At 70.2% G+C, this 54257-nt stretch carries 57 protein-coding genes and 6 pseudogenes (1 of these 63 running past the window's edge); 37 read left to right on the top strand and 26 right to left on the bottom strand.

Annotation, left to right across the window (positions count from 1 at the left end; translation table 11 throughout):
- The 5 genes from ACFU5K_RS11500 to ACFU5K_RS11480 all read left to right on the top strand — a co-directional run.
- On the top strand, positions 1–899 hold the 3' portion of the coding sequence (locus ACFU5K_RS11500; protein ID WP_384059288.1) for an acyl-CoA dehydrogenase family protein. 301 nt of this gene lie to the left of the window's left edge; 899 of the gene's 1200 nt are visible here — the last part of the coding sequence; its start codon lies beyond the left edge, outside the window; its stop codon occupies positions 897–899.
- A complete protein-coding gene (locus tag ACFU5K_RS11495) occupies positions 896–2014 on the top strand; it encodes an acyl-CoA dehydrogenase family protein (RefSeq protein ID WP_384059286.1) in 1119 nt (372 codons plus the stop codon). Before ACFU5K_RS11500 ends, ACFU5K_RS11495 begins: the two co-directional genes overlap by 4 nt.
- 219 nt (positions 2015–2233) lie before the next feature.
- Positions 2234–3124 carry a phosphatidylinositol-specific phospholipase C/glycerophosphodiester phosphodiesterase family protein gene (locus ACFU5K_RS11490; protein ID WP_384059284.1) on the top strand — a complete coding sequence of 297 codons (891 nt, stop codon included), beginning with the start codon at positions 2234–2236 and terminating at the stop codon, positions 3122–3124.
- 135 nt (positions 3125–3259) lie between these two features.
- Complete coding sequence (locus ACFU5K_RS11485; protein ID WP_384059282.1) at positions 3260–3454, top strand: hypothetical protein; 195 nt, start codon at positions 3260–3262, stop codon at positions 3452–3454.
- A 159-nt stretch (positions 3455–3613) separates the two neighbouring features.
- Positions 3614–4363 carry a hypothetical protein gene (locus tag ACFU5K_RS11480; RefSeq protein ID WP_384059280.1) on the top strand — a complete coding sequence of 250 codons (750 nt, stop codon included), beginning with the start codon at positions 3614–3616 and terminating at the stop codon, positions 4361–4363.
- A gap of 206 nt (positions 4364–4569) precedes the next feature.
- Here the strand turns inward: ACFU5K_RS11480 and ACFU5K_RS11475 are convergent, their stop codons facing one another.
- From ACFU5K_RS11475 to ACFU5K_RS11460, 4 genes are all read right to left on the bottom strand, one after another.
- Entirely contained in the window at positions 4570–5085 is a 516-nt protein-coding gene (locus ACFU5K_RS11475; protein WP_384059277.1) for a DUF2231 domain-containing protein, read from the bottom strand.
- Positions 5086–5221: 136 nt separating this feature from the next.
- The gene (locus tag ACFU5K_RS11470) at positions 5222–5989 is read right to left on the bottom strand and encodes an FAD:protein FMN transferase (RefSeq protein WP_384059276.1); all 768 of its coding nucleotides are present in this window, start codon (positions 5987–5989) and stop codon (positions 5222–5224) included.
- Positions 5982–6416: an FMN-binding protein gene (locus ACFU5K_RS11465; RefSeq protein ID WP_384059273.1), complete on the bottom strand. Its 435-nt coding sequence runs from the start codon at positions 6414–6416 to the stop codon at positions 5982–5984. Before ACFU5K_RS11465 ends, ACFU5K_RS11470 begins: the two co-directional genes overlap by 8 nt.
- Positions 6417–6427: 11 nt before the next feature.
- Positions 6428–7792 carry a ferric reductase-like transmembrane domain-containing protein gene (locus ACFU5K_RS11460; RefSeq protein ID WP_384059271.1) on the bottom strand — a complete coding sequence of 455 codons (1365 nt, stop codon included), beginning with the start codon at positions 7790–7792 and terminating at the stop codon, positions 6428–6430.
- 173 nt (positions 7793–7965) lie between these two features.
- Here ACFU5K_RS11460 and ACFU5K_RS11455 point away from each other — a divergent pair, with 173 nt between their 5' ends.
- Both ACFU5K_RS11455 and ACFU5K_RS11450 read left to right on the top strand, forming a co-directional pair.
- Entirely contained in the window at positions 7966–8700 is a 735-nt protein-coding gene (locus tag ACFU5K_RS11455; RefSeq protein ID WP_384059270.1) for a response regulator transcription factor, read from the top strand.
- Positions 8697–10121: a sensor histidine kinase gene (locus ACFU5K_RS11450; RefSeq protein WP_384059267.1), complete on the top strand. Its 1425-nt coding sequence runs from the start codon at positions 8697–8699 to the stop codon at positions 10119–10121. Before ACFU5K_RS11455 ends, ACFU5K_RS11450 begins: the two co-directional genes overlap by 4 nt.
- Before the next feature lie 72 nt (positions 10122–10193).
- Here ACFU5K_RS11450 and ACFU5K_RS11445 read toward each other — a convergent pair whose 3' ends face one another.
- A complete protein-coding gene (locus ACFU5K_RS11445) occupies positions 10194–10376 on the bottom strand; it encodes a DUF6480 family protein (RefSeq protein WP_384059265.1) in 183 nt (60 codons plus the stop codon).
- Between the two features lie 134 nt (positions 10377–10510).
- Between ACFU5K_RS11445 and ACFU5K_RS11440 the strand changes: the two genes are divergently transcribed.
- On the top strand, positions 10511–11749 hold the full coding sequence (locus tag ACFU5K_RS11440; protein WP_384059262.1) for an aromatic acid exporter family protein: 1239 nt from the start codon (positions 10511–10513) through the stop codon (positions 11747–11749).
- Positions 11750–11763: 14 nt separating this feature from the next.
- Here the strand turns inward: ACFU5K_RS11440 and ACFU5K_RS11435 are convergent, their stop codons facing one another.
- The 5 genes from ACFU5K_RS11435 to ACFU5K_RS11415 all read right to left on the bottom strand — a co-directional run bounded on the left by ACFU5K_RS11435 (position 11764) and on the right by ACFU5K_RS11415 (position 15293).
- The gene (locus tag ACFU5K_RS11435) at positions 11764–11997 is read right to left on the bottom strand and encodes a CDGSH iron-sulfur domain-containing protein (protein WP_384059260.1); all 234 of its coding nucleotides are present in this window, start codon (positions 11995–11997) and stop codon (positions 11764–11766) included.
- Complete coding sequence (locus tag ACFU5K_RS11430) at positions 11981–12664, bottom strand: HemK2/MTQ2 family protein methyltransferase (RefSeq protein WP_384059257.1); 684 nt, start codon at positions 12662–12664, stop codon at positions 11981–11983. Before ACFU5K_RS11430 ends, ACFU5K_RS11435 begins: the two co-directional genes overlap by 17 nt.
- Positions 12665–12712: 48 nt before the next feature.
- Positions 12713–13675, bottom strand: coding sequence for an iron-containing redox enzyme family protein (locus ACFU5K_RS11425; RefSeq protein ID WP_384059254.1), 963 nt, complete (start codon positions 13673–13675; stop codon positions 12713–12715).
- Positions 13676–13827: 152 nt separating this feature from the next.
- A complete protein-coding gene (locus tag ACFU5K_RS11420; RefSeq protein ID WP_384059252.1) occupies positions 13828–14847 on the bottom strand; it encodes a PHP domain-containing protein in 1020 nt (339 codons plus the stop codon).
- A 2-nt stretch (positions 14848–14849) separates the two neighbouring features.
- Positions 14850–15293, bottom strand: coding sequence for a hypothetical protein (locus ACFU5K_RS11415; RefSeq protein WP_384059249.1), 444 nt, complete (start codon positions 15291–15293; stop codon positions 14850–14852).
- Between the two features lie 125 nt (positions 15294–15418).
- Between ACFU5K_RS11415 and ACFU5K_RS11410 the strand changes: the two genes are divergently transcribed.
- The 11 genes from ACFU5K_RS11410 (at position 15419) to ACFU5K_RS11360 (ending at position 22528) form a co-directional block, all read left to right on the top strand.
- Entirely contained in the window at positions 15419–15739 is a 321-nt protein-coding gene (locus ACFU5K_RS11410) for a gas vesicle protein (protein WP_384059246.1), read from the top strand.
- 37 nt (positions 15740–15776) lie between these two features.
- Positions 15777–16223: a gas vesicle protein GvpJ gene (gene gvpJ / locus ACFU5K_RS11405; RefSeq protein ID WP_384059243.1), complete on the top strand. Its 447-nt coding sequence runs from the start codon at positions 15777–15779 to the stop codon at positions 16221–16223.
- Positions 16224–16226: 3 nt separating this feature from the next.
- Entirely contained in the window at positions 16227–16973 is a 747-nt protein-coding gene (locus ACFU5K_RS11400; protein ID WP_384059241.1) for a GvpL/GvpF family gas vesicle protein, read from the top strand.
- Between the two features lies 1 nt (position 16974).
- Entirely contained in the window at positions 16975–17229 is a 255-nt protein-coding gene (locus ACFU5K_RS11395) for a gas vesicle protein GvpG (RefSeq protein ID WP_384059240.1), read from the top strand.
- Positions 17230–17236: 7 nt separating this feature from the next.
- Positions 17237–18052 carry a histone protein gene (locus ACFU5K_RS11390; RefSeq protein WP_384059237.1) on the top strand — a complete coding sequence of 272 codons (816 nt, stop codon included), beginning with the start codon at positions 17237–17239 and terminating at the stop codon, positions 18050–18052.
- A gap of 6 nt (positions 18053–18058) precedes the next feature.
- A complete protein-coding gene (locus ACFU5K_RS11385) occupies positions 18059–19108 on the top strand; it encodes an SRPBCC family protein (protein ID WP_384059234.1) in 1050 nt (349 codons plus the stop codon).
- Positions 19105–19443, top strand: coding sequence for a gas vesicle protein (locus tag ACFU5K_RS11380; protein WP_384059233.1), 339 nt, complete (start codon positions 19105–19107; stop codon positions 19441–19443). Before ACFU5K_RS11385 ends, ACFU5K_RS11380 begins: the two co-directional genes overlap by 4 nt.
- A gap of 19 nt (positions 19444–19462) precedes the next feature.
- Entirely contained in the window at positions 19463–20314 is an 852-nt protein-coding gene (locus ACFU5K_RS11375) for a GvpL/GvpF family gas vesicle protein (protein WP_384059230.1), read from the top strand.
- A gap of 2 nt (positions 20315–20316) precedes the next feature.
- A complete protein-coding gene (locus tag ACFU5K_RS11370; protein ID WP_384059229.1) occupies positions 20317–20544 on the top strand; it encodes a gas vesicle protein in 228 nt (75 codons plus the stop codon).
- Positions 20541–20819: a gas vesicle protein K gene (locus ACFU5K_RS11365; protein ID WP_384059226.1), complete on the top strand. Its 279-nt coding sequence runs from the start codon at positions 20541–20543 to the stop codon at positions 20817–20819. The genes ACFU5K_RS11370 and ACFU5K_RS11365 overlap by 4 nt, the downstream gene beginning before the upstream one ends.
- Positions 20820–20965: 146 nt before the next feature.
- A complete protein-coding gene (locus tag ACFU5K_RS11360; RefSeq protein ID WP_384059223.1) occupies positions 20966–22528 on the top strand; it encodes an MFS transporter in 1563 nt (520 codons plus the stop codon).
- Positions 22529–22595: 67 nt separating this feature from the next.
- On the opposite strand, the gene ACFU5K_RS11355 is transcribed toward ACFU5K_RS11360, so the two are convergent.
- The 3 genes from ACFU5K_RS11355 to ACFU5K_RS11345 all read right to left on the bottom strand — a co-directional run bounded on the left by ACFU5K_RS11355 (position 22596) and on the right by ACFU5K_RS11345 (position 27472).
- Positions 22596–23177: an N-acetylmuramoyl-L-alanine amidase gene (locus ACFU5K_RS11355; RefSeq protein ID WP_384059221.1), complete on the bottom strand. Its 582-nt coding sequence runs from the start codon at positions 23175–23177 to the stop codon at positions 22596–22598.
- 135 nt (positions 23178–23312) lie between these two features.
- Complete coding sequence (locus ACFU5K_RS11350; protein WP_384059219.1) at positions 23313–24599, bottom strand: SWF or SNF family helicase; 1287 nt, start codon at positions 24597–24599, stop codon at positions 23313–23315.
- Positions 24596–27472, bottom strand: a complete 2877-nt coding sequence (locus ACFU5K_RS11345; RefSeq protein ID WP_384059216.1) for a DEAD/DEAH box helicase — start codon at positions 27470–27472, stop codon at positions 24596–24598. Before ACFU5K_RS11345 ends, ACFU5K_RS11350 begins: the two co-directional genes overlap by 4 nt.
- A 257-nt stretch (positions 27473–27729) precedes the next feature.
- Between ACFU5K_RS11345 and ACFU5K_RS11340 the strand changes: the two genes are divergently transcribed.
- From ACFU5K_RS11340 to ACFU5K_RS11330, 3 genes are all read left to right on the top strand, one after another.
- Positions 27730–28794: a fatty acid desaturase family protein gene (locus ACFU5K_RS11340; protein WP_384059213.1), complete on the top strand. Its 1065-nt coding sequence runs from the start codon at positions 27730–27732 to the stop codon at positions 28792–28794.
- A gap of 92 nt (positions 28795–28886) precedes the next feature.
- A complete protein-coding gene (locus tag ACFU5K_RS11335; RefSeq protein WP_384059210.1) occupies positions 28887–29069 on the top strand; it encodes a hypothetical protein in 183 nt (60 codons plus the stop codon).
- A complete protein-coding gene (locus tag ACFU5K_RS11330; RefSeq protein ID WP_384059357.1) occupies positions 29066–29608 on the top strand; it encodes an MOSC domain-containing protein in 543 nt (180 codons plus the stop codon). Before ACFU5K_RS11335 ends, ACFU5K_RS11330 begins: the two co-directional genes overlap by 4 nt.
- Before the next feature lie 233 nt (positions 29609–29841).
- On the opposite strand, the gene ACFU5K_RS11325 is transcribed toward ACFU5K_RS11330, so the two are convergent.
- Complete coding sequence (locus ACFU5K_RS11325; protein ID WP_384059207.1) at positions 29842–30399, bottom strand: TetR/AcrR family transcriptional regulator; 558 nt, start codon at positions 30397–30399, stop codon at positions 29842–29844.
- A gap of 92 nt (positions 30400–30491) precedes the next feature.
- On the opposite strand from ACFU5K_RS11325, the pseudogene ACFU5K_RS11320 reads away from it, so the two are divergent.
- Positions 30492–31540: pseudogene (locus tag ACFU5K_RS11320) on the top strand (zinc-binding dehydrogenase).
- A 103-nt stretch (positions 31541–31643) separates the two neighbouring features.
- Here ACFU5K_RS11320 and ACFU5K_RS11315 read toward each other — a convergent pair.
- On the bottom strand, positions 31644–32528 hold the full coding sequence (locus ACFU5K_RS11315) for a hypothetical protein (protein ID WP_384059204.1): 885 nt from the start codon (positions 32526–32528) through the stop codon (positions 31644–31646).
- Positions 32529–32798: 270 nt separating this feature from the next.
- Complete coding sequence (locus ACFU5K_RS11310; protein WP_384059202.1) at positions 32799–33398, bottom strand: class I SAM-dependent methyltransferase; 600 nt, start codon at positions 33396–33398, stop codon at positions 32799–32801.
- Positions 33399–33568: 170 nt separating this feature from the next.
- Between ACFU5K_RS11310 and ACFU5K_RS11305 the strand changes: the two genes are divergently transcribed.
- The 9 genes from ACFU5K_RS11305 (at position 33569) to ACFU5K_RS11265 (ending at position 42129) form a co-directional block, all read left to right on the top strand.
- A complete protein-coding gene (locus tag ACFU5K_RS11305; RefSeq protein ID WP_384059200.1) occupies positions 33569–34357 on the top strand; it encodes an MHYT domain-containing protein in 789 nt (262 codons plus the stop codon).
- A gap of 77 nt (positions 34358–34434) precedes the next feature.
- Complete coding sequence (locus tag ACFU5K_RS11300; RefSeq protein WP_384059198.1) at positions 34435–36981, top strand: nitrate- and nitrite sensing domain-containing protein; 2547 nt, start codon at positions 34435–34437, stop codon at positions 36979–36981.
- Positions 36978–37415, top strand: a complete 438-nt coding sequence (locus ACFU5K_RS11295; RefSeq protein ID WP_384059195.1) for a roadblock/LC7 domain-containing protein — start codon at positions 36978–36980, stop codon at positions 37413–37415. Before ACFU5K_RS11300 ends, ACFU5K_RS11295 begins: the two co-directional genes overlap by 4 nt.
- A gap of 59 nt (positions 37416–37474) precedes the next feature.
- On the top strand, positions 37475–37975 hold the full coding sequence (locus tag ACFU5K_RS11290) for a DUF742 domain-containing protein (protein ID WP_384059355.1): 501 nt from the start codon (positions 37475–37477) through the stop codon (positions 37973–37975).
- 172 nt (positions 37976–38147) lie between these two features.
- Complete coding sequence (locus tag ACFU5K_RS11285) at positions 38148–38783, top strand: ATP/GTP-binding protein (protein WP_384059192.1); 636 nt, start codon at positions 38148–38150, stop codon at positions 38781–38783.
- A 178-nt stretch (positions 38784–38961) separates the two neighbouring features.
- Positions 38962–39372: a roadblock/LC7 domain-containing protein gene (locus ACFU5K_RS11280; protein ID WP_384059352.1), complete on the top strand. Its 411-nt coding sequence runs from the start codon at positions 38962–38964 to the stop codon at positions 39370–39372.
- Between the two features lie 109 nt (positions 39373–39481).
- The gene (locus ACFU5K_RS11275; RefSeq protein ID WP_384059190.1) at positions 39482–40549 is read left to right on the top strand and encodes a DUF6397 family protein; all 1068 of its coding nucleotides are present in this window, start codon (positions 39482–39484) and stop codon (positions 40547–40549) included.
- 42 nt (positions 40550–40591) lie between these two features.
- The gene (locus tag ACFU5K_RS11270) at positions 40592–41092 is read left to right on the top strand and encodes a GNAT family N-acetyltransferase (protein WP_384059187.1); all 501 of its coding nucleotides are present in this window, start codon (positions 40592–40594) and stop codon (positions 41090–41092) included.
- Between the two features lie 374 nt (positions 41093–41466).
- Positions 41467–42129, top strand: a complete 663-nt coding sequence (locus ACFU5K_RS11265; protein ID WP_384059183.1) for an LAETG motif-containing sortase-dependent surface protein — start codon at positions 41467–41469, stop codon at positions 42127–42129.
- Between the two features lie 119 nt (positions 42130–42248).
- Here the strand turns inward: ACFU5K_RS11265 and ACFU5K_RS11260 are convergent, their stop codons facing one another.
- Positions 42249–44345: a SpoIIE family protein phosphatase gene (locus ACFU5K_RS11260; RefSeq protein WP_384059181.1), complete on the bottom strand. Its 2097-nt coding sequence runs from the start codon at positions 44343–44345 to the stop codon at positions 42249–42251.
- Positions 44346–44523: 178 nt separating this feature from the next.
- On the opposite strand from ACFU5K_RS11260, the gene ACFU5K_RS11255 reads away from it, so the two are divergent.
- Complete coding sequence (locus ACFU5K_RS11255; RefSeq protein WP_384059178.1) at positions 44524–45582, top strand: enoyl-CoA hydratase/isomerase family protein; 1059 nt, start codon at positions 44524–44526, stop codon at positions 45580–45582.
- A 126-nt stretch (positions 45583–45708) separates the two neighbouring features.
- Here ACFU5K_RS11255 and ACFU5K_RS11250 read toward each other — a convergent pair.
- From ACFU5K_RS11250 to rhaI, 3 genes and pseudogenes are all read right to left on the bottom strand, one after another.
- Positions 45709–46761: pseudogene (locus ACFU5K_RS11250) on the bottom strand (rhamnulokinase family protein); the annotation flags it as partial.
- 119 nt (positions 46762–46880) lie between these two features.
- Positions 46881–47132, bottom strand: a pseudogene (locus tag ACFU5K_RS11245) (bifunctional rhamnulose-1-phosphate aldolase/short-chain dehydrogenase); the annotation flags it as partial.
- Positions 47133–47190: 58 nt separating this feature from the next.
- Complete coding sequence (rhaI, locus tag ACFU5K_RS11240; protein WP_384059176.1) at positions 47191–48318, bottom strand: L-rhamnose isomerase; 1128 nt, start codon at positions 48316–48318, stop codon at positions 47191–47193.
- A 202-nt stretch (positions 48319–48520) separates the two neighbouring features.
- Between rhaI and ACFU5K_RS11235 the strand changes: the two genes are divergently transcribed.
- Positions 48521–49279, top strand: coding sequence for an ArsR/SmtB family transcription factor (locus ACFU5K_RS11235; RefSeq protein WP_384059174.1), 759 nt, complete (start codon positions 48521–48523; stop codon positions 49277–49279).
- A 67-nt stretch (positions 49280–49346) separates the two neighbouring features.
- On the opposite strand, the gene ACFU5K_RS11230 is transcribed toward ACFU5K_RS11235, so the two are convergent.
- Entirely contained in the window at positions 49347–49574 is a 228-nt protein-coding gene (locus ACFU5K_RS11230) for a hypothetical protein (protein ID WP_384059171.1), read from the bottom strand.
- A gap of 85 nt (positions 49575–49659) precedes the next feature.
- Positions 49660–50142, bottom strand: a complete 483-nt coding sequence (locus ACFU5K_RS11225) for a hypothetical protein (RefSeq protein WP_384059168.1) — start codon at positions 50140–50142, stop codon at positions 49660–49662.
- Between the two features lie 568 nt (positions 50143–50710).
- Here ACFU5K_RS11225 and ACFU5K_RS11220 point away from each other — a divergent pair.
- Positions 50711–51370 (top strand): annotated as a pseudogene (locus ACFU5K_RS11220) (pentapeptide repeat-containing protein); the annotation flags it as partial.
- A 19-nt stretch (positions 51371–51389) separates the two neighbouring features.
- Here ACFU5K_RS11220 and ACFU5K_RS11215 read toward each other — a convergent pair.
- Positions 51390–51770 (bottom strand): hypothetical protein, encoded by a 381-nt coding sequence (locus tag ACFU5K_RS11215; protein ID WP_384059166.1) that lies wholly within the window; start codon positions 51768–51770, stop codon positions 51390–51392.
- Positions 51763–52296, bottom strand: coding sequence for an SRPBCC family protein (locus ACFU5K_RS11210; RefSeq protein ID WP_384059163.1), 534 nt, complete (start codon positions 52294–52296; stop codon positions 51763–51765). The genes ACFU5K_RS11215 and ACFU5K_RS11210 overlap by 8 nt, the downstream gene beginning before the upstream one ends.
- Before the next feature lie 136 nt (positions 52297–52432).
- Between ACFU5K_RS11210 and ACFU5K_RS11205 the strand changes: the two are divergent.
- Positions 52433–52666, top strand: a pseudogene (locus ACFU5K_RS11205) (radical SAM protein); the annotation flags it as partial.
- Between the two features lie 343 nt (positions 52667–53009).
- Here ACFU5K_RS11205 and ACFU5K_RS11200 read toward each other — a convergent pair.
- A complete protein-coding gene (locus ACFU5K_RS11200; RefSeq protein WP_384059160.1) occupies positions 53010–53723 on the bottom strand; it encodes an NADPH-dependent F420 reductase in 714 nt (237 codons plus the stop codon).
- 136 nt (positions 53724–53859) lie between these two features.
- Between ACFU5K_RS11200 and ACFU5K_RS11195 the strand changes: the two are divergent.
- Positions 53860–53970: pseudogene (locus ACFU5K_RS11195) on the top strand (muramidase); the annotation flags it as partial.
- A 5-nt stretch (positions 53971–53975) separates the two neighbouring features.
- Here the strand turns inward: ACFU5K_RS11195 and ACFU5K_RS11190 are convergent.
- Positions 53976–54257 (bottom strand): transposase (locus ACFU5K_RS11190; RefSeq protein ID WP_384059157.1); only part of this gene is annotated, 282 nt, incomplete at its 5' end.

Raw genomic sequence — 54257 nt, 5'->3', positions numbered from 1 at the left:
GCTTCCTTCGCCCGCTGTGGGTCGGCGAGGAGGTGTGGTGCCAGCTCTTCAGCGAGCCCGGCGCGGGCTCGGACCTCGCCGCGCTCGCCACCCGGGCGGTCCGCGCCGAGGACGGGACCGGGGACTGGATCGTCGACGGGCAGAAGGTCTGGACCTCCAGTGCCCACGTCGCCCGATGGGCGATCCTGATCGCCCGCACCGACCCCGACGTCCCGAAGCACCGGGGCATCAGCTACTTCGTCTGCGACATGACCGACCCGAGTGTCGAGGTCCGTCCACTGCGCCAGATCACCGGCGAGGCCGAATTCAACGAGGTTTTCCTCACCGGCGTACGCATCCCGGACAACAGGCGGCTCGGCCCGGTCGGTGACGGCTGGAAGGTCGCGCAGACCACCCTGATGAACGAGCGCGTATCGATCGGCGGAGCCCGCATTCCCCGCGAGGGCGGCATGATCGGCACCGTCGCCAGGACCTGGCGCGAACAGCCCGGGCTGCGCACCCACGACCTCCACCAGCGCATGCTCACCCTGTGGGTCGAGGCGGAGGTGGCCCGGCTCACCGGCGAGCGGCTGCGCCAGCAGCTCGTCGCCGGACAGCCCGGCCCCGAGGGCTCGGGCATGAAGCTCGCGTTCGCCCGCCTCAACCAGGAGATCAGCGGGCTGGAGGTCGAACTCCTGGGTGACGAAGGCCTGTTGTACGGCGACTGGACCATGCGGCGCCCCGAGCTCGTCGATTTCACCGGACGCGACGCCGGATACCGCTACCTGCGGTCGAAGGGCAACTCCATCGAAGGCGGCACGAGCGAGGTCCTTCTCAACATCGTCGCCGAACGCGTGCTCGGCCTTCCCGCCGAGCCGCGAAACGACAAGGACGCAGCCTGGAAGGATCTCGCCCGATGACCGCACAGACCGAAGCCCACGCGCCGGACCTGCTCTACTCGGAGACCGAGGAGGACCTGCGGTCGGCGGTCCGCTCGCTGCTCGCGGACCGGGCAGACGCGCCGAAGGTGATCGCCTCGATCGAGTCCGACACGCCTTACGACCAGCGGCTGTGGGATTCCCTGGCCTCCGGGATCGGAGCAGCGGGGCTGCTGGTGCCCGAGAAGCTGGGCGGGCAGGGCGCCGGCCACCGCGAGGCTGCCGTGGTCATCGAGGAGCTCGGCCGGAGTGTCGTACCGGCCCCCTATCTGACCAGTGCCGTCGTCGCCACGGAGGTGCTCCTCACGCTTGTCGACGACGACGGGCCGGCTGGTCGGCTTGTCGCGGAACTCGCGGCCGGACACAAGGTCGCCGTTCTCGCCCTGCCGTTCGCCACGGCGCCGGCCGACGGCGCAGCCGCGGTGACGGGCACGCTCGACCGGACCGTGACCGGTGTGGCCGACGCGGTGGCCGCCGACGTACTGCTGGTGCCCACCGGTGAGGGTCTGTACGCCGTGGAGACCGCCGGCGACGGTGTCGCCGTCCAGCCGCTCGTCCCCCTCGACCTGACCCGCCCGCTTGCCACGGTCACCCTGAGCGGGGCCACCGGGACACGCCTCGCGGAGTCCGGACCCGCTGCCGCGGCCGTGACGAGGGGGCTGCTGGCCGGCGCGGGCCTGCTCGCGTCCGAGCAGCTCGGCCTTGCCGAGTGGTGCCTGACGGAAACGGTCCGCTACACCCGGGAGCGCCATCAGTTCAACAGGCCGGTCGGTTCGTTCCAGTCGCTGAAGCACCGGATGGCCCAGCTCTGGCTGGAGGTCGTCTCAGCGCGGGCAGCCGCCCGCAACGCCGCCGACGCCCTGGCCGCCGGAAGCTCCGACGCCCCGCTCGCCGTGGCCGTGGCGCAGGCGTACTGCTCGAAGGTCGCCGTGCACGCCGCGGAGGAGTGCGTGCAACTTCACGGCGGGATCGGGATGACGTGGGAGCATCCCGCGCACCTGTATCTGAAGCGGGCCAAGGCCGACTCCGTCGCGTACGGCACGGCGGGGCGCCATCGTGACGCCGTCGGCGAGCTGGTGGACCTTCCGGCACCGTAGGCGTGCCCGGGCGGGGAGGCGCGGCATGCGTTTTCCCGCCCGGCCGTGACCGGGCGGGGAGGGCGCCGTGGAACCGGGCGGGCACTGGGGTACCGGCAGGCGCATCGCAGTCGACGGGCGGACGACGGCCTGCCCAACTCTTGGCAGGTACCTGCCTTTCGGGGCGCCGGCGCGACCATAATCGTCGCGCCCCCGCCCCACCGTTTCAGGGAGACCCCCATGGCACACCTGACCCGTCGAAGCGTCGTCACCACCGCTCTCGCCACCGCGGCCGCCGGCGTGTTCATCCCCGCCCAGACGGCAGCCGCGGCTCCCGCGGCGCAGGCCCGGCCCCGCGGCCCCCGCCCGCTCGCCCGGGCCCATGCGCACAACGACTACCTGCATCCGCGTCCACTCCACGACGCGCTCGCGCACGGATTCACCAGCGTCGAGGCGGACGTCTTCCTCGTCGACGGCGAGCTGCTCGTCGCCCACGAGGCCGGAAGCCTCGACCCCACGCGCACCCTGACCGGTCTCTATCTCGACCCCCTGGCGGCCCGGGTCCGGGCGAATCACGGATCCGTCCACGTCGGTCACCGTGATCCGCTGCAGCTCCTGATCGACATCAAGACCGACGGTGCCGCCACCTACCTGGCGCTCGACCGCGAGCTCCGGCGCTACCGCCACATCCTCAGCCACTACGTCCACGGGCAGGTCAGGGCGGGGGCCGTCACCCCCGTCGTCTCGGGCGACCGCGCCGCCCGTGTCCCCATGGAGGCACAGACCACCCGGTACGCCTTCTACGACGGCAGGCCCGAGGATCTCGGCACCCCGGCTCCCGCGTCCTTCGTCCCGCTGATCAGCGGGAACTGGACCCAGAGCTTCAGCTGGCTGGGGACGGGGCCCTTCCCCGCCGCCGAACGCGACAGGCTTCGCAGATTCGTCTCGGCTGCCCATGCCGCCGGTCAGCGGGTCCGCTTCTGGGGTACCCCCGACGTCCCGGGTCCGGAGCGTGACGCCGTCTGGACGGAACTCGTCGCCGCGGACGTTGACCACCTCAACAGCGACGACCTGGCAGGACTCGATGCCTTCCTCCGCCGACGGGGAGGCAACGGCCGCCGGAGCGGCTGACCGGCCTCGGCCGCGGCCCCGGTCACCGTGCGTCAACACCCGTTCGGCGGACACGCCGGTCCGCCGAACGGCCCCTGCCCTGAGCCACACTGGCCGCCGAATGCCGCAACTGCGGCGCGGCGGAGGAGGTTGGCCATGGCCATTTCGATCTCACTGGTACTGCTCATGCTGATCCTCGCGGTGATCTTCCTGCGCAACGGCGGACTCAAGGTGTCGCACGCGATCGTCTGCGGCCTGCTCGGGTTCTTCCTCGCCGGTACGAGCATGGCCCCCACCATCCACGAGGGGATCAGTGCCACCGCGAACGTGGTCGGCGGTCTGAGGCCCTGACCCTCGCGTCCTCCCGGTGCGGGACAATGGCGTTCCGATCGGGACGGAGCGCGACGCGGGATCCGTACGGGGCGATACCGTCGTCCCCAGGGCGCCTGCGTGCTTCGTCGGCATGGCTTGGACCCGACCGCTCCACGCCACGTACTGGAGAACGCCGCAATGTCATTCCCGCCCCCCGGACGGCACTCGGGCGCCGCCCACCACGAGTACTGCAACAACGTCCTGTGCTGCCGCTGCCAGCAGCGGCAGTGGACGACGAAGCTCGGCGACGAGCGGCTCTGCGGGCCCTGCGCCGCCTGCTGCCGTGACTGCGGGCGGGCGCCGGCGCCGCACCTGGACGGGCTCGACGACGGGCTCTGCGCGGAATGCCGTGGCCGGTGCGGCCGGTGCCAGCGGACGCTGCCTGCCGAGGGACCCTGCACCTGCCGGAGGTGGCGCGAGCGGGCGGCCGGCGACCCGGTCGCCTACATCCTCCAGGCGCTTCCGCAACCGCTGGTCCAGGCCCTCGGCCACCGTCATCCCCGTACCGTCCACGACCTGATCCACCAGGAGCTCGCCCGGCGCACCCCCGACCAGCTTCTGGAGCGGCTCGAGCGCCGGTGGAACGTCCGCTGGTCCCATTCCCTGCACGAGAAGGACGAGGACGGGCGACGCCGCTGGGCGCCGCAGGAGATCGCCGAGGCCCTAGTGGGTCCGAGCCGCTGTACGAACCCGCAGTGTGAGGACGGCTACCTGATCACGACGGACACGCCGTGCGACCGGTGCCTGCGGCCCACCCACCGGTTCGTCACGTCGGTCGCCGACCGTACGGCCACCTCCGAGCACGCGCGAGCGACTGCCGCGCAGATCCGGCGTGCCCTCGTCGAGGGCCGTTCCACCAAGCCGGGCAAGCGGCGGCCGAAGGGCTGACCCGGCCGGGGGGTGGGCACGCGCGGCACGGCCGGCGGCTCCGGGTCAGTTGGCCACGTGGCTTGCGGTGTGATCACAAGATGGCGTGAGTACGGCCCGGCCCTTCTGCCTGCCGTGCTCGATGCCCAGCGGGCAGAGGGGCCGGAGGTCGTGTGACGGTCAACGGACGCGGCCTGTGGGACGGGGTGCGTCACGGCGAGTGCCGGTCAGCCGCGACCGGGGTGGGCGCTGGCGGAGTAGGCATCGTTCCAGGCGGCTTTGGCGCCTGAGTCGCCGATTCGGTAGACCTGCACGCAGGCACCCACGCCGATGATGAGGGACAGCACAGCGGCGGCGAGGCGGAGCGGCGTGCCCACCGTGCTGACGGATCGCCCCGCCTCGGGGGTGCGGTGAGCGGCGCGGCGGTAGAGCCACCACACCGCCGCGGACACCAGGAAGAGCCCGATGACCCAGGGGAGCAGTCCGTCCCCGAGTTCGGCGTGCCTGCGGACCAGGGGATCGCTGTCTATGTGCCCTTCCAGCCACTCGCCGGCTTCGGTCGTCAGCGGCACGCTGATCAGGGACACCAGGGCGAGGGCCGGCAGGGCGAGGCCGAACCGGCGCATGACGGAGGGAAAGGCGGCACACAGGATCAGGGCAAGCGCAGTAAGGGGTACCAGGATCACGACGACGTGCACGAACAGGACGTGTGCGGGGATGCCGTTGATCAGGTCGAGTCCCACAGAGGGCTCCTTCGGAAGGTGATGTTCCATGCTGGACGGGGAGGAGCCGGGCTTCTGCGACGGCTCCGGTGGTGTAGCCACGGCGCGACGCGGAGGCGCCCGTTCCCTGCGCGCGGGAATGGTGCTGTGGGGCACCTCATGACCCATAGCGGCTGAATCCTGGAGTTCGCCATTCCTGGCCGTCGGGCAGAACCGCGAGCGCTTCGTAGCCGTCCAGTGCCTCCACCCAGCCCTGTGCCCCGTTGCCTCGGGCGAACGCGGCGGTGGCGTAGGTGTCGGTCAGCGTCAGGCGGGGTCCGACGAGGGTGAGGGAGGCGAACGTGTCGGCCGGTCTGCCGGTGTGCGGGTCGACGATGTGATGGCCGCGTTCGGAGGTGCCGGAGGTGGCGACGGCCAGGTCATGGCCGGCGGTGATGAGAGTGGCCAGTTCACGGGGGCGCAGCGGGTGGGCGATGCCGATGCGCCACGCGGTGCCCGGGCCCGCCTGGCCGCGCAGCCGCAGGTCACCTCCGCCGTTGACGCACGTGTGGTGCGCGCCCGCGGCGTAGAGGATCTGCGATGCCGCTTCGGTGGCCCAGCCTTTGACGAGCCCCGAGGGGTCGAGGTTTCCCGCGGGGGTGATGCTGAACCAGCCGTCGCTGGCGTGGGTGGCCTGTGCGCACAGGGACAGGACTTCGTGGACTTCGGGCGGGCAGTCGGCCAGTCGGATCTCGCCGCGGTCGAGGCGGCTGATGTGGCTGTCGGGCCGGTAGGTGGAGAACACGGCATCGACCTGGTGGAGGTGGTGCACGGCCTCGGCGAGGGCCTGGCGGATGGCGGTGGTGGGCCTGTCGCGGATGTCGAAGGAGAAGACGGTGCCCATGACGTGCTCGACGTGGCGCAGCCCGGTCGCGGTGTCAGACATGGGCCTGGTCCAGTGCGCTCTGGAGGGACTGGACGTAACCCTGGCTGGTGTAGCTGGCACCGGAGACGGCGTCGATGTGCGCGCTCTGGGCCCCGAGCGCTTCCTGGGTGAGGCGGGGCAGGGCGTAGGAGGCGATCTGCCGGTCGCGACCGTTCTGGTCCGGGGCCCGGAGGACCTTGACCGCGGTGATCTTTCCCTTGGTGAGGGTGGCGGCGACCTGCACGGCTCCGTACGGGGTGTCGATGGGATCCCCGGTGAATGTGCCCGTCCCGGCAGATGTGCCCTGCGAGGTGTCTGCAGGAGTGTGCGAGGTCGTGGGGGAACGGGGAGCCGCCCCGGCCGGCATGGGGAGTTGGTGGGGTTTGAGAGCGAGCAGGGCGATGATCAGCGCGCTGATCCCGGTGGTGGCGAGGGCGGCTCGGCGCATGGCGGTTCTCCTCAGAACGCGAAGGACTCGTGGTGGATGCGCCGGGCCGGTACCCCGGCCTCGCGCAGGGCCCCGATCGCGGCCTCGGTCATGCCGGGCGGGCCGCAGAGGTAGACGTCGTGCGCGGCCAGATCCGGGACCAGGTTGCTCAGGGCCCCAGCGGTGAGGGGGCGGGAGTATCCGGCCGGTTCGTCGACGATGTAGTGCACGGTGGCCCGTCGGCGGACGGCTATCGCGTCGAGTTCACCGCGCAGGGCGAGGTCGGCGGTGCGGCGGGCCCGGTAGACGAGTGTGACCTGGCCCGGCAGCGTCTCGAAGAGCGTACGCAGGGGGGTGATGCCGACCCCGCCGGCCAGGAGCAGGACCTTCGGGACTGTGCGGCGGTTCGCGGTGAAGGCACCGTAGGGTCCCTCGGCCCACACCCGGGTGCCGGGCCTCAAGCGGGCGAGGGCGGCGCTGTGCCCGCCGGCGGTCTTCACCGTGATCCGCAGGTGACCGGGGTGGGCGGGTGCGGAGAGGGAGTAGGGGTTCGCGGTCCACCACAGTCCGCGGGTCAGGAAACGCCAGCGCAGGAACTGCCCCGGCTCGCCCCCGAGGTCGTCGAGGTGCCGGCCGGTGAGGTGGACGGAGACCACGCCCGGTGCTTCGGGGAGGACCGCGGCCACGCGCAGGCGGTGGCGCAGCCCACGCCGGACGGGGACGGCGAAGCGGTACCAGGCGAGCAGGGCCGCGACGCCGAGGAACAGCGTGTACCAGGCCGCCTGTGCGAGGCGGTTGCCGACGAAGTCGGCTCCGTTGGAGAGCTGGTGGCCGAAGGTGAGAAAGACCGCCAGGTAGGTCGCGAAGTGCAGGTAGTGCCACGTCTCGTAACTCATCCTGCGGCGGGCGGCTCGGGCGGACACGATCCCCGTGGCCACGAACAGCAGGAATCCGGCCGTGCCCTTGAGCAGGTCGGGGTAGTGAAGGACGAGTGTGGACGTCTGGCTGACCACGTTCGTGTGGCTGGCCAGTGAGTAGCCCCAGATGATCAGCAGGGTGTGTGCGAGGGCGAGGGAGACGGTGCAGCGGCCTCCCCAGGCGTGCCAGCGGGCGAGCCGGTCGGTGCCGATGGTGTGGTCGAGAAGTGGCATACGGGCCATGAGCGCCAGCAGTACCGCGCAGGCGTATCCGGCCAGGAGGCCGGTGATACGTCCCGCGCCGGTCAGCCACGCCGCCGGGCCGGCCACCGAGGTCGTGTCGCTCCACCACAGAGCCAGCACCCCCGCGACGCCGCCCCAGATGACCAGCGGCACCAGGAACGGGACAAGGCTGCGGCGCGGGCGCCGGTGGCGCAGCCCGCGGCGGGCATAATTTGTGGAACTGAACATGGTGGTCATCGGGCTCCTCCGGATATGACGCACGCTCCGGCGATGGGTAGCCAGCCTCACAGCCCAACCTCTGTGTACCTTCTGAAACGGCGCGGTGGATCGCTCTCAGCTCTGGTTCAGAGGAAACTCAGAGGCACGCCTCACCCCTGACGCGGCCCGCGCCGGGGGATGCTGAAGGAATCATGGACGAGCCGCGTACGCCACCGCTTCTGCACCGCCCGGACGGAGACCCGGTACGGATCCTCGTCGTCGACGACGAACCCGACGTCACCGATGTCCTGGCCGGGGTCATGGCCGGCGAGGGCTGGCAGGTGCGCACCGCGGGCGACGGTGCGACCGCGCTGGCGTCGGCCCGTGATTTCCGGCCCGACGCGGTGGTACTGGACTGGATGCTGCCCGACCTGGACGGCCTGGAGGTCCTGCGGGCCCTCAGACGGGAGATGCCCCGGGTGTGCGTACTGTTCCTGACCGCCCGCGACGCGGTCGAGGACCGCATCGCCGGGATCACCGCGGGCGGCGACGACTACGTCACCAAGCCCTACAGCCTGGAGGAAGTCCTGGCCCGGCTGCGAGGGCTGATGCGGCGGGCCGGAATGACCGCCGGGCCGGGCACGGACCGGCTCACCGTCGGAGACCTCACCATGGACGAGGAAGCCCGGGAGGTCCGGCGCGGCGGGGCCGACGTCGAGCTGTCCCGCACCGAGTTCGAACTCCTGCGCTTCCTCATGCGCAATCCGCGCCGGGTCCTGTCCAAGGCCCAGATCCTCGACCGGGTCTGGGCCTACGACTTCGGCGGCCGCGCCCACATCGTCGAGCTCTACATCAGCTACCTGCGCAAGAAGATCGACGTCGGCCGCACCCCGATGATCCACACCGTGCGCGGCGTCGGCTACGTCCTCAAGCCGGAAGCCTCGTGAGGCGCCTGCGACTCCGGACGCTGCGCGGCCAGCTCACCGCCGGACTCGTCGTCCTGCTCGCCCTCGCCTGTCTCGCCGTCGGGATCACCACCTCCCTTGCTCTGCGCGGCTTCCTGATGGGGCGCCTGGACCAGCAGCTCTCCGCGTCCGGCGGCCGGTTCGCAGCCAGCCTGGAACACGAGACCGAACGCGACGCCGACAACAGCGCCGACACCAGGGGCCAGGCCGAGGCGACCTTCGGCGCCCGACTCCTGGACGGCAACGTCACCCAGACTGCCGTCGTCGACGACGCCACCGACCGTCCCCTCCAGCTCACCCCTGAAGACCGCCAAACCCTGGCGGGAATCCCTGTGGGCGGAGGTGGGTACAGCATCCGCCTCTCCGCTCTGGGGAAGTACCGCGTCACGGCTGTCCGGGGCGACGACCAGGACACACTGATCACGGGATTGCCCCTGCACCCCGTGGAAGAGACCGTCCACCGCCTCGAAGCGGCCGAAGCGGTGCTGTTCGGAGCCGCGCTCATGGCGACCGGCATCGCCGGAGCCGTGTGGGTGCGGATCTCCCTGCGTCCTCTTCAGAAGGTCACGGCCCGAGCGGCGGAGGTCGCCAGGCTGCCGCTCGCCAGCGGCGAGATCGCCATGCCCGGTCCCCTCTCCGACACCGACCCCCGCACGGAGGTCGGCCAGGTCGCCACGGCCCTCAACCACATGCTCGGCCACGTCGAAGACGCCCTCACCCGCCGACAGGCCAGCGAGGAACGTCTGCGGCACTTCGCCGCCGACGCCAGCCACGAACTGCGCACTCCCGTCGCCAACATCCGTGGCCACGCCGAACTCGCCCTGCGGCACCACAGACCCGTCCCCGCCGAAGTCCGCCACGCCCTGGAACGCATCGACAGTGAGTCCGTGCGCATGACCCGCCTCGTCGATGACCTGCTGCTTCTCGCGCGTCTGGACGCCGGACGGCCCCTCGAACACGAGCCGGTCGACCTTACCCTGCTGATCCTGAACGCGACGGACGACGCCCGCGCCGCCGGCCCCGGCCACCACTGGCTCCTGGACCTCCCCGAAGAACCGGTCACCGTCACGGGCGACGCCCACCGTCTCCAGCAGGCGATCGGCAATCTCCTCGCCAACGCCCGAACCCATACGCCGACCGGCACCGACGTGACCATTACCCTCACGAAGGAACGGACCACCGTCCTGGTGGACGTGAGTGACAACGGCCCCGGCATTCCCGAGGAACTCCAACCCGAAGTCTTCGGCCGTTTCGTCCGCGCGGACCACGCCCGCTCCCGCAGCACGGGAAGCACCGGCCTGGGCCTTGCCATCGTCCACGCCGTCATCGCCGCCCACGGCGGAACCGCCACCGTCACCAGCCGCCCCGGACACACCACCTTCCGCCTCGCACTCCCCGGCTGAACCGTTCGGCCTGTCCACCTCCGACAGCAGGCTCTCCAGGCCCGGTGCTGCCGCAAGACCGGACGCGAGACGTCACGCGAACCCGAAGATGCGGGCGATGAAGTATCCGGCGAAGACGATCGAGCCCAGCACCACCACCGCCGCCCAGAACAGGGGGTGCTCCCAGATGCCCCCGTCCGGGCGCTCGACGTGTGCCTCGCTTATGCAGCCCTCGGCGGGAGGAGTCTCCCCGGGCGGCGTGAGTGAAATAGCCATGCCTCCACCATCCTCCCGTCGGGCCCGGAGCGCGCGGCGCGCGGCCGCAGCCGATGGGCGCACGCGTGCGTCCGTACGGAGTCCGGCTGGGCCCATAAGCGCTGCGGAGGCCCGGATCGGGGCACCGTCAAGGAATGCCTGCCGTTTCCACGCCCGCGCCCGTCGTCAAACTCGTCCAGCGGACCACCGAGCCGGCCGCGACACAGACGCTGCGGTCGACGGCGGCGGCCGTCATCGCCTTCGCGGCGGCCGAGTGGCTCCTGCCCGACCCTCACCCCTCGCCCCTCACGGCACCCCTCACCGCCCTCCTCGTGGTGCAGGTGACGCTCTACGCCACGCTCACCACAGGGATCCGGCGTGTGAACGCAGTCGTCGTCGGGGTGCTGATCGCCAGCGCGTTCAGCTCCCTCGTCGGCCTGAGCTGGTGGAGTCTCGGGCTGACCATCTTCAGCGCCCTGCTGATCGGTCGGCTCGTACGGGTCGACGAGTTCGTACCCGAGGTGGCGATCAGCGCGATGCTGGTCCTCGGCGTCGCGCAGGTCGCCTACACCGCCTGGGAGAGGGTGCTGGAAACACTGATCGGCGCCGGTGTCGGCCTGCTCTTCAACCTCCTTTTCGCGCCACCGGTCTGGGTCGAGTCCGCGGGCGCGTCCATCAGCGGCCTGGGGAACCGCATAGGGAGCATGTTCCGGACCCTGGGCGATGAGGTCTGCGGCAACATCCCCGTCCGCGAAGCCGCCGCGCGCCTGCACGAGGCCCGCCGGCTGGACCACGACATCGTGGAGGTCGACGCGTCCCTGCGGCGGGCCGAGGACAGCCTGACGCTCAACCCCCGGGTCCGGCAGGGGCTGCTCTACCGCGTCGTGCTGCGCACCGGTCTCGACACGCTGGAGATCTGCGCCGTGGTCCTCCGCGTCCTGACCCGTACCCTGACGGACCTGGCCAAGGCCCGCACGGACGAGTCGCTCTTCCCCGAGGACGTGGCAGCGTGCCTCAGAGAACTCTTCACGCACATGTCCGATGCCATCGAGGGCTTCGCGGATCTGATCACGACGTCGATCGCCGAGAGCGGCGAAGAAGCCGAGGAACGCCTGGCCGACGCGCTCGCCCGCAGCCGCAGAGCGCGCGACCGGGTGGCTGACCTCCTGCTCGAGGACGTACAGGAGTACCCCCGGCAGTGGCAGCTGCACGGCGCGCTGCTGGCCGAGGTCGACCGCATCCTCGACGAACTCGACATCGACAAGCGGACGGAGCGCCTGGCCGAGGAACTGGACCGGCGATCCGCGGAGATGCACGAACACCACCGGCGGCTGCGAGCGGTCTCCCGGCGGCTGCGCGGGGCCACCCCGGCGCGGATCCGGCCCGGTCAATGATCCGATGAGTCCGGTCAGTCCGCCGGGTCAACGGCCGGCCGGCCCTCCGCCGGTCTGGTGCGACGCCGGTGGCTGGTGTCGCACCAGGGGTACATCCGGCTCCGCCGGCAGATGCAGATCGCCACGACGAAACGGTCCGAGACGGCGACCGAGCCGTCCGCACACGTGACCTCGACGGGCCCCTCCACCAGCAGGGGCCCGTCGTCCTCCAGAGAGACCTGCCGCGGGTGTTCAGGGCTGCTCGGCACGGATGACCACCAGTTCCTCAGTCATGTCGCCGTCGCCCATCAGACCCGTCCGGCGCAGCCACCGCAGCCGGGACTTAAGGACGCGCCCGAGAGGTACGTGGGCGCGGTCGCTGACGTGGGCCCGCAGCCCGGCGTCCTGCAGTCGGCGCACAGTGGTGTCGCTGTCGCAGAGCCCGGAGTGCACCATCAGGAGCCTGCCACCGGGGCGCAGCGCGGCGGGAGCCGCGGCACAGACCCGGTCCAGGATCGCCCGGCCGTCCCGGCCCGCGTCCCAGGCGCGAGCCGCACTGTGGCCGGAAGGCGGGCCGACGGGGGACGGCACATAGGGCGGGTTGCAGATCACGAGGTCGTAGGAGCGGCCCGGCAGTGCCGAGAGGAGATCGCTGCGCTGCACCGTGATGCGGTGGCGCCGCACGAGCGCGTTCAGCCTGGCCGTCATCACCGACCGCCATGCGATGTCCACGGCCGTCACCCGCGCACCGAGCTGCGCCGCGTGCAGAGCGAGCGCACCGCTGCCCGTTCCGAGATCCAGTACCTCGGCGCCGGCATGTATCTCCTCCCGGTCGAGTGCCGCGACGAGCAGACGTGTGTCGTGCTGCGGCGCGTACACGCCCGGAAGTGTCATCAATCGGACGGAACGGGTGGCCTCGGCCGTGTCTGCGGACATCTGTGACTCCCTTCACTGCTGCGTCGTGCGGGGGATACGGAACGCGGGTCAGGCCTGCCAGTCGGCCAGCAGCCGTTCTCCGAGCCGGTCCTCGAGGAACGAGGTGGCGGTGATGCCGAAGGCGATGTCGGGCGCCAGGCCCGGTTCGTCCGCGAGCAGGCCGCCGATGACGTCGCGGCGTACCACCTGCTCGTGGACCGCGTCGGCCTCGACGTGCTCGGTGTAGAAGAACTCCGCCGCGGGTCCGGCGCCCGTGCGCTTCATCGCGTGGGCGAGGCGCCGCGACGCGGGGGAGGAGGTGATCTCGACGGCGGCGAAATGCCCTACGAGTGCCCCGCGCAGCCGACGGTGCAGGCCGAAAAGGGACATCATGTTGACCAGGGCCAGCATGGGAGCGCGGCCCTCGTCCAGGTAGCCGCCGTACGCGGTGTCGAGATCCAGGTCCTCCATCAGATCGGCGAACAGCCTGGCGTGGACGCGATCCGCCCGGCCGCCCCCGAACTCGTCGTACTCGATGGCCGCCATGCCCGCCTTCGCCCGCCCCGAGAGCCTCGGCAGGACCCAGGCGTGCGGGTCGGCTTCCTTGAGGTGGTAGAGGGACCGCTGGATGGCGTAGTCGCGCAGGTGACGCAGCTCGCCCCGGTCCTGGAGGAACCAGGAGACGCCGCTCCCGCGCACCGGTTCCTCGAGAAGCCCGTCCAGCAGGTCGTCCAGAACCGCCGCTTCCGTTGCGTCGCGCCTCAGCGCAGTCAGGAAGCGGTCCTCGAGCGCGGCACGCACCGCGAGCAGCGGCGGATCCCACTCCAGCTCAGGGCGCACGCCATGAAACCCCCGGTAGTGAAGCTCGTAACAGACGTAGAGGGCGAGCTGAAGATCGTCACCGTAGGGATCGGCATCCCCGGCCCGGGCCGGATCCGGCAGTGGGCCGCCGTCGCGCAGACAGCGGATCAACCCCTCGGAGAGAGGGCCTCGGCTGCGCGGAAGTGAAGGGCCTGTGCGGATACCTGACATGGGTTTCCTCCTGCCCACTCATGCCCCGGAGTCACACGGACGACCGAGATCGACTGTACGCCGAACGGCGGTGACCGGCCCGTCCTGACCGTCGCACCCGGACCGGCCGCTCAGCGGGGCACGCGAGCCCCCGACGCCACCGGTCAGGGGTCTCAGCCGCTCGGCCCGCCCCTCGTCCAGTCCAGCAGGCGTTCGACGGACCAGGTGGTGACCACCCGCTCGGCCGGCACCTCGCACTCCTCCGCGCGCGCACAGCCGTAGGGCTGCCAGTCGAGCTGCCCCGGGGCATGGGCGTCGGTATCGATCGAGAAGAGGGCTCCCGAGGCGACCGCCTTCCGGAGCAGGCGGCGCGGCGGGTCGAGCCGCTCAGGGCGGCAGTTGATCTCCACCGCCGTCCCCGCCTCAGCACATGCGCCGAACACACGATCGGCGTCGAACTCGGACTCGGGCCGTTTCTTCCCACCGAGGAGCCGTCCTGTGCAATGACCCAGGATGTCCGCGTGCGGATTGCGTACGGCCGTGAGCATCCGTTCCGTCATCGCCGCGGTGTCCATCCGCAGCTTGGAATGCACCGAGACGACCACCACGTTCAGACGCTCCAGCACCTCAGGGTCCTGATCGAGTGAGCCGTCGGCGAGGATGTCGCACTCGATACCGGTGAGCAGACGGAAGGGCGCCCACTGCTCGTTGAGCTCCGCCACGACCGACAGCTGTCGCAGGAGCCGCTCGGTCGACAGCCCGTTGGCCACGGTCAGCCGGGGTGAGTGGTCCGTGAGTACGGCCCACTCGTGGCCCAGCTCCATCGCGGTACGCCCCATGTCAGCGACGGGGCTGCCACCGTCGGACCAGTCGGAGTGCAGATGGCAGTCACCCCGGATCGCGGAGAGGAGACGCTCGCCGCCGGACACCAGCGGTCCCGACGCCTCGTGCTCCAGCCGCTCGAGATACCGGGGTGTCGCCCCGTCCAGTGCCTCCCTGATCACCTGGGCCGTTTTCGGGCCGATGCCGCGGACGGCCTCCAGCGATCCGTGCGCCGCTCGCTCCGCAACCCCCTCCCCGCCCAGCGTGCCGACGGCGTCCGCCGCCGTGCGGAAGGCCTTCACCCGGTAGGTAGACGCCTGCGACCGCTCCAGCAGGAACGCGATCCGCCGCAGGGCCTCTTCAGGATCCACGGTCAGGGCCTCTCGGTGTGGTGTGGGTGCCCGTGGGTGCGGCGGGCCTCCTTCATCTCGGCCTCGTAGAGGTGGCGCCGCCCTCCGGCGAGCTCGTCGCGCACCTGCTTCTCGACCTCGACGAACGGCCGGTAGTAGGTGTCGTCATAGGCCTCGACCACTTGGAAGGTCCAGCGACCGGGAAGAACGTTGCGGCCCAGGATCTCCCGCTCCACCAGATCGGCCTGTTCCGTGTGGCCACCCATTCGGAGCAGCTCCACCGCCCGGTCCAGTGTCAGGTCCGCACCGCCTGTGAGCTGGTGGAAGTCGTACAGGCGGCCTCGGGCGCGCTCCACCGTCTCCAACGCCTCCGACAACGCTCCCAGCGCCTCGACCGCGTTGTCGCCGACCCCGCGCGGCCGTACGTGCTCTTCGTCGTGCCCGGTCGGCTCAGAGGTGTCACCCATGACTACGACTCTGCACGCCCCACCGGTGCCGCGTCCCGCCGGGACGCCGAAAGGGTGAGTGCCCGCGCGCGCCTGCCCCCGGACGTCGAGATGCGGTGTATCCGATCCTGATCAGACTGGATCCCATGGCAGAGAACCGGCGCGCCCACTCCGGGAGCACAGCGAAAACGGCAGCCCCCCGCACTTCGTCCCGGCGAGGTCCCGAACACGCCGCCCGTGCCGCGTGCGAGAGCTTGGAACGGCTGATCTCCCACACCGCCGAGGGCGTCTCGGCCGTACGCAGGAACGACGACGGATGGTGCGTGGTCGTCGACGTGCTCGAAGTACCCCGCATCCCGGACACGACGAGCCTGCTGGCCTCCTACGAGGTGCAGATCGACGAACGGGGCGAGCTCATGGAATACACCAGGGTCCGCCGCTACAGGCGGGGCTCCGCGGACGAGTGACCCGTTTCGTTTCGCCCATCACCCGGAAGGACGCCACATGACCACCATGTACGCCGACGAAGTAGCCGTGTGCCCGCCGAGGGCCGGCACCCTCTACGACGTACTCGAACTCATCCTTGACCGCGGCATGGTCATCGACGTGTTCATCAGGGTGTCGCTGGTCGGCATCGAGATCCTCAAGATAGACGCGCGCATCGTGATCGCGAGCGTGGACACCTACCTGCGCTTCGCCGAGGCGTGCAACCGGCTCGACCTGGAGCGTGACTCGGGCAGCACCACCATCCCCGAACTGCTCGGTGGAGGCGTGGCCAAGTCCGTCGGCAAGCGCAAGGTGCGCAAGGCCGCGGAATCCGTGGGCGACTCCGTGCGCAAGGCGGTGGGGAGCGGTGACGACGATGACGACGACACGCAGGAGGAGCGTCCGAGGAAGCGCCGGGCACCCGCACGCGACAGTTCGAGCCGACGCCGGCGTGCGGAGGCGTGAGTTGTGACCCCCAGCGGCGTCTACGTATACGCGATCATCCCCGCGAAAGCGGCGCTCCCGCCCGGTGCGGCCGGCGTGGGCGGCCCACCGGCGCCGCTGCGGCTGGTCGGAGAGGGGAAGGTCCGAGCCGTCGTCAGCGATGCGCCACCCCAACTACGAGCGCGCAGAAGAGATCTGATGGCACACCAGGAACTTCTCCTGCGGCTCTCCGACGACGGCCCGGTCCTGCCCATGCGGTTCGGGGTGATCGCGCCGGACGAGGACTCCCTGCGGAACTCGCTGGGCGGCTCGCAGGCGGAGCACCTGGCGACGCTCGCGCATCTCGCCGGTGGGGTCGAGTTCAACCTCAAGGCGCTGCCCGCGCAGGACGCCCTGGCCGCGGTCGTGGCCGAGGAGAGGACCGTCCGGCGACTGCGTGAGGAGGTCCGCAGGCGCCCTGGGTACGAGGCGAGCGTCCGGCTGGGTGAGGCGGTGGCCACCGCTCTGTCACGCAGGGCCTCCGAGGCGGGGACGAAACTGGTGCGCGAGCTCACCCCCATGGCCCGTGCGGTGGCCCCCGCCCCGGAGGTTCACGGGTGCGTCCTGAACGTGTCCTTCCTCGTGGACCGGAGCTACAGCGACACCTTCGGGGCTACCGTGCGGCGTTTCGCGGACGCACACCGTGAGCGTGTCGACCTTCGGGTCGCGGGGCCTCTGCCCTGCTACAGCTTCGTCCCTTCCCGTGCGTCACGGTCCTCGGCGGGGGTCTGACATGGGACTCGTCTCCGGACTCCTGCTGCTGCCGCTGGCACCGGTCCGCGGTGTGGTCTGGGTCGCCGAGAAGGTGAACGAAGCAGCCGACCGCGAGTTGCACGACCCGGGCGTCATCCGGGCGCAACTTGCTGCTCTGAACGATGAGTTGGAGGACGGCGGTATCAGCCTGGAGGAGTTCGAACGGGAAGAGGAGAAGCTGCTCGACCGGCTTCACGCCGCACGAGCCCGCTCCGCGCCGAACCATCGAAGGTGACTTAACCATGGAAGACCAGACGAAGGCGACACTCGCGGCAGCCCTGGTGGGCGGTTACGTACTCGGTCGAACCAAGAAGGGCCGGCTCGCGCTCTCCATCGCGACCTACCTGGCAGGCAGGCGCTTCGGCCTGGAGCCGCGCCAGCTCGCCGCGGAGGGCTTGCGCAGGCTGAGCGAGGTGCCACAGTTCGCCGAGCTCCAGGAACAGTTGCGCGGCGACGTGCTCGAGTCCGGCAAGAAGGCGCTCACAGCAGCAGCGGACCGGGGCATGAACTCCCTGGCCGATGCCCTCAGCGACCGGACGGCGCGGCTCGGGGAGCGGGGCGACGACGAAGGCGAGGGTGAAGAAGGCGAGGAGCCCGAGGACGAGGAGTACGACGAGGAAGAGGGCGAGCCCGAGGAGGAGGGCGAGTACGAGGAGGAAGAGGAGCCCGAGGAAGAGGAAGAGGAGCCCGAAGAGGAGGAGCCCGAAGAGGAAGAAGAAGAGGAGGAGGAGCCCGAGGACGAGGAGCCGGAGGAGCAGGAGGCGCCGGCACCGAGCAGCCGCCGGGGGAGCGGCAGGAAGGCGGCTGCCAAGAAGTCCGCCCCCGCGAAGAAGGCCCCACCTGCGAACAAGGCACCCGCCAAGAAGGCCGCGCCCGCCAAGAAGGCCACCGGCAAGAAGGCACCCGCCAAGAAGGCCACCGGCAAGAAGGCACCTGCGAAGAAGGCACCTGCGAAGAAGGCACCCGCCAAGAAGGCTGCAGCAAGCAAGAAGACCACCACAGCCAAGAAGACATCGTCATCGAAGCGAGCCGCGTCCCGCGGCGGACGGCGGAGGTAGGCAGCCATGGCCAGGACGGACAAGGAAGAGCCCGAGGCGGAAGAGTCGGGCATGGACCGCCTCCGCGGGGAGTTCACGAACTTCCTCGGCGCCCAGACCGAGAAACTGGCGCAGAAGGCGGGCGACAAGCTGACCGGCCTCACGGGCCAGCTCACCGACATGGCCGAGAACGGCGGGTCCCTGCCGTCGGTCGCCTCCCGCGTCCTCAAGGGCGAATCACCGGTGAAGGCATTCGTCGCCGACAAGGCCGGGAGCGTCAAGGACAACGTCGTGGGCAAGGCGAAGGACGCGTTCGGTGGGGGCAAGGGCAAGAGCCAGTCCGGCAGCGGTAAATCCATGAACATCGTCGAGTTCCTCGACGTCGGCGTGCCCCTGCGAACCGCTTACGACCACTGGACGCGTTACGACAAGTTCGGCAGCTTCACCAAGGGCGTTCAGTCGGTCTCGATGGACGAGGAGATGGAGAGCGACTGGAAGGTCAAGATCGGCCCCTCCTCGCGCAGCTTCAAGGCGACGGTCCAGGAACAGGTGCCCGACGAGCGCATCGTGTGGACCTCTGAGGGGTCCAAGGGCTCCACGCGCGGCTGCGTGAGCTTCCACGAACTCGCACCGAGCCTGACCCGGATCGTCCTGGTGATTGAGTACTACCCCTCCGGATTCTTCGAGAAGACGGGCAACCTGTGGCGTGTGCAGGGCCGTCGGATGCGACTCGACTTCAAGCACTTCCAGCGGTTCGTGACGCTCACCGACGAAGAGCCCGAGGGCTGGCGCGGTGAGATCCGCGAAGGCGAGGTTGTGCAGTCGCACGAAGAGGCCATGGAGGAGGAAGAGTCGGAGAACGAGGACACAGAGTCCGACGACTCCGATGAGGAGGGCGCGGAGTACGAGGACGAGGAGGAGCCCGGGGAGGAGGACGACGACTCGGACTACGAGGACGAGGATGAGCCCGAGGGCGAAGAGGACGATGACGAAGAGGAGGAGCCCGAAGAGGAGCCCGAGGAGGAGGAAGAGGACAGCGCTCCCAGGAAGCGGCGCGGACGGAGGGCGTCGCGGTGACCGATCTCGATATCGGGCGGGATGCCTACGCCATCCCGGGGCCTCCGAACACCAATCTCGCCGACATCCTCGAACGGGTCCTCGACAAAGGCATCGTCATCGCCGGCGACATCAAGATCGACCTTCTGGACATCGAGCTGCTCACCATCCGGCTCCGCCTTTTCGTCGCTTCCGTGGACACCGCGAAGAAGGCGGGAATCGACTGGTGGGAGACGGATCCGGCGCTGAGTTCGCGCGCCGCCCGCAACTCTCTCGAAGACGAGAACCGTGAATTGCGCGATCGGCTGGAAGCTCTCGAATCGAAGAAGGACGAGATTCCGGCCGCCGGCCGATGAGCAAGGAGAAGAGAGCCACATGACGGACCGGGGTCCCGAACCCACTGACGACAGCCGGACTTCGGACGACGCCGAAGCTCCGGACGACAGCGCTCTCTACGTATTCGCGGTGTGCTGCTCCCCGGCCACGGGCGTTCTCGCCGGCCTGCAGGGTGTCGCCGGGGGCGGGCCTCTGCGTCAGATGCCCTTCGGCGAGCTCACCGCGGTCGTCCAGACCGTCCGGGCCGCCGACTTCACCGACGAGGTGTGGCAGGCCCGAATGTCCGACCGTGCCGAACTCGAAGAGTACGCGCGCGCTCATCACCAGGTGGTTTCGGCAGCCGCCGCGTCGTGTCCGACCGTTCCGCTTCCGCTGGCCACCCTGTACCACGACGAGGAACGGGCCCGACAAGCCCTGGTAGCCGAGACCCCTCGCTTCCGCACCGCCCTAGAACGCACGACCGGCCGCTCCGAATGGGGTGTGAAGGTCTACGCGGCCGTTCTGCCGGCAGCAGCCGCGGATGCCGCTCCGCGAAGCGCGGCGGTTCCCGCAGAGCGGAGCCGCCCGGCGCCCGGGGCCGGCCTCGCCTATCTGGAACGCAAGCGCGGCCTGCAGGTAGAGCGCGAACAGCGCTACGAGGAATCCCTCCGCCTCGCCGAGTCGGTGGACGCCGCGTTCCACGGCGTCGCCGCCGCGGGGCGTCGGCTGAGGCTGCACGGTCCGGAACTCGCGGAGGACGGCCGGGTCCAGGTCCTCAACGCCACCTACCTGGTCGAGGAGGACCGGATCACCGAGCTCGACCGGCTCACCCGGGCGTTGCGAGACACGACCGGTGCCCGGATCGAGGTCACGGGACCGTGGGTGCCGTACTCCTTCGTCGGTGAGGTGTAGGGATGCCGCACAACGTGGTGCCCTGGGACAACCCCGAACCTCTGAGCGGGCCCATCGGGGTGCCACTCGTCGATCTGCTCGACCGGGTACTGGCGACGGGCGTGGTGATCAGCGGTGACCTCGTCATCGCGATCGCGGACGTTCCGCTGGTGCGGCTCTCCCTGCATGCCCTGCTCTCCTCCGTGAACGAACGCGTGCCCGCGCCCTGGGCGGATGGAGGGCCGCTGTGACGGACTCACGGATCGACGTCGACTCGGACCGGCTCGGCCGGGACCTCGTGGCGCTGGTACTGACCGTGGTCGAGCTGTTGCGCCAGCTCATGGAACGGCAAGCGATCCGTCGCATCGATCAGGGGGACCTCTCCGACAGCCAGGTGGACGAGATCGGGACGACGCTCATGCTGCTCGACCAGCGCATGGCCGAGCTCTGTGAGCAGCACGGGGTGCGCCCGGAGGACCTCAACCTCGACCTCGGTCCACTGGGCACCCTGCTGCCCCGCGACTGACCTCGTGGCGGGTCGCGGGGGCTCACCTGCATTCTGACGGCCTGTCCGGGCCCACCTGGTGTTCGATTGGCGGAGCTGTCCGGCCCGCTTTAACGTCAACGAGTGAACGTTCCCGAGCAATGCCGACTCGTGTGGCACGGAGCGCTATGACGAATCCCCGGTCGAATTCCGCGACCGTTGCCGATTCCCCGAAGCGGGGACACGGCAACGGCATCGCGCTGCTCGTCATCGCCTCCTGTCAGCTGATGGTGGTCCTCGACATCACCATCGTGAACATCGCTCTGCCCCACATCCAGAGCTCACTCGGTTTCTCGACCGAGAACCTGTCGTGGGTGGTCAATGCCTACACCCTCACCTTCGGCGGATTGCTCCTGCTCGGTGGACGGTTGGGTGACATCCTCGGCCGCCGACGGGTCTTCGTCTTCGGTGTCCTTCTGTTCGTGCTCGCCTCCCTGCTCGGTGGTCTCTCGCAGGACGCCTGGCAACTGCTCGCCTCGCGCGCACTGCAGGGTGTGGGTGGCGCGATCGCTTCCCCGACGGCCCTCTCCCTCATCACCACGACCTTCCGTGAAGGGCCCGAGCGCAACCGGGCGTTCGGGGTGTTCGCGGCGGTCTCGGCGGGCGGGAGCGCCATCGGGCTGCTCGCGGGCGGCGTGCTGGTGGAGTGGCTCGACTGGCGGTGGGTCTTCTTCGTCAACGTCCCCATCGGCCTGCTGATCGCGTTCGCGACGCCTCGTTACATCAAGGAGTCCGAACGCCACCCGGGTCACTTCGACCTCCTCGGCGCATTCACCTCCACGCTCGGCATGGTGTTGCTCGTCTACGGCTTCATCCGGGCGTCCGAGGACGGCTGGACCGACTCCCTGACCATCGGGGCCTTCGCGGGCGCCGTCGTCTTCCTCGGGGTCTTCCTGGCGGTGGAGAGCCGGTCGAGGCAGCCGATCACACCGCTGCGCATGTTCCGCGACCGCAATCGCGCAGGCACCTACGGCATGATGCTCAGCCTGTCCGCGGCGATCTTCGGAATGTTCTTCTTCCTGACTCTCTTCGTGCAGAACATCCTCGACTTCAGCCCGCTGCGGGCGGGCCTGGCATTCCTGCCGGTGAGTGTGATCATCGCCATCAGCGCGGGAATCGCCTCGCAGTTGCTGCCGAAGTGGGGCCCCAAACCCTTCTTGGTGGTGGGCGCGATCTTCGCGGCGGCGGGACTGGGGTGGCTCACCCTGACCGACGTCGACAGCACCTACCTGGGGAGCATCCTCGGACCCCTGCTGGTCTTCGGGTTCGGCATGGGCATGCAGTTCGTCTCGCTCACGCTGATGGCGGTCTCCGGCGTGGCACCCAGAGAGGCAGGAGCGGCCTCCGGAGTCCTCAACGCCACCCAGCAGGTGGGCGGATCGCTGGGGCTCTCCATCCTGGTCACCGTTTTCGGCACCGCCAGCCGCAACGAGGCGAAGGACCAGGTCCCCAGCTTCCTCGCCGAGTCGACCCCGGCCCAGAAGCTGCAGTTCCGCAGAACGGGTGAACTCCCGTCGCCGTGGGGCGACCAGGTTCTCGCGTCGGGCGTCTCCCAGGCCTTCGTGGTCGCGGCCGTCTTCTCGGTCGTAGCCGCGCTGATCGCCCTGCTGGTCATCCAGGTGCGTGCGTCCGACCTCGAACGCCTTCGGGGCGGCGGGGCCATGGCGCCTTCGACCGCCGAAGAGGCATAAGGCGCCTCCGGAGCGTCCGCCGGGAGAGAGACGGGCCGGCCGAGGCTGGCCCGGCCGCCCTTCCGCATCAGACCAGTTCGACGAGACGGATGTAGCGCCCCCAGTCCCAGTTGACGCCCGGGTCGGTGTGGTCGCTGCCCGGCACCTCGTGGTGGCCGATGATGTGCGCGCGGTCCCTGGCCAGGCCGTAGCGGTCGCAGATGTCCGCGGTGAGCCGCGCCGACCGCTCGTACATCGTGGGTGTGAAGTACGAGGGCTGGTCCACCCAGCCCTCGTGCTCGATGCCGATGCTGCGGGCGTTGTAGTCCCAGTCCCCCGCGTGCCAGGCGATGTTTCGCTCGCGCACGCACTGCGCCACGAAGCCGTCTCCCGAACGCACCACGTAGTGGGCCGACACCCGTGTGGCCGGATCCGCGAAGATTCCGATCGTCTCGGTGAACGTCTGCTGGGCGACGTGGATGACGATCCGGTCGACCTGATGGCCCGAACGCCTGTTCGCGGACGTGCGGTTGACGGGGGCCGCGGGAAACCACTGTGCCTGCGGGTAGTCCGTGACCGAGGTCGGAGTGGCCACCGCGCGGACCGAGGCCGGCAGGAGTGCCGCCGTGGCGGTCACCGCGGCGCCCTGAAGGATCCTTCTGCGCTGCACCGGCACTCCTGGGGATGGAACCTCGTCACGACGTACGGCTGAAGGACGCGCCGCCCCGGCCTACGGTTCCCCGCGCGAGGGCACCGCGCGCCGCTCTTCGCACCGGGGTGACGCGTCCCGCGGGCAGCCGGAGCCTCAGTCGGAGGCCACGGCTGCCAAGGCGGCGGCGGGGTCCGCGGCCGCGGGGCCGGCGGACACCCAGCGTCCCCGCACCTTGCGGTAGGGCCACCAGCGCCCGTCGCGCCCGAACCGCAGCTGCGTACCCGAACCCGACTCCGTCCAGCGGTTGTTCACAACAAGGAATCGCGGTACCTCGCCCTCCTCCCACGCCGCCGCGAGCTGTGCCGCCGCCCGGGCGAGGTCGTCAGCGCAGGGCTGCCATTCCTCGTCGTGGACCGCAAGGGCCGCGCTCCCGCCGTGACGCCAGGCCTGCACGGCGTCGTCGAGTCCGGCGCCCTGCCTGCCCGCGGCGGAGGCGAGACGCGCCATCAGCGCGCTCCCGGGCCAGCCCTCGGCTGCCATGCGTACGGCGTCCTCGCCGAGCGTCAGTTCCGCCGCCAGAGGACGGAGTGCGTGACCCGGTGCAAGCGCCTCCACCAGCATGGCGAAGGCGCGTGCGGCGCTGTCCGCCGCCAGGAAGCTCAGTGCGGCGGGGTCGATACCGGCAACAGGCACGGTCTCGGCGTCCAGCGAGGGCGGCGTGCCCGGCTCCTCGGGCGGACCCGGGGGCAGGGGAAGAGACGGCAGGATGTCCCGCGCGGCGAAGACCTCGTCGGCCCGAACCCCTTGCGCCGGCGCTCCGGCGATCCCCTCCGCGTTCGTCGCGGGCCCCACCGCGCCGGCCGCGCGCGCCACGCTCCGGGCCTGCAGCTCGTCGATCAGCCGCCGCTCACCACGCCCCCGCAGGAGCATCAGCACGAAGGGATCCTGATCCAGGAGTCGTGCGACCTGGTAGCACAGGGCGGCCGAGTGCGGGCAGTGGTCCCAGGCCTCGCAGCCGCAGTGCGGGTCCAGGTCGCCGATGCCCGGCAGCAGGTCGACCCCCGCAGCCGCGGCGTCCTCCACCAGGTGCGGCGGCATCTCGCGGTCGAGCAGCGCGGCGATGTGCCCGGACCGCTCGGAGGCCATGTCCAGGAACCGGTCCCACTCCTCTTCACCCAGTTCCTGGAGCAGCACATCACTTCGGTACGCCGTCGAGTCCCGGTCCTGTACGACCGCGGTCAGCCGGCCAGGCCGCACGGACACCGCGCCGACGCGGCCTTCCCGGGCCAGCCTGCGCCCCTTCTTGAGCTGCGCCCCGTCCAGCGCCGTTTCCTCCAGCGACTTCAGCCACGCCCGCCCCCACCAGGACGTGGCGAAACAGCGGCCCTGCGCCGGCGGCAACGCGGCGAACGTACGCTCCGGCTCGGTGCTGTCGTTCATCGTGCGCCCCCTCGCAGCTCGACCAGTTCGGCCAGCTCGGCATCGGTCAGTTCCGTCAGCGCGGCCTCGTCTGCGCCGAGTACCGCGTCCGCGATCCCCTGCTTGCGGGCCAGCATCGCCGCGATCCGGTCTTCGATCGTCCCCTCGGCGATCAGCCGGTGCACCTGCACCGGCTGGGTCTGCCCGATCCGGTACGCACGGTCGGTCGCCTGCGCCTCGACCGCCGGGTTCCACCAGCGGTCGAAGTGCACGACGTGGCCGGCCCGGGTCAGGTTGAGCCCCGTGCCGGCGGCCTTGAGCGACAGCAGGAACACCGGTGCCACGCCGGCCTGGAAGCGGTTCACCATGGCTTCCCGCTCGGCGACCGGGGTCCCTCCGTGCAGGAACTGGGTCGGTACATCCCGCGCCGCCAGATGGTGTTCCAGCAGGCGGCCCATCTGGACGTACTGGGTGAACACCAGCACGCTCGCACCCTCGGAGAGGATTGTGTCGAGCAGTTCGTCCAGCAGCTCCACCTTTCCCGACCGGTCCACGATCCGGGGCCGTTCCTCCTTGAGGTACTGTGCGGGGTGGTTGCAGATCTGCTTGAGCGCCGTCAGCAGCTTCACGATCAGCCCGCGCCGCGCGAAGCCGTCCGCCCCGGAGATCTCGGCGAGAGTCTCGCGGACCACCGCCTCGTACAGCCCGGCCTGCTCCGCCGTGAGGGACACCGGGCGATCGGTCTCCGTCTTGGGAGGCAGCTCGGGTGCGATGCCCGGGTCGGACTTTCGGCGCCGCAGCAGGAACGGACGGACAAGCGAGGCGAGCCGCTCGGCGGCCGCGGGGTCGTTCCCGCTTTCGACCGCGCTCGCGTACCGGTCGCGGAACGTACCGAGCTTCCCGAGCAGCCCCGGCGTCGTCCAGTCGAGGATCGCCCACAGCTCGGAGAGGTTGTTCTCCACCGGGGTTCCGGTGAGCGCGACGCGCGCACCCGCTCCGATGGTCCGCAGGTGCCTGGCGGTGGCCGAGCGGGGGTTCTTGACGTGCTGTGCCTCGTCGGCGACGACCATGCCCCAGGAGGCCCGTGCCAGCCGCGCCGGGTCGAGGCGCATGGTGCCGTAGGTCGTGAGGACGAACTCGCCGTCGCCGATGTCGTCCAGCGCGCGCGACGGGCCGTGAAAACGCCGGACCGGCGTGCCCGGGGCGAACCGCTCGATCTCCCGCTGCCAGTTGCCCATCAACGAGGTGGGGCAGACGACGAGCGTGGGCCCCGCGGTCGATCCGGTCTCCTGCCGGTGCAGGTGGAGCGCGATGAGTGTGATGGTCTTGCCGAGCCCCATGTCGTCGGCGAGGCAGCAGCCGAGACCGAGCGAGGTCATCGTCACCAGCCAGTTCAGGCCGCGCAGCTGGTAGTCGCGCAGTTCGGCGCCTAGCGCCGCCGGCTGACCCACCGCCTGTGCCGTCGGTGACCCGGGGTCCGCGAGGCGCGATCGCAGCTGTTCGAGCCAGCCCGTCGCGGACACCTCGACCCGGCGCCCGTCGATGTCCGTGGTCCCTGTCAGTACGGCACCCAGGGCGTCGATCGGAGTGACTCTGCGGTCCTGGGTCCGCCGCGCGAGGCGGATCTCCCCCGGGTCGACGAGCACCCACTGGTCCCGCAGCCTGACCAGAGGTCTGCCGGCCTCCGCGAGCCGGTCCAACTCCTCACGTGTCAGCGTCCGGTCGCCCAGCGCGAACCACCAGTCGAAGGCCAGGAGCGCTTCGGGCGAGAGGAAGGACGGGGCCCCCGCTCGGGGCCGCGTCTCCGTCACGCCGCTGTTGTCCGCCCGGCCGATCACCGCCCGGGTGGTGAGCTTCCGCGCCGGTTCCTTCGGCCAGTGCACTTGGACGCCCGTCGCGGCGAGCGCCCGGGCAGCCGGCCCCAGCAGCTCCGCGATCTCCTCGTCCGACGGCTCGATCGCGTCCGGCACCGGGGCGGACAGCAGGGGTGCCAGCGGCGGCCACGCACGCGCCGCGCGGCGCAGGGCGAGCAAGGCGTCCATCCGGGCGCGGGGACCGAGAAGCGACGCGGCGGGGGAGCGGGCGGCCCACACGTCCACCGCGTCGGCGACGAGCGTGGGCTCCCGGACGCTGTGGATCTGCAGGACGGCACGGAAGGAAGGTGTTTCGCCGCAATCGCCCTCCCCGCCTTCCACCCGGGCGAGCCCCGAGACCTCGACCCGCAGGGAGAGGCGCACACCGGCATCGTGCCCGGCCGCCACATCCGCCGCCCACGGCCGCAGCGCGGGCAGGTGCTGCACCTCTCGGCCGGCGAACGCCGGGGCACCTGCGAGCGATTCGGCCGCCGGGGTCCGTGGCAGCCCGTCCACCACCGCGTCGACGAACGCCCGCAGCAGTGACTCGGGTTCGGCCAGCAGCAGCGGATCGGCCGCCGCGTCCAGTGGTACCGCATGCGCGGACGGCGGCATCGAGGCTGCCAGGACCCGGATCCGTTCGAGATCGTCCGCGGTCAGGGGGCCGGCACGCCAGGCCTCGCGGTCCGTGGCGCTCAAACCCGGCAGCAGCAGTCCGCGCGCGACGAGTTGGAGCGAGAACACGCCTGCGGCGCCCCAGAACGCGGCCGAGGGCGAGGCCCCGACGCCGGCCCGCGCACGTGTCAGGACCGGTAGCGCGTCCTTCACCGGCAAGAGCAACGCCGGTACGGCGTAAGGGCGGATGTCACTGCCGACGACTGTCAGTTCCTCAGGACTGCCAAGATCACCGGGTGGGGTGCTACCGTCCGGGTTCCAGAACGCGATCAGGCCGGTACGGGCCGGATCCGCGGGGATGAAGACTGCGGAGCAGCGGGACAGTTGAGTGATCTCGTGGAGTGTTGCCGCAGGGAGCCTGTGCACAGCGATGTCGAATTCCTCAAATTTGACTAGTGAGCCCGGGGTCGCCGAGGGTACCTCACCCACGGCCCGTTCCAGGAGAAGCCCACAGTGATCCACTCACTGGATTCTGCCTTCTGAGGCTTGGGGTACAGCTCGCCCCACCACCGGACACGGGGGATTGCCCCCGCACTGCCGGGGTGATGGCGCCATAGCTGCCACGGGCCCGTTCTTCGTACGTTTGACCAGGTCAGAGCAGATGCCCAGAAACCGGAGACGTCATGCCCCAGGCGGTAGCAGCCACCGTTGCGCCACACCCCCGAGACGGATCGGAGAGTCCGGCGGGCTCGCAGGCCGCAGGCAGTGATTTCGCACCACTCCTCAAGACCGTCAAGGGGCGGGGTCTCCTCGAGCGGCGGACCGGCTGGTACGCGAGGGGAATCGCCGCGAACCTGGCAGCCCTCGGCGTGGTGTTCACCGGCATGGTGTTCCTGGGTGACACCTGGTGGAACATGTTTCTCGCCCTGCCGCTGGCCGTCCTGTGGACCCGTACCGCCTTCTTCGGACACGACGCGGGACACGCCCAGATATCCGGTGACCGCAAGGCCGCCCGGATCATCGGACTCGTGCACGCCAACCTGCTCCTGGGTATGAACGAGGCGTGGTGGAACGACAAGCACGTACGCCACCACGCCAACCCCAACCACATCGACAAGGACCCCGACGTCGGTGTCGGCGCCCTGGTGTGGACGCAGAAGCAGGCCGCGCAGCGCGAGGGATTCGCCCGCCGCCTCACCCGCAACCAGGCCCGCCTCTTCTTTCCTATGCTGCTGCTCGAAGGCATCGCCCTCAAGATCTACGGCTTCCAGTTCCTGCGGCGTCAGCCCGGCCGTGAACGTGCCGTCTCCGGCCTTCTGCTCGCCGGTCATCTCGCCCTGTACGCCGCGCTGCTGCTGACCGTCATGTCCCCCGGCAAGGCGGTCGTCTTCGCCCTCCTGCACCACGCGCTCTTCGGCCTCCACCTCGGCATGGCCTTCGCCCCGAACCACAAGGGAATGGAGATGCCCGACCCCGGCGGCTCACGGTGGGGTCATCTGCAGCGCCAGGTCCTCACCTCGCGCAACGTGCGCGGGGCGGTCCTCACCGACTGGTTCCTCGGCGGCCTCAACTACCAGATAGAGCACCATCTCTTCCCGAGCATGCCCCGCCCTCACCTGCGACTCGCACAACCCCTGGTGAAGGCCCACTGCGCGTCCATCGGCATGCCGTACGCGGAGACCGGCCTCGTCGAGTCATACCGGCAGGCCCTGCGGCACATGCACGAGGTCGGGGCGCCGCTGCGCTGACGCAGGGACGTGCGCACGGGACCCGGAACCCACGGGCGCGCGCATGCGTTCACCCAACAGGAGCGGCTCCGGCCGCGAAGGAGGCACGGATCATGTCGAACGGTGCAAAGATCGCCATCGGGGGAGTCGTCGCGGCAGTCGTCCTGATTCCGTTCATCGGATTCTGGTGGTCACTGCTGGTGCTCGTCGGGGTGCCCACCGTGGGCTACCTGATGCTCGACCCGTCGCAGAGGCGCAGGCTTCGCAGGATCGGTCGTAAGGAGATAGGGCGCTGAACACCACGGTCGCGGCAGTGAACAGCAACGGCGTGTACTCGTTCACCAAGCCGAACAGGGCGAGCATCACGCTGCTGGCCGGGCTCGGGGTGCAGGGCGACGTACACGCCGGTGTCACGGTCAAACACCGCTCGCGCGTCGCCCAGGATCCGACGCAGCCCAACCTGCGGCAGGTCCATTTCATCCACCAGGAGCTATTCGCCGAGCTGAGGGAGGCCGGGTTCGAGGTGGCCCCGGGTGATCTCGGGGAAAACGTCACCACCAGCGGGATCGATCTGCTCGCGCTGCCGGCAGGGACTTTGCTCCGGCTCGGGGACGAAGCGGTCGTGAAGGTGACGGGCCTGCGGAACCCGTGCCTGCAGATCGACATCTTCCGCGACGGACTGCTCAAGCAGGTTGTCGGCCGGGCGGACGACGGCACTGTGGTGCGGAGGGCCGGGATCATGGGAGTCGTCGTGACGGGTGGGATCGTCCGGCCGGGTGACCAGGTGCGGGCCGAGCTGCCCGCCGAGCCGCACCGCCCGCTCGAGCGCGTGTAGGGGCACGGCCGTCCTGTGCCGCGCGTCGCCCGGGAGCGCGCGGCCCGGTCTGTCTTCGCGCTGTCCGGCGGATCCTGACCGGGATCGCGACGCCCGGCGCGCATACCTCCCCGTGCCGGCGGAATCAGGCAGGACGCCTCCGCATGCCCCGGCCGAGGACGAGCCTCCCCGTCCTGATCGCATGCGCCGGGAGCCGCCTGGCCGGGCTGAACGGCATTGTCTTGTCGGCGTAGCTAGTGGTGGGATGCCGTGCCGGCTCGAACCAGAGCTCGTGCCAGGTCGATGCTCTCCGTAAGGCTGTCGAGCGAGAGGGGCTGCAGGGCGAGAGCACCCTCATGCAGCACGAGGAGTTGGGTGGCGAGTGCGGCCGGACGCGAACAGCCCGCCGCGGTGGCGAGTTCGGCGAACAGGTTCCGCAGCCAGAGCTTCTGGTCGGAGGCGATGCGGTGTGCGGGGTGCGAGGAGTCCGGCAGTTCGGCCAGTGCGTTGATGAAGGCGCATCCGCGGGTGTTGGTCTCGCTCCAGGTCCGCAGTGCCTCGAAGGGAGCTGTGACGGCCTCCACTGGTGTGCCACCGGCCTCGACCGCGGCGCGGACAAGTGATCGCCAGCGCTGGTCGCGGTCCTTCAGATAAGCCGCCACCAGATGGTCTTTGGAACCGAACTGGTTGTACAGGGTCCGCTTGGTCACCCCGGAGTGCTCAGCGATCAGATCCACGCCGACCGCCGTGATGCCGCGCTGGTAGAACAACTCCTCCGCAGCCGCCACGATGCGGCGGCCCGCCGGCGTCATGGACCGGGCTTCCTGCACCGCGCTCCCCTTCACTGATCGGTGTACCGTGGGTGATGTTCACAGATCAGTATACCTGTCGGGAGGTTCGAGCGATGAGTGCGTCCCATTCCATGCGATCGGTGCGGATCACAGGACACGGAGGACCGGAGGTTCTCGAACTGGCAGAGGTCCCCATCCCTGCCCCACGGGTAGGAGAGGTGCTGGTCCAGGTCAGTGCGGTAGCCCTGAACAACACCGACCTGTGGACCCGGGAGGGTGCCTACGGCATTCCAGGAGACCCGAAGGCGCGGTCGGGATGGCGGGGCCCGATCGACTTCCCGCGCATCCAGGGCGCCGACGTGGCCGGTCGCGTGGTCGCCGTCGGGACTGGAGTGGAGGGGAGCCTCGTGGGGCGCCGAGTGGTCGTCGACCCCGCGAAATACGACACTGCAGGGCCGCACGCCAGCCCGGTGGGCCTGATGGGGAGCGAACGCGACGGCGGCTACGCCGAGTACGTGACGGCATCGGCGGAGCGTGTGCACGACGTGACGGATTCCCCGCTCACGAACGCCCAGCTCGCAGCGCTGCCGACCGCCTACGGCACGGCGCTGGGAATGATCGAGCGAGGCCGGCTGCGGAAGGGAGAAACCGCCCTGGTGTCGGGAGCGTCCGGAGGCGTCGGCCTCGCTCTGGTGCAGATCGCCCGTGCGCGGGGCGCGAAGGTGCTCGCCATCAGTAGCGGGCCCAAGATCGAGGCGGTGCGTGAAGCAGGCGCGCACGAAGTCGTCGATCGTGCCGGAGGCACCTGGGAGCAGGTCCGTTCTGCCGCTGCGGACGGCATCGACGTCGCACTCGACGTCGTGGCGGGCGAGCTGGTGGGTGAGGGACTTCCCCTGCTGCGCGAAGGGGTCGGTGGGTCATCGCCGGCGCACTGGGTGGACACGAGGTGGTGTTCGACGTGCGGCGTCTCTACCTGCACAACGCGCAGGTCATCGGGTCAGCGATGCACACGCCCGCACACTTCGGCCTCCTCATGGACCTGGCTCGTAGGGCCGAGATCCAGCCCGTGATCGCCGCGACCTTCCCGCAGGAGCAGGCCGCGCGGGCACAGGAGGAACTCTCCCGCAGGCGGCACGTGGGAAAGATCGTCATGCACCCCTGAGTTCCGTCCTGCGGATCATGGTCCGAGCTCAGTGCGGACCGGCGCGACGGTGGAGGTGCCGCGGAGGACGGCATCCAACCCGCCGCGTCCCACGGTCCGGCGGTCAGTTCGGCCGGACGGCGAGTTCGTCGAGTGACTTCAGCAGCCCCGGAAGTTCCGGGCCCCGGCCTACGGTCATGACCTCACCCGGCTCCTCGTCGAGCAGGAGGAACGCGATGTCGTCGGTCCTGGCCACCAGTGACCAGCCGGGGCCGTCGACGCGCAGCGTGCGCGCCCCGCCGGGGGCGAAGGCTGACCGGATCCGGCCGGGCGGGGGCGGAGCAGCGACGTAAGCCCGAGCAGCCTCCAGCGCCGCACGCACGCCGGGGTGCTGACCGCCTCCGGTGCCGGAGGCCGGCCCGCTGTCATCGGCGGCCGCGTTTCCGGCCTGCGCGGGAGGGGCCTCGTCGGACGGCTCGGTGTCGCCGGACGCGCCGAAGGCGGTCTCGTCATCTATCTGGTCCCGCCAGGCCGACCACTGCAGTGCTATCTCGTCCGCCCCCAGCCGCCGCTGCGGAGCTCCCCAGGTACCCGTGTCCGGGGGCGTCAGTGGAACCGGCCCCTCCGCCCCGGCGTCCGGATCGGGGAGCGGGTCGTGCGGCTCGGGCACTCCGGGAGCGGCCACCGCCAGTGCGAGCGGCCAGCCCGGCAGAGCGCAGACCACCGAGCGGTCGTCGGGGGAGAGGTCGTACTCCATGCCGCAGTCCCACGAGGCGATGGCGACCGCCACCAGCGACACGTCGTCGACGACCACTGTCCAGCGTGCGCCCCCGCTGTCCTGTCCGAGCACGAGGCCGTAACCCTCGGCGTACGGTTCCAGCCCGAGCTCCGCGCACGCGGCCACGTAGTCGTCGCCGAGCACACTGGGGAACTGCGCGGGGGTCAGCAGCACCGCCGTCAGCACGAACAGTGCGTCGTCGTCGGCGACCGTGTCGTCCGTCCCTGCCACAGCACCCACCCTCATCCCGCATCGCTTGGCTTGTCGGCGCACCTTAACTACTCGGTAACCCTGTCGTCGAGGCCCTGACAAGCGAGAACGGCGTATTCCTCCCCGGTGCCGGACCTGCAGGGGGCGCCACGGCCCTCTCCGCCCTGGTCGGCACCCACAGCGGTCCGGCCAGGGCGGAGAGGGGGAGGGATGGCGTGGACGAGTGGCACATTCGGTTCTCCGGCAGCCTTGACGCGGACCCGCCGAAGGTCCGAGAGCGACGCCGCCCGGTCAGCCGGTTCGCACGGCCAGCACGAGGAAGCGGGCGTCCTCGTCGATGTACGTCTCCAGGTGCCACCCCGAAGCCGCCAGGAGAGGCGTGAGCCGGGGCTCGGCGCGAAGGTCGTCGTCCGATAGCGCACGGCCGTGCCGAGCGGCCAAGGCCGCGCGCCCGATCGGATGGAACAGTGCGAGCCGACCACCCGGACGTACCACGCGTGCAAGCTCGGACAGCCCCTGCTCCGGGTCCGTGAGGTGCGAGATCAGCCCGGCTGCGAACACTCCGTCGAGGGCCGCCGAGCGCAGAGGCAGTCGCTCGACGTCGGCAAGGAGCAGTGCCCCGCTCGCCGCTCGTCCCGCCCGCAGCGCCGTTCGCAGCATGGCGGGCGTCAGATCGGCTCCGAGCACCGTGCCGCCGGGCCCCACCTCGGTACGCAGGGCAACCAGCGCGCGTCCCGTGCCACAGCCCGCATCGAGCACGGCGTCGCCCGGCCGCAGGCCGAGTTCACCGACGGCCGTGGCGTAGGCGGGGCCGTCGTCCGGGAAGCGGCTGTCCCAGTCCGCCGCCCGTACGGCGAAGAACTCCTGCACGCGTGTGTGGTCGTCGGCCATACGGACATGATCGCGCACGACGCGACGCGACACGACCGAACGAAACGACACGAGCGGTGCGCATGTTCGAACGTCGTCTGATCGCCTAGGAACATTTCCCTGTCATATTTCAGCACCTTTCGAAATGAGCGCCCGGCGTGCGTCCTCGGCGGCACTACCGTCCCCGGTCTATGGGACACCTGGACCACGCCACCTTCGGCTGGCTGACACCCGTGCTGTCGTACGCGATGGCATGCGTCGGCGCCGCGCTCGGACTGCGCTGCACCGTGCGCGCACTCGGCACCAGAGGCCGCTCACGCCGGAACTGGCTGCTCACGGCCGCATCGGCCATCGGGACGGGCATCTGGACGATGCACTTCGTCGCCATGCTCGGCTTCGGTGTCACCGGCACGGACATCCGCTACGACGTACCGCTCACCCTGCTCAGCCTTCTGGTGGCCATGCTCGTCGTGGGCGCCGGAGTCTTCACCGTGGGCTACGGCCGCGACCGCTTCGGCACTCTCTTCGTCGGGGGGCTCACCACCGGACTCGGCGTCGCCAGCATGCACTACCTCGGCATGGCGGCGCTCCGGCTCCACGGCACCGTCGTCTACGACCCCCTGATGGTGACAGTCTCCGTCGTCATCGCCGTCGTCGCAGCCACCGCGGCGCTCTGGGCCGCACTCCACATCAAGTCGCCCGGGGCCGTGGCCATCGCGTCCCTGGTGATGGGCGCGGCGGTGAGCAGCATGCACTACACGGGCATGCTGGCGGTCGATGTCCGGGTCGCTCCGTCAGTATCGGAACTCTCCGGGGCCACGGTCATGCAGTTCATCTTCCCGCTCGCGGTCGGCCTCGGGTCGTACCTCTTCCTCACCTCGGCGTTCGTGGCCCTCTCACCGGCTGCCCGTGAACGCCCGTCCAGGAACGCCACCTTCGACGACACCGCCACCGAACGGCCCGCGGCGGCGGCCCCCTGACCGCACTCCCGCCGCCCCGCTTCCCGGTCGCACGAGGCGACCGGGCCCCAGACCTCTCCACCCGGAACGAGGAGGCCATGCGCACACCCCGCCCGACGAACCCGGAGCCAGGTCCGGGCACCGGTCGGCCCGCGACACCGCCGCGCGGAAGGCGCGCACACGCCGGTCAGCCCGCGGACGAGCTCCCGGAGCATGCGGCCTGGGCGCCTACGTCCACCGAGCCCGGGAGGGGACGCGTTTCGCTGCGTCCCCGGACGGTGCGGGCCAAGATCATCTCCTTGCTCATGGTTCCTGTCGTGTCTCTCCTCGCTCTCTGGGGATTCGCCACCGTCACCACCGCACAGGACCTGGCACGGACCCGCGAGATCCAGCGCATGGACAGCACCGTGCGCGCCCCGGTCTCCGCGGTCGTCGGCGCCCTGCAGGAGGAACGGACAGCGGCGCTGCGGCAGTTGGCTGCCCCCGGTACAGGGCATGCGGCGGCGCTCACGCAGCGCGCCGAGCGTACGGACGACGCTCTGGGAGCGCTGAGTCTGGGTGACGGTCACACCGTCGCCGATGCCGGTGTGCTGCCCTCCGGAGCCGCCGCGCGGCTCACCGCGTTCCTGGACCGTGCCCAGCGGCTGACCGCAGTGCGCGACCGCCTCATGCATCCCGTCGGACCCAAGGAGTCCCGGGCTGCGGACGCCTTCACGCCGTACACCGAGACCATCGCCGCGGGCTTCGGTGTCGCCGGTGCCCTCACCGGGGTCCAGGACGCCGAACTCGGATCGCAGACCCGCGTCCTTCTGGAACTCGCGCGCAGTGGAGAGATGTTCGCCCGCGAGGAAGCCCTGCTGGCGCAGGCCGCGCTGACCGGCACGCTCAGCGGTGAGCAACTGCGCCTCTTCACCGGTGCGGTGGCGACGCGCCGGACTCTGGCCGCGGCGGCCGCTGCCGACCTGCCCGTCGCCGGCCGCACGGCCTGGCAGAAGCTCTCCGAGCAGGATGCCTACCAGCGGATCACAGCGGCCGAGGACGCCGTGCTGGACGCCCCACCCGGCCGTCGCGCGGCGAAGGCGGTGTCCGTCACCTGGGAGCGGGACACGGCCGTCGTGCGCAAGGGCATGCGCGCCATCGACACCGAGGCGGGTGACCGTGCCGCCGACCGGGCCGGCTCCTTCACGCGCGCGTTGTCCAGCCCGGCAGGGGCCGCCGTGCTCCTGGGATTTCTCGCCGTCGTCGCCTCACTCGTCATCTCCGTGCGGATCGGCCGCGCACTCGTCGTTGAGCTCGTCGGTCTGAGGGACGGCGCTCTTGAGATCGCCCGGCGGAAGCTGCCCCAGGCCATGCGGCGCCTGCGTGCAGGCGAGGATATCGACATGCGGGCCGAGGCTCCCCGCGGCCGCTCGTCGCACGACGAGATCGGGCAGGTGGGCGAGGCCCTGAACACCGTGCACCGTGCCGCCCTCGACGCTGCGGTGGAGCGTGCGGAGCTGGCCAGCGGGATCTCGGGGGTGTTCGTCAACCTGGCCCGCCGCAGTCAGGTCCTCGTCCACCGTCAACTCGCCCTCCTCGACGGTATGGAGCGCCGGGCGGAGGACCCGGGCGAGCTCGGTGACCTGTTCCGTCTCGATCACCTGACCACCCGTATGAGACGGCACGCCGAGAGCCTGATCATCCTGTCCGGGGCCGCACCCGGGCGTGCCTGGCGCATTCCCGTGCCCCTGACCAACGTCGTGCGCGCGGCAGTGTCGGAGATCGAGGACTACGCCCGCGTGGAGGTACGGTCGCTGCCGGCGGCCGGCGTGAAGGGTGCGGCGGTGGCCGACCTCACCCATCTGCTCGCTGAACTGGTCGAGAACGCCGCCCAGTTCTCCCCGCCCCACACCAAGGTCCGGATCAGCGGGGAACCCGTCGGCAACGGATACGCCCTGGAGATCGAGGACCGAGGACTCGGCATGGGGGACGAACTGCTCGACGAGGCGAACAGGCGCATCGAGCAGTCCGAGACGATGGATCTCTTCGACAGCGACCGGCTCGGTCTCTTCGTGGTCAGCAGGCTCTCCGCCCGTCACCGCATCAAGGTCCAGCTGCGACCGTCCGCGTACGGGGGCACGACCGCCGTGGTGCTGCTGCCGACCGCGCTGCTCCAGAGCGGACTTCTGCAGGGCTCTGCCACAGGTCCTGCGGATGCCGTGGAGGAGAGGACGACGGTGGCGAGGGACGACGTGGGACGCAGGGTTTCGGCTCCTCACCGGCCTCTTACGGAGCCTTCCGCCTTCCCGGCCCCCGTCGCCGTACGGGCCCTCGAACCACGGGCGCCGTCCGGGCCGCGGCCCGGTCCGGCTCCGGTCACCACCCTGCACAGGCGTAACCGCTCCGCCGAAGAGGACGGCGACCTGCCGCGGCGCGTGCGGCAGGCCAGCCTCGTACCCCAACTGCGCGAGCAGCCGGGGGCCGAGCCGAACGGGACCGCGCCGGTGGCCGGACGAAGCCCCGAGCAGGCCCGCGACCGCATGACCGCTTACCGCGACGGATGGCTCCGCGGCGGCGGGAGCGCACCCGGGAAGAACCGCCGGGGCCCCACGGCCGACAGGCCCGTGTCCCCGTTCCGGCAGTACACCGAAGGAGACGAGACATGATCGTGAACGAGAGGCCCGGAGGGTCCTCGCGCCGCTCCGGCGAACTCGACTGGCTGCTGGACGACCTCGTCGCACGGATCGCGGAGATCCGGCACGCCGTCGTGCTGTCGAGCGACGGTCTGGCGGTCGGGGCGTCCCAGGCTCTGAGCCGTGAGGACGCGGAACATCTGGCGGCCGTAGCATCGGGTTTCCACAGCCTCGCGAAGGGAGCCGGCCGGCACTTCCGTGCCGGCGGCGTCCGCCAGACCATGGTCGAGATGGACGAGGGTTTCCTGTTCGTCGTGGCAGCAGGGGACGGCTCGTGTCTCACAGTCCTCGGCACCGCGTTCGCCGACATCGGCCTGGTGGCGTACGAGATGGCCCGCCTGGTGAAGCGGGTGGGCGAGCACCTCGCCAGCCCGGCGAGGCCGGTCGGCCCGCCGGCCACGGGCTGAGGGCGGGCCGGATGCGTATCGAAGAGGCCGGGGCCGGGCCGGGCGGCGACTACGGGGCGCTGCCCGGCGACGGTCTCGGAGCTCTGCGGGGCGGAGCTTTCGGCACCCCGACGGCCGCCCCGCCCGGCGGCTGGTCCGGCACTTCGTCGGCGGCCCCGCCCTCCGGGGACTCCGGTACGAGCGCGGGCAGCCAGTGGTACGACGCCGAGGCGGGCCCTCTGGTACGCCCTTACGCGGTAACCGGCGGAAGGACCGAGCCGGGCCCCAGCGGGGTGCGTTTCGACCTGATAGCCCTCGTGGTGGCCGATGGTGCGGGCCCACGTCGGAGTGAGTCGCTCCTCGGCCCCGAGCACATGGCCCTGCTCGCGCTGTGCCACGAGGAGACCCAGTCGGTTGCCGAACTCTCCGCCGAGGCCGACCTCCCCGTGGGTGTGGTGCGCGTGCTGCTCGGCGACCTGCTGGAAGCCGGCTGTGTGCGGGTCAGCAGGCCGGTGCCCCCGGCACAGTTGCCCGACGAGCGCATTCTGCGTGAGGTGATCGACGGTCTCAGGGCGCTCTGAGCGCCCCGTTGTAGTCGTTCGCGCCGCGTACACCGGACGAGATGCAACCCGGTTCGGACAGGGGACGAAGCGGCTCGGACAGATAAGTCAAAATCCGCTCACCTTCATCGGCGACAGCTTCCGGACGTCATGCTGTCGCCCTTACTGACGGCACTCGCGAGAGAAGTGATCGATGGCCTCGGAGCACGTGGACAGCACGCTTGAGGACGAAACCGGGGACTCCACAGCCCTCGCCCTCAAGATATTGGTCGCCGGCGGATTCGGAGTCGGCAAGACAACCCTGGTCGGGGCCGTCAGCGAGATCCGGCCCCTGCGGACCGAGGAGATCCTGAGTGAGGCCGGACAGTCCGTCGACGACACAGGTGGGGTCGACCGGAAGACCACCACAACCGTCGCCATGGACTTCGGCCGGATCACCATCCGGTCCGGTCTGTCCGTGTACCTGTTCGGCACTCCCGGGCAGGACAGGTTCTGGTTCCTCTGGGACGAGTTGTCGCAGGGTGCCCTCGGGGCCGTCGTCCTGGCCGACACCCGGCGCCTTGAGGACTGCTTCCCGGCCGTCGACTACTTCGAGCACCGGCGCATCCCCTTCGTCGTCGCCGTCAACTGCTTCACGGGAGCCCGGACCTACGGTGAGGAGGACGTCTCGCGTGCGCTCGATCTCGACCGGGGCACCCCGGTGGTCCTGTGCGACGCCCGGGACCGCGCCTCGGGCAAGGAGGTCCTGATCCGCATGGTCGAGTACGCAGGCCGGGTGCATACGGCCCGGCTGCTGGAATCGGTCAGCCAGGGATCCGGCGCGGAGTGACGCCGGTACCGGGCACGCGCAACCGGACCGGTGTGGTTCGCCGTGCGCCCGCCGAGGAAGGGGCCCGGGGCATGGCGCGAAGCCGCACCTCCGGGGTGGAGGGGCGCTTGCCCGCGAGGAAGGCGTGCGCGAGGCTTGCGCAGGACGCGGGGACCGGATGAACGGGGAGGACGAGCACATGGCGCTGGACCGGGGACTTGACTGGCTTCTGGACGAGCTCACCAGCCGGGTGGAGCACATAGAGCACGCCCTCGTGCTGTCGAACGACGGGCTCGTGACCGGGGCCAGCACCAGCCTTGCCCGCGAGGACGCGGAGCACCTGGCTGCGGTCTCGTCCGGTCTGCAGAGCCTGGCCAGGGGCTCGGGGCGTCACTTCGGAGCGGGACGAGCACTCCAGACCATGGTGGAGTTCGATGAGGCGATGCTCTTCGTGACGGCGGCGGGGGACGGGAGCTGCCTGTGCGTGCTGAGTGCGGCCGAGGCTGACGTCGGTCAGGTCGCCTACGAGATGACGTTGATGGTCAACCGGGTGGGGGAACACCTCGGTGTGACGGTACGACAGGAGGCAGAGAGCGCGAACCGCCTCTGAACTGTGAGTTCTTCGAGCGGTCAGAAGTTGTCCACAGGCCCGCGCGCGATTCGCCTCCCCCGGCTAGCGTGGTCACGCAGAGTATTCGACCTCAAGGGGGAGGACGGCCATGACCGTTACGGAAGAAGCTCGCGCCCACGCCGCGGACGGTGAGCCGTCGATGTGGACATCGGGGGCACGCGCAGCTCAGGAACTAGGCCTGAAGCGAGGCGAATTCGACCTCGCTGTCCATCTGGGACTGATCGCCGCGGGGCCGGCCACCGGAGGCGGGCGCCCGCGGATCGGCGTGCAGGAGATGGAGCGCTTGCGCGCGCGGCCGGGATTTCCCGCAGCGCTGCGGGAAAAGGTGCGGACGGCGGGCACGGCGGAAGGTGCGGCGCTGCTCGGTGTCACCCAGGCCCGCTTCACCGGGCTGGCCCGTATCGGGTGCGTCTCGCCGGTGGCGTTCTACCTGAACCGCTACCGCGCGGTCGTCTGGGTCTATCTCGTCGAAGAACTCCTGGCGTTCGTGGCGCAGGAACCCGGACTCCTCTCGGGCAGGACCCCGGCGGGGATGCGGACCATGCTGGAGGCGGGCGCGGACCGGCGGGCGCGCAACTGGCGGACCCGCAGGATCGACAGGCTGCTGAAGCAGACCCAGGACCCCTGGATGCGTGCCGGGCTGGAGGCCTCGGCCCTGGACCCGGTGCAGCTCGAGGAGGTGGTGGACGACCCCTACGAGCGTGCCCATCTCGCCCGTATGCGGCACGCACCGGCTTTCGGGCGGCCCGGATCCGTGTCCGGCAGGGAAGTCATGGCGAGACTGAGTCTTGCCGACGAGCCGGACGAAATTCTCTGGCACCGGGTCAATCTGGCGTTGGAACTCGACCGGGCGCGGGACATCCGGCCGGCCCCGCGTCCGGGCCGCGACCTGCTCCCGGAGCCGAACAGCCAGCCCCCGCTCCCGGGCCGCCGCAGCGCCCCGCGGCTGGAAGCCGGCGCAGACTCGGGCCCCGCGAGCAGCCCGTACGTCGACGCGCCGTACGTCGCCGGGGTGGGACGGGAATCCGGTCGACCGGGAGCCGACAAGCGCCTCGCCGCCGCGAGGGCCACTCGACCGTCCCACTCGCGCCCTGGCCGCGGAAGAGGATTCCTAGCCCGGGTCGGGTGGGGAGCGCTGCACGGTAAAGATCACTAAAACGGATTGCGCGCGGGCGTCCGGGCAGGCATCTTGGCTCGCATGTTGATCAGGGTAGCCACCGGCGAAGACTGGCCCGCCATCTGGCCGTTCTTCCGCGACATCGTCGCCGCGGGCGAGACGTTCACCTTCCCCATCGAGTTGGCGAAGGACCAGGCCAAGGACGAGGCGAAGGGCTGGTGGCTCCTGTCGGATCCGTCCCGTACGGTCGTCGCGGTCGACGACGCCGGGACAGTGCTCGGTACGGCCAAGATGAACCGGAACCACATGGGCAACGGCTCTCACATCGCCAGCGCCAGTTACATGGTCGCCCCCGAGCACTCCGGCAGGGGCGTGGGCCGTGCCCTCTGCGCGTACACCGTGGACTGGGCGCGGGCGGCGGGCTACCGGGCGATGCAGTTCAACGCCGTGGTGGAGACGAACGTCCACGCGGTGCGGCTGTACCGCTCCCTCGGTTTCGAGGTCATCGGGACCCTCCCGGAAGGCTTCAACCATCCCGCGGAGGGCTACGTGGGACTCCACATCATGCACAAGGCGCTGTGAGGCCGCTCCAGGGCCTTCGCCTGACAGGTCACCACAGTGGCTTCAAGCCATCTTCGGGTCACGCCGGGGTTCGCTTCTGATACGGGATTCATGCCGAAAGGTGACGAACCGCCACCCGAACCGTGACAGACCCCCGTGGACCGGTTCGGCTTCCGCTCGCGCTCGGGTGCGCCGTGCGAGCCGCCCGCACGTTTCGTCGTGCCGTTCGGAGGGCATCGTCCGGATTCCTCCCTGTCCGGGATGTCGTAAGTCGCGTTGATGTGGGTGCCGTTGAGTAGTCGGTGACGCATGGGGCGGGTGCGCACATGGTCGTGAGGGGCAGTACTGTGCGCCCCATCGCTAATCAGCGATGAACTCATATGGAGGAAGAATCCATGACCATACCCAGGAGATCGTGGCGGGGCGCGGCAGCGTTCGCGGCCGCCGCGGTTGTCGGCCTGGCAGGCGGGGTCATGTCCGCCGCACCGGCCGCAGCTCACACCCCCACCTGGGCCGTGACCTGCTCCGAGGTGACGCTCAACCTGACTGCCTACTCGGACAAGGTCACCAACGAGGTGACCGTTTCCGTGGTGGACGGTAAGGAGCTGCTCGAGACGACCAAGTTCGGCCGGAGTTTCAGCACCGACAAGCCGCTGCCGCTTCCTGAGCACGACAAGGAACTGACGGTCCGCCTGGTCGTCAAGGCCGGTGACAGTGACCGGTACTCGATCGAGGAGACGAAGCAGGCCCCCGTATGTGAGGGCAGCAGCACCCCGTCGGCGTCGCCGACCGAGGCCGCGCCCGCGGAGCCGCCGGCCACCGAGCCGCCGGCCACCGAGCCGCCGGCTTCCGAGGCGCCCGAGCCGAGCGCCACGCCGAGCGAGACCGCCACTGAGGCCGCGCCCGCCCCGGCCGAGTCCAGCAGCACCGCTCCGGACCTGGCCGAGACCGGTTCGTCGTCCGCCACGCCCGTCATCGGTGGAGCCGCTCTCGCGGTCCTGCTCGCCGGCGGTGGCATCCTGTGGTCCGTCCGCAAGCGCCGTACCGCGCAGCACTGACGTACTCCAGGCACTTGGTCCCATTGCGGTCGTACGCCAAGGACCGGACGGGGGCGCACCGCATCGATCCCGATGCGGTGCGCCCCCGTCGCGTTCCGCCGAAGGGGGGCTGGGGATTCTCAGAGTCCGGGTTGCTGACCGATCTCGCACCAGACGGCCTTGCCCTCTCCGCGTGGTTCTATGCCCCAGCGTTCGGACACCGCGTCGAGGAGCAGCAGACCACGTCCGGAGGTCGAGGTCTCCCCGGGCGCGCGGCGCCGCGGCCAGACGCTCGATCGGTCCTGGACCGACAACCTGATGCGCCGCACCGGCTCGGGCAGAACCTCCAGCGTGAGCACCGCCCCGCCCTCCGTGTGGAGCAGCACGTTGACCAGCAACTCCCCGGTGACCAGCACCGCGTCGTCCGCCAGTGCGGCGAGGTCCCAGTCCGCCAGCGCCTGGCGCACGATGGACCGGGCCTCCGAGAGCCCCTCGGGATCCGCCTGATGGATGTACTGGTGCAGTCGCGGAGCACGTGGGGAACCCAGGTCGGGGCTGCGTCTCAGGACCAGCAGAGCCACGTCGTCCCCCGAGCCCCAGCGTTCCCACAGCCGGTCCGACAGATGATCGGCGAGAGCCTCGGCGCCATCGGGCCCCTCGCTCACCTCGCGGATCAGCGCCGCGACCCCCGAATCCACATCGGCACCTGGTTCCTCCACGAGCCCGTCCGTGTACAGGACGAAGGTCTCGCCCGGCACCAGGTCCAGGCGGGTCTCGGGGAACTCCTCGTCCCAGAACTCCGAGGAGATACCCAACGGCAGGCCCCCGCGTACCTGGGGAACCCCGACCCGCCCGTCCGTGTGTCTGATCAGCGGCCCGAAGTGCCCGGCACGTGCCACGCGCACCGCCCCGGTCGCGAGATCAACCTGGGCGTAGGTACAGGTCGCGAACCTGTCGGTGTCCAGTTCGGAGAGGAAGCGCGAGGCTCTGGCCAGGACGGTCGCCGGAGGATGTCCCTCGGCTGCGTACGCACGCAGCGCGATGCGCAGCTGGCCCATGATCGCGGCGGCGTGCGTGTCGTGCCCCTGGACGTCGCCCACCACGACGCCGTACCGGTTCCTGGGGAGGGTGATCACGTCGTACCAGTCGCCTCCGACCTCACGTCCGCTCCACGCCGCGTGGTACCGGACCGCGATCTCACCGCCATCGATCTCCTGGATGCGCCGCGGGAGCATGGCCGACTGGAGCCCGGTGGCGAATTCACGTTCCTCGTCGAAGAGGATGGCCCGCTGCAGTGACTGGGCGACGATGGCGGCCAGGCCCAGGCAGAGGATGCGTTCGTCCTGGCTGAACACCGTGCGATCGCGGTAGAAGAGTGCGAGGCCGCCCAGCGGGCGGGCCTGGGCGACCAGGGGGAGGTACGCCGCGGCGCGGAAGTTCAGTTCACCGATGTGCGGCTTGAGTACCGGGTAGCGCTGGATCAGCGAGGCGAGCGAGGTGATGAACCGGGGGCGTCCGCTGAGAATCGTGTCGCCCAGAGGGAGCGTGGCGTCGAGCTGCCCCGAGCCCAGCCCCTCCAGGACCTCGACCGAGTCTCCGCTCAGCGCGATGATGTTGAGCACCGAGTTGTCCACCAGGCCCAGCGCCAGCCCGTCCGCCCCGATCCCGACCAGGCCGCCCGGGCCGGTCAGCGCGGCGGTGACGTCGTCCACCGTGACAGCGCGTGACAGCGCGGTCGTGGTGTTCTCGACGATGTTGGTCTGGCGTCTGCGCCGTTTTTCGAGATCCAGCACGAAGGCGGAATGGGCGATCTCCGCTGTCGCATCGCGAACCACACCGATGATGCGGTGGGCCCGGCCGTTCTCGTCCCGCAGGATCCGTGCCTGCACATGCGTCCACTGGAGGGTCCCGTCCTCCAGCGGCACCTGGAAGTGGATGCTGTAGGAACTGCTGCCGCTGGCGATGGCCTCCTCGATGGCGACGTCGAGACGGGCGCGTTCCGTCGCGTCCAGCCGGTCGATCACGGTCGAAGGCCGCGCGTCGAAGGTCGAGGGGTCCATGCCGAAGACCAGAAGACCGGCGTCGTCGATGTCCAGGGTCCGGTTGTCCAGATCCCATTCGAAGCTGCCCGTTCGGTTCAGGGCGAGACGCTCCTCGGTCCCCGTCTCGCCGGCATGGCGCCCGTCGAACCGGAGCCGCGACGTGGAGTCGTCTTCTCGCCGTGAAGAGTCGGTCATGCGCGCTCCGGAGGTTGTCCGGCAGGGCTGCCGGACGTCGCGGCCCGTAGATGTCAATTGTCGAGCCCGTGGTGCGTGAGTGCCACAGCGGGTTCGCCGGAGACCCGGCGCGTGGGCCCCGCGGCGCGCGTCGCAGAATGGCACGCAGAGATCGTCCACGGCTGACCGGAGCGCACACATGAACGACGACGAGCCCGTCCTGCTGCACACCGAGGGCCGCGTTCTGCACATCACCCTCAATCGACCCCGCGCACTGAACGCGCTCACCCACACCATGGTGCGCCACATCGACGAGGCGCTCGTCGGTGCGGCCGGTGACGAAGCCGTCACCGCCGTCGTCGTCACGGGCTCCGGCGACCGCGGTCTCTGCGCCGGCGGCGACATCCGGTCGATCTACGAGGACGCGCGAGCGGGCCGTCGCGCCTCCGTGGACTTCTGGCGGGACGAGTACCGGCTCAATGCCCGGATCGCCCGGTTCCCGAAGCCGTACGTCGCCCTCATGGACGGGATCGTGATGGGCGGAGGCGTCGGGGTCTCGGCCCACGGAGACGTACGCGTCGTCACCGAGCGCTCACGCGTCGCCATGCCCGAGACCGGGATCGGTTTCGTCCCCGATGTAGGAGGCACCTACCTGCTGGCGCGGGCTCCCGGGGAGCTTGGCACCCACCTCGCGCTCACCGGGCACGCCGTCGGCGCCGCCGACGCCGTCCTCTGCGGGCTGGCGGACCACTTCGTCCCGTCGCACAGCCTCTCCGGCCTCATGGAGGCGCTGTCGCGGTGCACCTCGTCCGCCGAGGTGACCGACGCGGTACAGCGGTACGCAGCCGAAGCCCCGGAAGGGGAGCTGGCATCCCAGCGCGAGTGGATCGACGACTGCTACTCCGCGGGCACCGTGGAGGAGATCATCGACCAGCTGACGGACAGCGGACTGCCCGCCGCCAAGGAGGCCGCCGCCACCCTGCACACCGTGTCACCCACGGCGCTCAAGGTGACCCTGGCCGCCGTACGACGCGTCAAGCACCTGAACAGCCTCGAAGCCGCTCTCGACCAGGAGTTCCGCGTCTCCTGCCGGGCGTTCGCAGGATCCGATCTCGTGGAGGGCGTCCGGGCCCGGATCGTCGACAAGGACCGCGATCCGCGGTGGAGCCCCGCCGCCCTCGGTGACATCGCTGAGGACGACGTTGCCGGGTACTTCGAGTCGCTCGGCGATGAGGAACTCGGTCTGTCGGCCCCCTGACCCGGCCGGCCGTGTGCGCGTCGCACCGGTACCGCGGACCGTGCGGTGGGCAGGGAGCCCGGTCGGGGTCGCGCCGGCCGACGCGCCCCGCTGAGGGCTGGTCACGCGTACCGCCGGCCGGCCGGCTCAGACGCGCACCGCCAGCCGGTCGGCCGCCCTGTCCCACGCCGCGACGTCCCCCTGTGGCACGTAGTGGCGCAGTTCCTGGGTGCGGGCCACCAGCCGCCGCATGTCCGCCGGGCCGCCCACCAGGCCGTGCGTCCGTGCCTGGAGCAGCACGTTGCCGAGCGCCGTGGCCTCGGCCGGACCCGCGGTGACCGGGAGTCCGGTGGCGTCGGCCGTCCACTGGCACAGCAGCGCGTTGCGCGAGCCGCCCCCGACCAGATGGATGCGGGTCAGGTCCCGCCCTGCCAGCCGCGCGGCCTCACGCAGCGTCCTGCGGTGCGCCAGCGCCAGACTCTCCAGCACGCATCGCACGTATCCGCCCGGGCCGTCCGGCAGCCCCTGTCCGGTCCGGGTGAGAGCGGCGTCGATCCGGGAGGACATGTCACCCGGTGCGAGGAACACCGGGTCGTCGGGGTCGATCACCGCGGCGAACGGCCGGGCTCGTGCCGCGTCGGCGAGGAGAGCGGACAGTGATGCCCTCGCACCGTCGCGTTCCCACGTGCGGCGGCACTCCTCGAGCAGCCACATGCCCATGATGTTGCGGAGATAGCGAACCGTGCCGTCGATCCCGCGCTCGTTGGTGAAGTTCGCCGCCCTCGACGCCTCGGTCAGTACCGGCGCGTCCAGTTCCAGACCCGCCAACGACCAGGTACCGCACGACACGTAGGCGAACCCCGGCTCGGCGGCGGGGACCGCGGCAACCGCCGATGCCGTGTCGTGCGACGCGACCGTGGTCACCGGTGTACCGAGGGGGAGCCCGGCGAGTTCCGCGACGTGGGGCAGCAGGGTGCCCGCACTGTCGCCCGGCTCGCGCAGCGGTGGGAACAGTGACCGGTCCAGACCGAGTCGCCGGATCAGCGCGTCCGACCACGTGCCGGTCCGGGCGTCGAACAGACCGGTCGTCGACGCGTTGGTCACCTCCGCACCCACCGTTCCGGTCAGCCAGTACACCAGCAGGTCGGGCATCAGCAGGATCGTCCTGGCCGCCTCCCACTGAGCGGTCGGCCGGTGGGCGAGGCGCGGCATGGTGACACCGGTTCAGCGCAGGAACGCCGCCGCCACACCGGCGTCGACGGGAACGTGGAGGCCGGTGGTGTGGGTGAGTTCCCCGCCCGTCAGCGCGAAGACCGCATTGGGTAGACGGCCTTGAGCGCGCGCACGCGGTCGAGCCGGAGCACGGCGAGACCGGCCTCGGTCAGCGTCCCGAGGTCGCCGCCCGATCCCTTGACCCAGAGGAGTTCGGCCTCGCCACCGGTGACGGGGTCGGTCTCCGTCGCCTTGGCCGAGGCATTGCCACCGGCGTAGTTGGTGTTGCGTGGATCGGAGCCGATCCGGTGGGCGCGCTCCAGGAGCGCGGCGACCTCGGCGTGCGTCGCGGACGTCATGAGGGTTCCTTCGGGAAGACGGGACGGGCGGCGGGTGCGGAAAGGCAGGGGACGGGACTCAGGCGCCCCAGCCGGCCTGTTGGCCGCCGACACGGTCGACGGCGATGCGCTCCTGGTTGCCGGAAGCGAGGTAGGCCGCGAACGGGTCCCGCGCCAGGCCGAGTTCCTCGCGCACCTCGGCGAGCAGCGGACGCACGTCCGTGTTGAAGGCATCCATCAGTACGCCGTTGGACGCGAGCACGTCACCGGATCGCTGCGCCGCGGCCAGCGCCTCGGCATCGATCAGCAGCGCCTTCGCGGTCGCTTCCTGCACGTTGGTCACCGAGCGGATGACGGCGGGGATCTTGGCCTCGATGTTGTGGCACTGGTCGAGCATGAAGTTGACGTCTGTCTCGGGCCGGAGGCCGCCGTTCTTGACCACCTCGTGCATGATCCGGAACAGCTGGAAGGGGTCCGCAGCCCCGGGCCATGAGGTCGTCGTCGGCGTAGAAGCGGAGTTGAAGTCGAAGGCGCCGAGTTTTCCCTCCCGCAGGAGGAAGGCCACGATGAACTCGATGTTGGTGCCGGGCGCGTGGTGTCCGGTGTCCACGACCACCTGTGCCTTCGGTCCCAGCTTCAGACAGTGCGCGTACGAGGTGCCCCAGTCCGGGACGTCCGTGGTGTAGAAGGCGGGTTCGAAGAGCTTGTACTCCAGCAGCATCCTCTGGTCGTCGCCGAGGCGGGCGTAGACCTCGGCCAGCGCCTCGGCCAGCCGGTTCTGGCGGCCCACGATGTCGTCCTGGCCGGGGTAGTTGGTGCCGTCCATGATGTCCACGCACTCGAGCAGATGGTCCGTCGCCTTGCGACGGATCTTCGGGTCAGGATGTGTGACGGAACCCAGCTTGAAGTCGTCGTCCTGGAAGACGTTGGAGTTGATCGCGCCGATGCGCAGCCCGAGCCCGTCGGCGTATCGCGTCAGCGCCGCGTAGTCCTCGACCCTGTCCCACGGAATGTGCAGCGAGACCTTCGGCGCCACCCCGGTGTACGTATGCACCTGCGCCGCGTCCGCCAGTTTCTCGAACGGGTCGCGGGGGACTCCGGGCTGGGCGAAGACCTTGAAGCGCGTACCGGAGTTGCCGTAACCCCAGGACGGCGTCTCGATGACCTGAGACTTCAGAGCTGCCTTGACGGCCGACACATCAGACATGAACACCTCGTAATCAGAGTCCGGTCAGGATCGGAATGTGAATCGTTTCATCCGCAACGTACGCTAGGTTTGGGCCTCGCTGCTAGTCAAGCTGCTGAGCAAGTTTCTGGCTGATTTGAATCAATTCACCACGGATGATCCGAACGCCTCGAAGACTCGCCCGGATTGACAGGTGACTAGAAGGTCACATATTTTTGAACGCATGGACGCAGTGTTCAAAGCTCTGGCGGATCCCACGCGGCGCGGGCTGCTCGACGAGCTCTTCCGTGAGGACGGGCAGACACTGAGTGCGCTGGAGGCTCGCTTCGAGATCACGCGATTCGCCGTGATGAAGCACCTCAAGCTGCTGGAGGCGGCGGGTCTGGTCGTCACGCGAAGGCGGGGCAGGGAGAAGCTCCACTTCCTGAACCCGGTGCCCATCCGGCTCGTCCACGACCGGTGGGTGAGCAAGTACGCGGAGCCCTGGGCCGCCGGGCTCAGCGATCTCAAGAGTCGACTGGAGAATCCCATGGAGAAGGTCTTCGAGATCTACATCCGCACCACGCCCGAACGCCTCTGGGAGGCGATCACCGATCCCGAGATCAGGAGCAAGTACAACTTCGGTGCCCGGATCACCTCGGACTGGGCCGAGGGGTCGAGCTTCGAGATGGGAGCACCCGGTGCCCCCGGCCCGCTCGGAGAGGGGCGGAACCTGGAGGTCGACCCGCCGCACAGGCTCGTCCAGAGCATGGTCGCGCTCTGGAGCGACGACGTGAGGAACGAGGGCCCCACTCGCATCACCTGGGAGATCGAGCCCGTCGGTGACTCCTGCCGTCTCACGGTCACCCATGACGAGCTGCGCGAGGGCGCCAACGACGAACTGTACGGCGGCTGGCCGATGATCCTCTCCGGCCTGAAGACCTGGCTGGAGACCGGCGAACTGCTCACCACGCCCGGCTCCCTCATGTACAGCGGCCGGTAGAGGCGCGCACGGCCACAATCCCCGGCCCCGCTCCCGTCCGGGAGCGGGGCGGTCGCATGGGGACCGGTCAGCGATCCGAACCGGACAGGCTCGGCTGGAGCTTCCGTACGAGAGCGAAGAACCTGTCCTCGTTCCCCATGAGACCGGCGCTGTTCAGGGCCTCGTCCGCCTCCTGCATCGGCGAGGTGAGCAGCGGCATGTACAGAGGACCGTCGGCTGGCTCGGCGAGCGCGGCGCGGGTGGCGGCCAGTAAGCGGACGTAGGCCCGGGCAGCGGCCAATTCTGTTTCGTGCATCTCAGCATCTCCCGGTCAGAGGTGTCGGACCGTCAAGCATCGCCCATGGGTCTGACAACGGAAGTCCGGCGTACGGACGAGCTGCTCACGAGCGAGCGACGGACGGCGGTTCGACTTCGAGGAAGCGCCGGCGGCCCGGTCCTCGGTAGAGCAGGGCGGTCCAGCCGAGCCGCCGCAGCACGACGACACAGCCGGCCAGTGCCTCCTCCTCGTCGTGAGCCGCTCCGCCCCCCGGAGGTCCGACCCACTCCACCCGCACCGTGCCGGGCCGGTCACTCTCGCACACGCGATAGCCCGTCGCCGTCCGCTCCCCGGACGGTCCGACCTCGGACGGGGGTATTCCTGCCGCTTCCAGTGCCAACGCCACGGCCCGCAACGGCCGGTGGAGCTCCCAAGGCGCTGGAGCGGCTTCGGGGTCCGCGCATTCGCCGCGCGTCAGACGCCTGATCTGGAGCATCCCCTCGTACGCCGTCCGGACCTCCGCGGCGCGCGTGCCCCGAAGATCCGCCGCCGCCGGCCGGCCGTCGCCGGTCGCGGGCGCGAAACCCCGTTCCTCCGCCTCGCCCATGTCCTGTCCTCCCGCCGATGACGACTTCTGCGGCCAAGTGTGCCCCCGCCCACTGACAGTGACCCACCGCCGGTTGTGCATCGCACCGTCCGGGGACGTACACGTCCCGCTCCACGCACCCGCCGCGTCGACCACGAAAGTCGCTGTCCGGCCGCCGGAGCGCGAGGACAGACATCCGGAACGCAGAACACTCCGGGCTTTCCCGGCCTGCTGCGGCTGATCGACGAGAGGTCGACCGCCTTCCGCACCGCGGTCGCAGCCGCGCCACCACACCGCCGAGGGCCGCTCCTGGTGCGATCGGCTCTCCGATGAGCTGGTCCTGGCGTTCCACCGTCGTATTCCTCTGGACTTTCTGCGGCTCGAGGGCAGCCGACGTCTCTTCTACCGGCTCGTGGCCGGGAACCCGGAGAGGTAGGCGTGTCGGTAACCTGTTCCCCTGAGCCCCGATCACGCACGCCCGAGCGAACTCCGAGCCCGGGTGTCACCGCACCACCGGAGGAACCGGACTCGTGCCCGAGACCGAACCGCCCACCGCGCCCCCAACCCGCAGGGCGACTCTGCGTGGCGACTGCGCCAACTGCTTCGGTCTGTGCTGCGTGGCCCTCACGCTGACCGCGTCCTCGGACTTCGCGATCGACAAGGACGCGGGCACCCCCTGCCCCAATCTGGCGGACGACTTCCGTTGCGGCATCCACGCACGGCTGCGGCCCGGGGGCTTCTCCGGGTGCACCGTGTACGACTGCTTCGGTGCCGGCCAGAAGGTCTCGCAGGACACGTACGCAGGCCGGGACTGGCGCTCGGCTCCGGATGCCGGGCAGCAGATGTTCCAGGTGTTAAGGAACTCGCGGAGTTCGACGTCTCGGCGCACCGGGCCGTCGTCGCGCCCCTGCTGGCACGGGCCGGCGGACTCGAACGTGCCGGCGCGCCCCGCAACGAGAGGCGGCGTCGGCTTGGCCCGGACCTCATCGGCGCACGGCTCAGGGACGCGGATCTGCGAGGAGCTGAACTCCGCGGCGCCTGTCTCATCGCCGCTGACCTGCGAGGAGCCGACCTGCGCCGCGCGGACGTCATCGGTGCCGACTTCCGTGACGCCGACCTTTCCGACGCGGATCTGACGGGCACCCTCTTTCTCACCCAGATCCAGCTGAACGCGGCGAGGGGGAACGGAGCAACCCGGCTGCCGCCCTCTCTGACCCGGCCCCCGCACTGGGCCTCGGGCAGGTCCTGAGAGGGCACGAACGCCGGGATCAGTCCTCGGACTCCTGCCGGTCGGCGTCGGCGCAGCCGAGCATCCGGTTCATGGTGATGGCCTTCGTGTTGGCGGCGTGATGCATCGTGCGTACGCGGTGCACCCCGCACAGCCCGGCGAAGCCCATGCCGTGGACCTTCATGGCGACAGCGACTCCAGCGCCCCGGTGTTCCCGGCGCACCCCATGGCTGCCACATCGGACCGCGGCGCAGTTGCTGTTGAGCTCGTAGAGCGGACGACGGTTCTCGGCGCTGTCGCCGAGTTCCGCGAACGTCGTCAGCCTCAGGCCCGCCGACCGGCAGCGCTCGGTGTACGGCGCCCAGCGGTCCGCGTCGAAGAGACGCACATCCAGCTCAGGAACGACCCATGTCTCACTCACCGTGCCGGCCCTCCGCGGCAAGCCTGGTGTCCTTCTCGAGCGCCGCCTTGAGCCGCTCCAGCGTGGTAAGGATGTTCCCGCGCTGGAACTCGGTGAACGTGTGGCCCCGTGTCGCGAACCGGTCGAACGCGTTGGCGAGGAAGTCGGGCCAGGAGCGCCGGTTGTCCGTCCACGTCTCCGTGACCCGGGTGGAACCGCCGACCGGTTCGAAGTGGTACTCCCACAGGGCGATGGGCGCCCGGAGCCGCGGGCGGCGTGCCCCGATCGCATGCACGCGGAAGGCGAACCGCCGGCCGGGGTCGGCGGCGGTGACCGTGCACCGGGTCGTCCACCGGAAGGAACCGCGCTTGTTCCGTCCTTCGAAGACCATTCCGACATACGAACCGCGCTGCTCACCGAGCACTCGCGCGCCCCTGTTCTCGGGACTCCAGCGGCCCATCGCGGTGGGGTCGCTGAGTTGTTCGTACACGGCGGAGGGCTCCGCCCGGATCAGGATGCTGTCAGACACGGACATGGTGCGGGGCACGGGGGACACTCCCGTCCTCGTCCGGTGCTCCCCGAAGGCAGCCGGACGGATCATCTGCGAACGCCTTACGGTGCTGGTTCGTTGGACAGTGTCACCTACGCGCAACAGTGTCCATGACACCGCACCCGAGGAGCCCATGGCGTTCGACGAATCCGCACTCAGCGACAACGAGAACGGGGGCGTGAAGCCGAGGTCGTACTTCATCCTCTCCTTCGACCACGGCGCCGTGCCCGAGCTCGGCGCGGCCGCCCTGCGGCGGCCTCCCGAGGAGATCGTGCTCACCGGCGGGCCGTACGACCTGCGCCGTACCGTCGTGTCGGTGCGCGTCAACCACGCCTCGCCGCACCGTGTGGCGGCCGGGCCCGACGGCAGGACCAATCCCGACGGTGCGCCGCTTGAGTACCGCAGCACGCTGCTCGACGCGTACCGCCCGGTCATGGAGGAGTACGGCCTGTCCTCGCCGCCCGGCTACGGCCCGGCGGGCACGGGCCGAGCGGTGTTCGCGGTCAGCTCGTTCATGGACGGTCTCCCTCCGCAGGGGGTGAGGCCGTCCGGCCCGGGAGGGCCGGGCCCCGCACCGTTCACGCCGCGACCGGTGGGCGGTCACCGGCCCTGCCGGCGGCGTCCGGTACGCGGGTGCGGGCGACCGCGTGAGTGCTCGCACCCGCGACTCCCCGGGTGCGGGCACCCTGTCCGCCGACGGCGGTGAGGAGTCAGGCGCGCCACTCGGCGGTGCGCTCGGGAGACGCGTCCGCCAGCGCCTTGGCGATGGCCTCGACGTCACCCCGGTTGCCGTACACGGGGGTGCCGGGCTGCTGACGCCAGGACTCGTCCAGGCCGCCCGCGTCCACGGTGTCGAAACCGAGTTGGTCGATCAGGTCACGGACCACCTGCTTGGCCGCCGGGTCGTCACCGGAGACCGGAAGGGCCTGCCGGCCGGGAGTGCCGTGGGGGACGGCATTGTCGAGGATGTCCTGTGCGTACGTCCCGTTGAACGCCTTGATCACCGGACGGCCGAGCTGCTGCTCGGTCCACCGGCTCTCCGTCAGGCCGTCCTCGATCGCGGCGATCCGACCGTCGCGCTGCTGCGGGTAGTAGTTGCCCGTGTCGATGAACACCGCGCCGTCCGCCGCTCCGTCGAGGATGCCCGAGGGCAGGCCCGGGACCGACTTGAGCGGAACGGTCACCACCACGATGTCCGCATCGCGCGCCGCTTCGGTGGACCGGACCGCCGTGGCGCCCGTCTCCTCGGCGAGCGCCTCGAGCGTCTTTGGCCCGCGGGAGTTGGCGACGGAGACGTCGTGACCCAGCGCGGTGAGCCGCCGTGTCAGATTGCCACCGATGTTGCCCGCCCCGATGATGCCGATCTTCATGATTCCGACCTTCCGATGCCGAGTGCGTGAGGTGAAAGGGTCTCGCCGGTTCACCAACCCGGAGTGACCGGACACTATTCCGTGCCCGCTGAATCGGTTCTGCAGCGGTGCGGCGGATGGCGGCTCCGCGAGCGGGCACGTATGGAACGAGACAAGCGGAATTAGTGTCCCCCACTTGGAGGTGGCGTCCGTGCTGCACGGGGTCGACGTCAGTGCCTATCAGACCGACTTCGGCACCGACGACGTGGATTTCGTCTTCGTCAAGGCGACCGAGGGCCGCACCTATGTCAATCCGGGTCTTCGAAGTTAGTGGGGGTGCGGCTCTCGTCGGCTCCGCCGTGTAGTCGCACAGCGTGACCGGAGTCGCTGGTTGGTGCGGTTGCGGAAGCCAAAGGCGTTACGTGCTTCGAGCTTGATGAGGCGGTTGTTGCCTTCGGAGGCGGCGTTGGTGATGCCGGTGGTCAGGTAGGTCTCGATGCCGTCCCACCACTGTTCGACGGTCTCGGCGAGGGTGACGAGTTCGGGCAGGTGGGCGTGGTCGGCGACATGGGCGAGGAAGCGGTGGCGGGCGGCGGAGATCGCGGAGCG

Origin of the sequence: Streptomyces sp. NPDC057428 (assembly GCF_042803195.1) — a bacterium.
Taxonomy (GTDB): Bacteria; Actinomycetota; Actinomycetes; order Streptomycetales; family Streptomycetaceae; genus Streptomyces.
This window is presented reverse-complemented; position numbering and strand designations above follow the sequence as displayed.

Bases quoted from the DNA above. Each gene is read 5' to 3' on its own strand.
- rhaI (WP_384059176.1), bottom strand. From the start codon at position 48,318: ATGTCTGATGTGTCGGCCGTCAAGGCAGCTCTGAAGTCTCAGGTCATC.
- ACFU5K_RS11300 (WP_384059198.1), top strand. From the start codon at position 34,435: ATGCGCACACCCCGCCCGACGAACCCGGAGCCAGGTCCGGGCACCGGT.
- ACFU5K_RS11255 (WP_384059178.1), top strand. From the start codon at position 44,524: ATGAACGACGACGAGCCCGTCCTGCTGCACACCGAGGGCCGCGTTCTG.
- ACFU5K_RS11275 (WP_384059190.1), top strand. From the start codon at position 39,482: ATGACCGTTACGGAAGAAGCTCGCGCCCACGCCGCGGACGGTGAGCCG.
- ACFU5K_RS11285 (WP_384059192.1), top strand. From the start codon at position 38,148: ATGGCCTCGGAGCACGTGGACAGCACGCTTGAGGACGAAACCGGGGAC.
- ACFU5K_RS11310 (WP_384059202.1), bottom strand. From the start codon at position 33,398: ATGGCCGACGACCACACACGCGTGCAGGAGTTCTTCGCCGTACGGGCG.
- ACFU5K_RS11455 (WP_384059270.1), top strand. From the start codon at position 7,966: ATGGACGAGCCGCGTACGCCACCGCTTCTGCACCGCCCGGACGGAGAC.
- ACFU5K_RS11485 (WP_384059282.1), top strand. From the start codon at position 3,260: ATGGCCATTTCGATCTCACTGGTACTGCTCATGCTGATCCTCGCGGTG.
- ACFU5K_RS11350 (WP_384059219.1), bottom strand. From the start codon at position 24,599: ATGAACGACAGCACCGAGCCGGAGCGTACGTTCGCCGCGTTGCCGCCG.
- ACFU5K_RS11305 (WP_384059200.1), top strand. From the start codon at position 33,569: ATGGGACACCTGGACCACGCCACCTTCGGCTGGCTGACACCCGTGCTG.
- ACFU5K_RS11325 (WP_384059207.1), bottom strand. From the start codon at position 30,399: ATGACGCCGGCGGGCCGCCGCATCGTGGCGGCTGCGGAGGAGTTGTTC.
- ACFU5K_RS11415 (WP_384059249.1), bottom strand. From the start codon at position 15,293: ATGGGTGACACCTCTGAGCCGACCGGGCACGACGAAGAGCACGTACGG.
- ACFU5K_RS11495 (WP_384059286.1), top strand. From the start codon at position 896: ATGACCGCACAGACCGAAGCCCACGCGCCGGACCTGCTCTACTCGGAG.
- ACFU5K_RS11335 (WP_384059210.1), top strand. From the start codon at position 28,887: ATGTCGAACGGTGCAAAGATCGCCATCGGGGGAGTCGTCGCGGCAGTC.
- ACFU5K_RS11340 (WP_384059213.1), top strand. From the start codon at position 27,730: ATGCCCCAGGCGGTAGCAGCCACCGTTGCGCCACACCCCCGAGACGGA.
- ACFU5K_RS11410 (WP_384059246.1), top strand. From the start codon at position 15,419: ATGGCAGAGAACCGGCGCGCCCACTCCGGGAGCACAGCGAAAACGGCA.
- ACFU5K_RS11280 (WP_384059352.1), top strand. From the start codon at position 38,962: ATGGCGCTGGACCGGGGACTTGACTGGCTTCTGGACGAGCTCACCAGC.
- ACFU5K_RS11425 (WP_384059254.1), bottom strand. From the start codon at position 13,675: ATGTCAGGTATCCGCACAGGCCCTTCACTTCCGCGCAGCCGAGGCCCT.
- ACFU5K_RS11230 (WP_384059171.1), bottom strand. From the start codon at position 49,574: ATGCACGAAACAGAATTGGCCGCTGCCCGGGCCTACGTCCGCTTACTG.
- ACFU5K_RS11440 (WP_384059262.1), top strand. From the start codon at position 10,511: ATGCCTGCCGTTTCCACGCCCGCGCCCGTCGTCAAACTCGTCCAGCGG.
- ACFU5K_RS11395 (WP_384059240.1), top strand. From the start codon at position 16,975: ATGGGACTCGTCTCCGGACTCCTGCTGCTGCCGCTGGCACCGGTCCGC.
- ACFU5K_RS11370 (WP_384059229.1), top strand. From the start codon at position 20,317: ATGCCGCACAACGTGGTGCCCTGGGACAACCCCGAACCTCTGAGCGGG.
- ACFU5K_RS11445 (WP_384059265.1), bottom strand. From the start codon at position 10,376: ATGGCTATTTCACTCACGCCGCCCGGGGAGACTCCTCCCGCCGAGGGC.
- ACFU5K_RS11480 (WP_384059280.1), top strand. From the start codon at position 3,614: ATGTCATTCCCGCCCCCCGGACGGCACTCGGGCGCCGCCCACCACGAG.
- gvpJ (WP_384059243.1), top strand. From the start codon at position 15,777: ATGACCACCATGTACGCCGACGAAGTAGCCGTGTGCCCGCCGAGGGCC.
- ACFU5K_RS11260 (WP_384059181.1), bottom strand. From the start codon at position 44,345: ATGACCGACTCTTCACGGCGAGAAGACGACTCCACGTCGCGGCTCCGG.
- ACFU5K_RS11360 (WP_384059223.1), top strand. From the start codon at position 20,966: ATGACGAATCCCCGGTCGAATTCCGCGACCGTTGCCGATTCCCCGAAG.
- ACFU5K_RS11470 (WP_384059276.1), bottom strand. From the start codon at position 5,989: ATGTCTGACACCGCGACCGGGCTGCGCCACGTCGAGCACGTCATGGGC.
- ACFU5K_RS11465 (WP_384059273.1), bottom strand. From the start codon at position 6,416: ATGCGCCGAGCCGCCCTCGCCACCACCGGGATCAGCGCGCTGATCATC.
- ACFU5K_RS11235 (WP_384059174.1), top strand. From the start codon at position 48,521: ATGGACGCAGTGTTCAAAGCTCTGGCGGATCCCACGCGGCGCGGGCTG.
- ACFU5K_RS11430 (WP_384059257.1), bottom strand. From the start codon at position 12,664: ATGTCCGCAGACACGGCCGAGGCCACCCGTTCCGTCCGATTGATGACA.
- ACFU5K_RS11375 (WP_384059230.1), top strand. From the start codon at position 19,463: ATGACGGACCGGGGTCCCGAACCCACTGACGACAGCCGGACTTCGGAC.
- ACFU5K_RS11265 (WP_384059183.1), top strand. From the start codon at position 41,467: ATGACCATACCCAGGAGATCGTGGCGGGGCGCGGCAGCGTTCGCGGCC.
- ACFU5K_RS11295 (WP_384059195.1), top strand. From the start codon at position 36,978: ATGATCGTGAACGAGAGGCCCGGAGGGTCCTCGCGCCGCTCCGGCGAA.
- ACFU5K_RS11490 (WP_384059284.1), top strand. From the start codon at position 2,234: ATGGCACACCTGACCCGTCGAAGCGTCGTCACCACCGCTCTCGCCACC.
- ACFU5K_RS11270 (WP_384059187.1), top strand. From the start codon at position 40,592: ATGTTGATCAGGGTAGCCACCGGCGAAGACTGGCCCGCCATCTGGCCG.
- ACFU5K_RS11460 (WP_384059271.1), bottom strand. From the start codon at position 7,792: ATGACCACCATGTTCAGTTCCACAAATTATGCCCGCCGCGGGCTGCGC.
- ACFU5K_RS11390 (WP_384059237.1), top strand. From the start codon at position 17,237: ATGGAAGACCAGACGAAGGCGACACTCGCGGCAGCCCTGGTGGGCGGT.
- ACFU5K_RS11225 (WP_384059168.1), bottom strand. From the start codon at position 50,142: ATGGGCGAGGCGGAGGAACGGGGTTTCGCGCCCGCGACCGGCGACGGC.
- ACFU5K_RS11385 (WP_384059234.1), top strand. From the start codon at position 18,059: ATGGCCAGGACGGACAAGGAAGAGCCCGAGGCGGAAGAGTCGGGCATG.